General features: G+C 67.8%; 53 protein-coding genes (1 of these 53 cut by a window edge). 27 read left to right on the top strand and 26 right to left on the bottom strand.

What is annotated here, in order from left to right:
• The 8 genes from trpS to AC5RUH_RS04470 form a co-directional block, all read right to left on the bottom strand.
• Positions 1 to 737 carry the 5' portion of a tryptophan--tRNA ligase gene (gene trpS / locus AC5RUH_RS04505; RefSeq protein WP_494128012.1) on the bottom strand. The gene continues 346 nt to the left of window position 1, outside the view, so only the first 737 of its 1083 coding nucleotides appear in the window; the start codon lies at positions 735 to 737; its stop codon lies off the left edge, out of view.
• A gap of 11 nt (positions 738 to 748) precedes the next feature.
• Positions 749 to 1573 carry an exodeoxyribonuclease III gene (locus AC5RUH_RS04500; protein WP_494001872.1) on the bottom strand — a complete coding sequence of 275 codons (825 nt, stop codon included), beginning with the start codon at positions 1571 to 1573 and terminating at the stop codon, positions 749 to 751.
• Between the two features lie 83 nt (positions 1574 to 1656).
• The gene (locus AC5RUH_RS04495; RefSeq protein WP_494128011.1) at positions 1657 to 2184 is read right to left on the bottom strand and encodes a hypothetical protein; all 528 of its coding nucleotides are present in this window, start codon (positions 2182 to 2184) and stop codon (positions 1657 to 1659) included.
• A 60-nt stretch (positions 2185 to 2244) separates the two neighbouring features.
• Positions 2245 to 2604, bottom strand: coding sequence for a VOC family protein (locus AC5RUH_RS04490; RefSeq protein ID WP_494128010.1), 360 nt, complete (start codon positions 2602 to 2604; stop codon positions 2245 to 2247).
• 113 nt (positions 2605 to 2717) lie between these two features.
• Complete coding sequence (locus AC5RUH_RS04485) at positions 2718 to 3551, bottom strand: ABC transporter permease (RefSeq protein WP_494001500.1); 834 nt, start codon at positions 3549 to 3551, stop codon at positions 2718 to 2720.
• Entirely contained in the window at positions 3548 to 4681 is a 1134-nt protein-coding gene (locus AC5RUH_RS04480) for an ABC transporter permease (RefSeq protein ID WP_494128009.1), read from the bottom strand. The genes AC5RUH_RS04485 and AC5RUH_RS04480 overlap by 4 nt, the downstream gene beginning before the upstream one ends.
• Positions 4674 to 5612 carry an ABC transporter ATP-binding protein gene (locus AC5RUH_RS04475; RefSeq protein ID WP_494023851.1) on the bottom strand — a complete coding sequence of 313 codons (939 nt, stop codon included), beginning with the start codon at positions 5610 to 5612 and terminating at the stop codon, positions 4674 to 4676. Before AC5RUH_RS04475 ends, AC5RUH_RS04480 begins: the two co-directional genes overlap by 8 nt.
• Positions 5613 to 5830: 218 nt before the next feature.
• Entirely contained in the window at positions 5831 to 6754 is a 924-nt protein-coding gene (locus AC5RUH_RS04470; RefSeq protein ID WP_494128008.1) for a LysR substrate-binding domain-containing protein, read from the bottom strand.
• Positions 6755 to 6943: 189 nt separating this feature from the next.
• Here AC5RUH_RS04470 and AC5RUH_RS04465 point away from each other — a divergent pair, with 189 nt between their 5' ends.
• The 3 genes from AC5RUH_RS04465 to AC5RUH_RS04455 all read left to right on the top strand — a co-directional run bounded on the left by AC5RUH_RS04465 (position 6944) and on the right by AC5RUH_RS04455 (position 10063).
• Positions 6944 to 8134 (top strand): cytochrome P450, encoded by a 1191-nt coding sequence (locus tag AC5RUH_RS04465; protein ID WP_494128007.1) that lies wholly within the window; start codon positions 6944 to 6946, stop codon positions 8132 to 8134.
• 60 nt (positions 8135 to 8194) lie between these two features.
• Positions 8195 to 8521 (top strand): 2Fe-2S iron-sulfur cluster-binding protein, encoded by a 327-nt coding sequence (locus AC5RUH_RS04460; RefSeq protein WP_494073554.1) that lies wholly within the window; start codon positions 8195 to 8197, stop codon positions 8519 to 8521.
• A 291-nt stretch (positions 8522 to 8812) separates the two neighbouring features.
• On the top strand, positions 8813 to 10063 hold the full coding sequence (locus AC5RUH_RS04455) for an NAD(P)/FAD-dependent oxidoreductase (RefSeq protein WP_494128006.1): 1251 nt from the start codon (positions 8813 to 8815) through the stop codon (positions 10061 to 10063).
• Positions 10064 to 10220: 157 nt separating this feature from the next.
• Here the strand turns inward: AC5RUH_RS04455 and AC5RUH_RS04450 are convergent, their stop codons facing one another.
• On the bottom strand, positions 10221 to 11120 hold the full coding sequence (locus AC5RUH_RS04450) for a LysR family transcriptional regulator (protein ID WP_494128005.1): 900 nt from the start codon (positions 11118 to 11120) through the stop codon (positions 10221 to 10223).
• Positions 11121 to 11402: 282 nt separating this feature from the next.
• On the opposite strand from AC5RUH_RS04450, the gene AC5RUH_RS04445 reads away from it, so the two are divergent.
• Entirely contained in the window at positions 11403 to 12797 is a 1395-nt protein-coding gene (locus AC5RUH_RS04445; RefSeq protein ID WP_494001507.1) for an MFS transporter, read from the top strand.
• 290 nt (positions 12798 to 13087) lie between these two features.
• On the opposite strand, the gene AC5RUH_RS04440 is transcribed toward AC5RUH_RS04445, so the two are convergent.
• The 4 genes from AC5RUH_RS04440 to AC5RUH_RS04425 form a co-directional block, all read right to left on the bottom strand.
• Positions 13088 to 14065, bottom strand: a complete 978-nt coding sequence (locus tag AC5RUH_RS04440) for a putative endonuclease domain-containing protein (RefSeq protein WP_494128004.1) — start codon at positions 14063 to 14065, stop codon at positions 13088 to 13090.
• 455 nt (positions 14066 to 14520) lie between these two features.
• Complete coding sequence (locus AC5RUH_RS04435; RefSeq protein WP_494128003.1) at positions 14521 to 15420, bottom strand: bifunctional methylenetetrahydrofolate dehydrogenase/methenyltetrahydrofolate cyclohydrolase; 900 nt, start codon at positions 15418 to 15420, stop codon at positions 14521 to 14523.
• A 1-nt stretch (position 15421) separates the two neighbouring features.
• Positions 15422 to 16702 carry a serine hydroxymethyltransferase gene (gene glyA, locus AC5RUH_RS04430; RefSeq protein ID WP_494026109.1) on the bottom strand — a complete coding sequence of 427 codons (1281 nt, stop codon included), beginning with the start codon at positions 16700 to 16702 and terminating at the stop codon, positions 15422 to 15424.
• Positions 16703 to 16949: 247 nt separating this feature from the next.
• Positions 16950 to 18047 (bottom strand): S1C family serine protease, encoded by a 1098-nt coding sequence (locus tag AC5RUH_RS04425; protein ID WP_494128002.1) that lies wholly within the window; start codon positions 18045 to 18047, stop codon positions 16950 to 16952.
• Between the two features lie 329 nt (positions 18048 to 18376).
• Between AC5RUH_RS04425 and AC5RUH_RS04420 the strand changes: the two genes are divergently transcribed.
• The 4 genes from AC5RUH_RS04420 (at position 18377) to AC5RUH_RS04405 (ending at position 21686) form a co-directional block, all read left to right on the top strand.
• Positions 18377 to 19486 (top strand): FAD-dependent oxidoreductase, encoded by a 1110-nt coding sequence (locus AC5RUH_RS04420; protein WP_494128001.1) that lies wholly within the window; start codon positions 18377 to 18379, stop codon positions 19484 to 19486.
• Between the two features lie 5 nt (positions 19487 to 19491).
• Positions 19492 to 20352 (top strand): formyltetrahydrofolate deformylase, encoded by an 861-nt coding sequence (gene purU / locus AC5RUH_RS04415; RefSeq protein WP_494128000.1) that lies wholly within the window; start codon positions 19492 to 19494, stop codon positions 20350 to 20352.
• Positions 20353 to 20467: 115 nt separating this feature from the next.
• Complete coding sequence (locus AC5RUH_RS04410) at positions 20468 to 21079, top strand: class I SAM-dependent methyltransferase (protein WP_494050201.1); 612 nt, start codon at positions 20468 to 20470, stop codon at positions 21077 to 21079.
• A gap of 73 nt (positions 21080 to 21152) precedes the next feature.
• Positions 21153 to 21686, top strand: coding sequence for a gamma carbonic anhydrase family protein (locus AC5RUH_RS04405; RefSeq protein WP_494076272.1), 534 nt, complete (start codon positions 21153 to 21155; stop codon positions 21684 to 21686).
• Positions 21687 to 21701: 15 nt separating this feature from the next.
• Here AC5RUH_RS04405 and AC5RUH_RS04400 read toward each other — a convergent pair whose 3' ends face one another.
• Positions 21702 to 22427, bottom strand: a complete 726-nt coding sequence (locus tag AC5RUH_RS04400; RefSeq protein WP_494076273.1) for a hypothetical protein — start codon at positions 22425 to 22427, stop codon at positions 21702 to 21704.
• Between the two features lie 145 nt (positions 22428 to 22572).
• Here AC5RUH_RS04400 and AC5RUH_RS04395 point away from each other — a divergent pair, with 145 nt between their 5' ends.
• The 4 genes from AC5RUH_RS04395 to AC5RUH_RS04380 all read left to right on the top strand — a co-directional run bounded on the left by AC5RUH_RS04395 (position 22573) and on the right by AC5RUH_RS04380 (position 27103).
• Positions 22573 to 23793 carry an ROK family transcriptional regulator gene (locus AC5RUH_RS04395; protein WP_494127999.1) on the top strand — a complete coding sequence of 407 codons (1221 nt, stop codon included), beginning with the start codon at positions 22573 to 22575 and terminating at the stop codon, positions 23791 to 23793.
• Between the two features lie 147 nt (positions 23794 to 23940).
• Positions 23941 to 25221: an ABC transporter substrate-binding protein gene (locus AC5RUH_RS04390; protein WP_494127998.1), complete on the top strand. Its 1281-nt coding sequence runs from the start codon at positions 23941 to 23943 to the stop codon at positions 25219 to 25221.
• Between the two features lie 92 nt (positions 25222 to 25313).
• A complete protein-coding gene (locus AC5RUH_RS04385) occupies positions 25314 to 26219 on the top strand; it encodes a carbohydrate ABC transporter permease (protein WP_494014426.1) in 906 nt (301 codons plus the stop codon).
• Positions 26219 to 27103 (top strand): carbohydrate ABC transporter permease, encoded by an 885-nt coding sequence (locus AC5RUH_RS04380; protein ID WP_494014427.1) that lies wholly within the window; start codon positions 26219 to 26221, stop codon positions 27101 to 27103. The genes AC5RUH_RS04385 and AC5RUH_RS04380 overlap by 1 nt, the downstream gene beginning before the upstream one ends.
• Positions 27104 to 27175: 72 nt before the next feature.
• On the opposite strand, the gene AC5RUH_RS04375 is transcribed toward AC5RUH_RS04380, so the two are convergent.
• Positions 27176 to 27745 (bottom strand): hypothetical protein, encoded by a 570-nt coding sequence (locus tag AC5RUH_RS04375; RefSeq protein ID WP_494127997.1) that lies wholly within the window; start codon positions 27743 to 27745, stop codon positions 27176 to 27178.
• A gap of 158 nt (positions 27746 to 27903) precedes the next feature.
• On the opposite strand from AC5RUH_RS04375, the gene AC5RUH_RS04370 reads away from it, so the two are divergent.
• Positions 27904 to 28995 carry a Gfo/Idh/MocA family protein gene (locus AC5RUH_RS04370; RefSeq protein ID WP_494127996.1) on the top strand — a complete coding sequence of 364 codons (1092 nt, stop codon included), beginning with the start codon at positions 27904 to 27906 and terminating at the stop codon, positions 28993 to 28995.
• Between the two features lie 138 nt (positions 28996 to 29133).
• On the opposite strand, the gene AC5RUH_RS04365 is transcribed toward AC5RUH_RS04370, so the two are convergent.
• Both AC5RUH_RS04365 and purH read right to left on the bottom strand, forming a co-directional pair.
• Positions 29134 to 31362, bottom strand: a complete 2229-nt coding sequence (locus AC5RUH_RS04365) for an NADP-dependent isocitrate dehydrogenase (RefSeq protein WP_494127995.1) — start codon at positions 31360 to 31362, stop codon at positions 29134 to 29136.
• A 320-nt stretch (positions 31363 to 31682) separates the two neighbouring features.
• Positions 31683 to 33359 carry a bifunctional phosphoribosylaminoimidazolecarboxamide formyltransferase/IMP cyclohydrolase gene (purH, locus tag AC5RUH_RS04360; RefSeq protein ID WP_494127994.1) on the bottom strand — a complete coding sequence of 559 codons (1677 nt, stop codon included), beginning with the start codon at positions 33357 to 33359 and terminating at the stop codon, positions 31683 to 31685.
• A gap of 131 nt (positions 33360 to 33490) precedes the next feature.
• Between purH and AC5RUH_RS04355 the strand changes: the two genes are divergently transcribed.
• The 7 genes from AC5RUH_RS04355 (at position 33491) to AC5RUH_RS04325 (ending at position 39200) form a co-directional block, all read left to right on the top strand.
• A complete protein-coding gene (locus tag AC5RUH_RS04355) occupies positions 33491 to 34315 on the top strand; it encodes a hypothetical protein (RefSeq protein WP_494127993.1) in 825 nt (274 codons plus the stop codon).
• 95 nt (positions 34316 to 34410) lie between these two features.
• A complete protein-coding gene (locus AC5RUH_RS04350; RefSeq protein WP_494127992.1) occupies positions 34411 to 36057 on the top strand; it encodes an AAA family ATPase in 1647 nt (548 codons plus the stop codon).
• A gap of 29 nt (positions 36058 to 36086) precedes the next feature.
• Complete coding sequence (locus AC5RUH_RS04345) at positions 36087 to 36299, top strand: DUF2997 domain-containing protein (protein WP_494001527.1); 213 nt, start codon at positions 36087 to 36089, stop codon at positions 36297 to 36299.
• Complete coding sequence (locus tag AC5RUH_RS04340; RefSeq protein ID WP_494127991.1) at positions 36280 to 37089, top strand: 4Fe-4S single cluster domain-containing protein; 810 nt, start codon at positions 36280 to 36282, stop codon at positions 37087 to 37089. The genes AC5RUH_RS04345 and AC5RUH_RS04340 overlap by 20 nt, the downstream gene beginning before the upstream one ends.
• Positions 37086 to 37568: a hypothetical protein gene (locus AC5RUH_RS04335; protein WP_494127990.1), complete on the top strand. Its 483-nt coding sequence runs from the start codon at positions 37086 to 37088 to the stop codon at positions 37566 to 37568. Before AC5RUH_RS04340 ends, AC5RUH_RS04335 begins: the two co-directional genes overlap by 4 nt.
• Positions 37555 to 38376 carry a ComEA family DNA-binding protein gene (locus AC5RUH_RS04330; RefSeq protein ID WP_494127989.1) on the top strand — a complete coding sequence of 274 codons (822 nt, stop codon included), beginning with the start codon at positions 37555 to 37557 and terminating at the stop codon, positions 38374 to 38376. The genes AC5RUH_RS04335 and AC5RUH_RS04330 overlap by 14 nt, the downstream gene beginning before the upstream one ends.
• Entirely contained in the window at positions 38376 to 39200 is an 825-nt protein-coding gene (locus tag AC5RUH_RS04325; protein WP_494127988.1) for a ComEA family DNA-binding protein, read from the top strand. Before AC5RUH_RS04330 ends, AC5RUH_RS04325 begins: the two co-directional genes overlap by 1 nt.
• A 104-nt stretch (positions 39201 to 39304) precedes the next feature.
• Here the strand turns inward: AC5RUH_RS04325 and AC5RUH_RS04320 are convergent, their stop codons facing one another.
• On the bottom strand, positions 39305 to 39736 hold the full coding sequence (locus AC5RUH_RS04320) for a hypothetical protein (protein WP_494127987.1): 432 nt from the start codon (positions 39734 to 39736) through the stop codon (positions 39305 to 39307).
• Positions 39737 to 39879: 143 nt separating this feature from the next.
• Here AC5RUH_RS04320 and AC5RUH_RS04315 point away from each other — a divergent pair, with 143 nt between their 5' ends.
• Complete coding sequence (locus tag AC5RUH_RS04315) at positions 39880 to 41232, top strand: MFS transporter (protein WP_494127986.1); 1353 nt, start codon at positions 39880 to 39882, stop codon at positions 41230 to 41232.
• Positions 41233 to 41320: 88 nt separating this feature from the next.
• Here AC5RUH_RS04315 and AC5RUH_RS04310 read toward each other — a convergent pair whose 3' ends face one another.
• The 3 genes from AC5RUH_RS04310 to purN all read right to left on the bottom strand — a co-directional run bounded on the left by AC5RUH_RS04310 (position 41321) and on the right by purN (position 44399).
• Positions 41321 to 41914 (bottom strand): DUF6318 family protein, encoded by a 594-nt coding sequence (locus AC5RUH_RS04310; RefSeq protein WP_494127985.1) that lies wholly within the window; start codon positions 41912 to 41914, stop codon positions 41321 to 41323.
• Between the two features lie 1047 nt (positions 41915 to 42961).
• On the bottom strand, positions 42962 to 43633 hold the full coding sequence (locus tag AC5RUH_RS04305; RefSeq protein ID WP_494127984.1) for a DUF6318 family protein: 672 nt from the start codon (positions 43631 to 43633) through the stop codon (positions 42962 to 42964).
• A 208-nt stretch (positions 43634 to 43841) separates the two neighbouring features.
• Entirely contained in the window at positions 43842 to 44399 is a 558-nt protein-coding gene (gene purN / locus AC5RUH_RS04300) for a phosphoribosylglycinamide formyltransferase (RefSeq protein WP_494050183.1), read from the bottom strand.
• 41 nt (positions 44400 to 44440) lie between these two features.
• Between purN and AC5RUH_RS04295 the strand changes: the two genes are divergently transcribed.
• Positions 44441 to 44851, top strand: a complete 411-nt coding sequence (locus AC5RUH_RS04295) for a hypothetical protein (RefSeq protein WP_494001537.1) — start codon at positions 44441 to 44443, stop codon at positions 44849 to 44851.
• Between the two features lies 1 nt (position 44852).
• Here AC5RUH_RS04295 and AC5RUH_RS04290 read toward each other — a convergent pair whose 3' ends face one another.
• Positions 44853 to 46154 carry a cell division protein PerM gene (locus AC5RUH_RS04290; RefSeq protein ID WP_494127983.1) on the bottom strand — a complete coding sequence of 434 codons (1302 nt, stop codon included), beginning with the start codon at positions 46152 to 46154 and terminating at the stop codon, positions 44853 to 44855.
• Positions 46155 to 46369: 215 nt separating this feature from the next.
• Here AC5RUH_RS04290 and AC5RUH_RS04285 point away from each other — a divergent pair, with 215 nt between their 5' ends.
• Positions 46370 to 46951 (top strand): dihydrofolate reductase family protein, encoded by a 582-nt coding sequence (locus AC5RUH_RS04285; protein ID WP_494073543.1) that lies wholly within the window; start codon positions 46370 to 46372, stop codon positions 46949 to 46951.
• A gap of 354 nt (positions 46952 to 47305) precedes the next feature.
• Here the strand turns inward: AC5RUH_RS04285 and AC5RUH_RS04280 are convergent, their stop codons facing one another.
• Both AC5RUH_RS04280 and AC5RUH_RS04275 read right to left on the bottom strand, forming a co-directional pair.
• On the bottom strand, positions 47306 to 47434 hold the full coding sequence (locus AC5RUH_RS04280) for a hypothetical protein (protein WP_493978854.1): 129 nt from the start codon (positions 47432 to 47434) through the stop codon (positions 47306 to 47308).
• A 109-nt stretch (positions 47435 to 47543) separates the two neighbouring features.
• Positions 47544 to 48290, bottom strand: coding sequence for a sulfite exporter TauE/SafE family protein (locus AC5RUH_RS04275; RefSeq protein WP_494001874.1), 747 nt, complete (start codon positions 48288 to 48290; stop codon positions 47544 to 47546).
• 101 nt (positions 48291 to 48391) lie between these two features.
• On the opposite strand from AC5RUH_RS04275, the gene AC5RUH_RS04270 reads away from it, so the two are divergent.
• The 4 genes from AC5RUH_RS04270 to AC5RUH_RS04255 all read left to right on the top strand — a co-directional run bounded on the left by AC5RUH_RS04270 (position 48392) and on the right by AC5RUH_RS04255 (position 54219).
• Positions 48392 to 49561, top strand: a complete 1170-nt coding sequence (locus AC5RUH_RS04270; RefSeq protein ID WP_494101347.1) for a glycosyltransferase family 4 protein — start codon at positions 48392 to 48394, stop codon at positions 49559 to 49561.
• A 58-nt stretch (positions 49562 to 49619) separates the two neighbouring features.
• Positions 49620 to 50036: a hypothetical protein gene (locus AC5RUH_RS04265; protein WP_494014447.1), complete on the top strand. Its 417-nt coding sequence runs from the start codon at positions 49620 to 49622 to the stop codon at positions 50034 to 50036.
• Between the two features lie 181 nt (positions 50037 to 50217).
• Positions 50218 to 50646: a hypothetical protein gene (locus tag AC5RUH_RS04260; protein WP_494014448.1), complete on the top strand. Its 429-nt coding sequence runs from the start codon at positions 50218 to 50220 to the stop codon at positions 50644 to 50646.
• A 111-nt stretch (positions 50647 to 50757) separates the two neighbouring features.
• Positions 50758 to 54219, top strand: a complete 3462-nt coding sequence (locus tag AC5RUH_RS04255; protein ID WP_494127982.1) for a DEAD/DEAH box helicase — start codon at positions 50758 to 50760, stop codon at positions 54217 to 54219.
• 50 nt (positions 54220 to 54269) lie between these two features.
• Here the strand turns inward: AC5RUH_RS04255 and AC5RUH_RS04250 are convergent, their stop codons facing one another.
• Positions 54270 to 54410, bottom strand: coding sequence for a hypothetical protein (locus AC5RUH_RS04250; protein ID WP_494001544.1), 141 nt, complete (start codon positions 54408 to 54410; stop codon positions 54270 to 54272).
• Positions 54411 to 54587: 177 nt separating this feature from the next.
• Positions 54588 to 56170: ABC transporter transmembrane domain-containing protein (locus AC5RUH_RS04245; RefSeq protein ID WP_494127981.1), on the bottom strand; the 1583-nt coding region annotated here is incomplete at its 5' end.

The raw sequence follows: 56170 nt of genomic DNA, 5'->3' as shown, positions 1-56170 counted from the left end.
TTGATCTTCTTGGCGGCCTGCTTCGGGTTGTCGAGTATGTTGATCAGGCCGGCGGTCGACTCGGCCGACTTGGACATTTTCGCTGTGGGGTGCTGGAGATCGTAGATCTTCGCCCCCTCCTTGGGGATCACCGCTTCGGGCACCACGAAAGTTTCCCCGAACCGGTGGTTGAACCGCTGGGCGAGGTTCCGCGCCAGTTCCAGGTGCTGGCGCTGGTCCTCGCCGACGGGCACGCCGTAGGGGCGGTACAGCAGGATGTCCGCGGCCATCAGCACCGGGTAGGCGAACAGCCCCACGGTCGCGGCGTCGGTACCGTTCTTCTGCGTCTTGTCCTTGAACTGGGTCATCCGGGAGGCCTCGCCGAAGCCTGTCACGCAGTTCAGGACCCAGGCCAGCTCGGCGTGCTCCGGCACGTGGGACTGGACGAAGAGCGCGGTGCGGTCGACGTCGATGCCGCCGGCGATGTACTGCGCGCAGGTGACCCTGGTGCGGTGGGCGAGATCCTTCGGATCGTAGTCAACGGTGATGGCGTGCAGGTCGGGGATGAAGTAGAAGGTTTCGTACTCGTCCTGCAGCTTGACCCAATTCACGAGTGCCCCCAGGTAGTTGCCCAGGTGCAGGGAGTCGGCGGACGGCTGCATGCCGGAGAGCAGCCGCGGACGCTCGGCCTGCGGCCGGCCCGCCTGCCCGGCGGCCCGCACGGCGGTGTCTGTCGGTTCTGTGGTTCCTGTGCTCATCGGGATGCTTCCTAGAACTGGTAGTCGACGACCAGCGGTGCGTGGTCGGAGAATCGGGCGTCGTAGGTGGCGGCACGGTCGACGGCGGCGGTCGTCGCGAGATCGGCCAGCGACGGGGTGGCCACCTGGTAATCGATGCGCCAGCCGGAGTCGTTGTCGAAGGCCTGGCCGCGCCAGGACCACCAGGTGTAGGGACCGCTGACATCCCCGGCCAGCGACCGGTGCACATCGCGCCAACCGATCTCCTCGCCGAAGAAGCGGTCGAAGTAGGCCCGTTCCTCGGGCAGGAAGCCGGCACGCTTGACGTTGCCCTTCCAGTTCTTGATGTCCAGCTCGGTGTGGCCCACGTTCAGGTCGCCGACGACCAGCGCGTAGTCCCGCTCGGCCTTCAGCTGCGGCAGGCGGTGGCACATGGCGTCCAGGAAACGGTACTTGTCCACCTGCTTGGGGGTGTCCACCTCGCCGGAATGGACGTAGGCGCTCACCACCGTCAGGGTCTTTTCGCCGTCGATGCCGTCCACCGCAAAGTCGGCCTCCACCCAGCGGCCGGCGGAGAGAAAGTACTCATCGCCGATGTGGCTGCGGGTGGCAGTGGGCTCCACGCGGGAGGCAATGGCGACACCGGCGCGGCCCTTGGCCTCGGCTTCGGCATGCAGAATGTGCCAGTCGCTGCCCAGCAGCTCACGTACTACCGCGTCCGGTGCGCGCACCTCCTGCAGGCAGAGGATGTCCACGTCCCGGACGGCCAGCCAGTCGGCCATCCCGCGCTTGTAGGCGGCGCGGATGCCATTGACGTTGACGCTGGCAATCCGCAGTGTCTTGCCTGCCTGGATCAGTCCGCCGGCGGCGTCGCGGGAGGTGGTCGGTGCGGTGGAAACGGTTGCCAAAGTCACCCGACTACCTTACCCAACCCTTCAGTTCAGCCAACAACTGTGCCGCTGACCGTTCCGCCGCCGTCTTCCTTGCGGATCATGCCGCGGCCGTTGTGGGCCGTGATCTCCACCGTTTCCAGCGCCCGGTCAACCATGCCCTCGTCTTTGCCGCGGTAGTCGCGGATCACCTTGGCCTGCACCTGGATGATCTTGAAGCTGTGGTCCAGCTTTTCGTCCCGCACGGCATTCGCCCTGGAGATTTCTTCCTCGACGAGGGCGGTACCGCCGCCGGGAGCGGGGTTGACCCGCCCGGCATATTCGGCCTGCACGTTGGCCAGCTTCTCCTTCGCCTTGCGGGTGGCACCGCGGACGCTGAACACCACGAAGGCGGCCAGGGCCAGCCATGCCAGCGACACCGCGACGACGATCCAGCCGATGACGTCGTTCTCATTGGCGGCAAAGATCACCGCGACCAGGAAGACAAGCACCAGCACTGCCAGACTGATGTTGCCGGCCTTGAACGGCAGCTGGCGGGCGGTGGATGAAACGGAAGACTCGGGACCAATTGATCGCATGGGCCTATTCTCTCAAATCCGCGCGCCTGCGTGCGCCGTGTCCGCCCACGGCTCAGCGCGCTACCACTGCACCAGGCAGAACGGGTGCCCGGCCGGGTCCAGGTACACCCTGAAGGTCTCGGTGCCCGAGTCCATGCTCGTGGCTCCCAGCTGGAGTACCAGTCCTTCGGCGATGTCCAGGTCCCGGACCCTGACGTCAACATGCATCTGCTGGGGATGCTCCTGTCCCGGCCACTGGGGTGGCTCGAAATCCCGGACCTGCTGGAAGGCGATGGCCGGCCGGTCCGGGGAATCCCCGATGCTGATCCAGCCGTCGTCGTCCTGTTGGACCCGGATCATGCCCAGCAGCTCCTCGTAAAAGGTGGCCAGTACATCGCTGTCCGGACAATCGATGACCAGTGCCTGCCACGTGCCGATCATGTGCCAGCTCCTTACTTGGTTCGGGCCTTTGGACGGTGTCTCCATCATTGATGGGCAGCAAGGGTGTGGCAAGGACAAAGGCGGCAGCCCGCCCGCCGCACGTCGGTCCGCGGTCAGTTCAGGAAGAGCTTGCGCAGCCTGCCAGTGGTCAGGATCAGCCCGAGCACGATCATGACCAGGAAGTACGCCACGTGGATCCAGGTGGCGGCGGTGAAGGCGCCGACGCTGAGCTGGCGCAGCAGTTCCACGCCGTGCCAGAGCGGGAATGCCTGGATCAGCCACTGGATCGGCTCCGGGTAGACGCTGAGCGGATAGAAAGTCGCAGAGAACAGGAACATCGGGAGCATGATGAAGTTGATCCAGTCCATCTGCTGGAACGTTTTCATGTAGCTGGTGATCGCCATGCCGAAGGAAGCGAAGCCGAAGGCCACCACCACGGCTGCGGGGATCATCAACAGCGCCCAGGGCGAGGTGATCAACCCCATCGCCCCCATCACCGCGGTGAAGCCGGTGGCGTAGAGCGCTCCTCGCATCAGCGCCAGCAGGATCTCGCCGAGCGCCACGTCCAGCGGTCCCAAAGAGGTGTACAACATGCCTTCGTAGAGCTTGGCAAAGTTCAGTTTGAAGAAGACGTTCCAGGTGGAGTCGTACACCGCGCCGTTCATCGCCGAGACGGCCAGCAGCGCCGGCGCAATGTAGTTCGCATAACCGATCTCGGTTCCGCCGGGGCCGCTTATCGTGCCGATCAGCGAGCCCAGTCCGATCCCCATCGCCACCAGGTAGAGGACCGGCTCGACGAAGCCGCTAACCATGATCGCCCAGTTGGTTCCCCAGGTCGCCTTGACGCCGCGGGCGAAGACCGCCCGCACGTTGCCGGCATAGAGCGAGCCAAACGGGCGGCGCGCCGGCTCGAGCCGCGGCGGCTGCGGGAGAACGTGCTGGCTCATTTGCCCAGCCTCCTGATATAGATGCGGCGCGCGAAGACCCAGCCGGCCGCGCAGAGGACGGCAAGGTAGGCGACGTGCAGCACGGTCAGCCAGGCCGGTTCAACATAGCCGTAGCTGAGCACCCGGCCCAGCTCCGTCGAATGCCACAGCGGCGAGATCCATCCGATCCAGCGCACCACCAACGGCATGGCCTCCAGCGGAAAGAACGTGCCGGAGAAGAGGAACAGCGGCATCACGATGAACCGCTGCACCAGCGCGAACTGGCCGCGGTCTTCTTCGATGCTGGCCGAGTACGCCATCAGCGGCAGCCCGAAGGCCATTCCGCCCAGGGCCGCCGTGATGACCATCAGCCAGGCGGTGGCCTCGGTCACCGCGCCGAAGATGACCAGGCAGAGGAAATACAAGCCGGTGGTCAGCAGCAGGCGGGCCAGCACGCCCAACGAGTGCCCGTTGACCAGTTGGTGGCTCTGCAGCGGCGAGGCGTTGGGACCGTAGTAGGTCTTGCGCCATCGGAACCCCGACATCACCGAGTACGTGTTCTCTTCGCTGGCCACCATGATCGCGGCGGTCGCCAGGAGGGCAGGCGCCACGAAGACCAGATACGGCACGGACTGGCCGTTTCCGGCGTCGAGCGAGGCGTTGGTGTTGGCGTCCACCAACGTGGCGAGCCCCACGCCCATGGCAAACAGGTATACCAGCGGCGTGCCGACCGCCGTCATCAAGACGGTCCAGCCGTAGCCGCGCAACTGCCGCAGCCAATGCTCCAGGAAGTAGACGGAACCGAAGTTCCGGGCGCGCTCGGCCGACTGCAGCGGGGTCAGCGGCGAGCGCAGGCCGGTGACTGGCCGCGTCAGCGCGTCGATCTCCCGCAGTGACAGCTGCTCCGGGGCCCGCGCATCGACCGAGCCCGCGGCGGCCGCGGCGTCCGGCACGGAGGCTGCAGCGGTCGCGGTCCGCCCGGACTCTTGGGCCGTGGGCGCCGGTGATTCTTCGGCCGCGCGGACCGGAGTTTCTTGGACCGCGCGCGCCGTGGTGTCTTTGGACCCGTGCGCCGCGATTTCTTCGGCCGGGCGCGCCGTGGTCTCCATGTCCTGCCCGCCCGGCACCTGCGGGGGCTGTTGCTCAGTCAATGAGGCTCCTGCCGGTCAGCCGGAGGAAGACGTCCTCCAGGCTGGAGCGCCGGACCAGGGATGTGATCGGGCGCAGGCCGCGGTTGGACACCTGCTCGAGCGCCGCCTCGCCGTCGTCGGCATAGACCAGCACACGGTCCGGCAGCGTTTCCAGCCGCTCCCCGATGCCGGCGAGCTCCGGGGCCACGGTGGTATTCCGCTCGGAACCGAACCGAAGCTCGAGGACCTCTCGGGTGGAATGTTCGCGGATCAGGGCTGCCGGCGACCCTTCCGCCATGATCTTTCCCTTGTCCACCACGATGAGTCGGTCGCAGAGCTGCTCGGCCTCGTCCATGTAGTGCGTGGTCAGGATCAGGGTCACGCCCGCTTCCTTGAGCCGGAAGAGCCGGTCCCAGAGGATGTGGCGCGCCTGCGGATCGAGTCCGGTGGTCGGCTCGTCGAGCAGCAGAACCTTCGGATCGTTCATCAGCGAACGGGCGATGGTCAGCCGCCGTTTCATGCCGCCGGAGAGGGCATCGACCTTCGCCTTGGCCTTGTCCGTCAGCTGCGCGAACTCCAGCAGTTCGTCCGCCTTGGGCCGCAGGTAGGAGTACGGCAGCCCGAAGTAGCGGCCGTAAACGATCAGGTTGTCGCGGACCTTCAGTTCCTCGTCCAGGTTGTCCTGCTGCGGCACCACGCCCAGATGCGCCCGCACCTCCGGCCCGTGTCGGTCCGGGTCCAGGCCCATGATGCTCAGTTCGCCGGACGTCCGCTGCGACACGCCGCCGATCATCCGCATCGTCGTGGACTTGCCCGCACCGTTGGGGCCGAGCAGCCCGAACGACTCCCCCGCCGGGACTTCGAAGGAGATACCGTCGACGGCGTTGAAATTGCCGTAGGTCTTCACGACGTCCCGGGCGGAAATGACGGCCGCGGAGGTTCGCTGAGGCAACCGGTGTGAGAGAGATGTTTGAGGCACTGCTATAGCCTAGATCACACTAGCGATTGAGGAAAGCCAATCGGGATTTAGCCCCCGGCGTGTCCGATTGGCAGCGGTGCCTGACCAAGCTGAGGCGCCGCGGCCGCCCGCGGTAGCTCCCCGGCGCGGCCGCCGGTGGTTGCGCCCGGCGGCGCCGCCGGCGGTGAGGCCCCGCGGCCGGCGGGGACGACTCATCGGCCAGAGCCGCCACTCTGGCGGGGCGCATGGGCCTCGACCGCATACCTGACCACCTCCGCGGCCCGGTCGGTCAGCCTGACCCCTTCGGGCCAGACGATCTTCACGCCAACCGGGCGGACCGCCGGCTCGATTGGCAACGCGGTGAAAGTCCGGCCTTCATAGGTGGCATCGCCGGACGGCCGCTGCACCAGGACCGAGTAGCCGATACCCCGCCCGACCAGCGAGCGGGTCAGCTCGAAGTCAGTGGTGCGGTACTTGATTTTCGGCACGACGGAAGCGTCACGGAACACCGACATCGTGTGATGGCTGCTCGGCGGTGCATCGAGCAGGATCATTGGCTCCTCGGCCAGGTCGGCCAGGCTCACCGCCTCCCGGCCGGCCAGCCGGTGGTCGGCCGGCAATAGCGCGTAGGCATGCATGGCGCCCAGCTGCACCGACTCCAGTCCCGGCCGCAGGTCCATGTCGTAGACGATGGCCAGGTCCAGCTCTCCCGTGAACAGCTTGTCCTGCACGGCATCCTGGGTGCCTTCGACGAAGTCCAACTGCACCTTGGGATGCTCGGCGGCGAAACGCTCCAGCAGCCCGGGCAGAACAGTCGGCGCCAACGTCAGATAGCAGCCCACCACCAGCGGGCCGGCCAGCTCTCCCCCGCAGCTGCTGGTGCTCAGCTCCAGCTCCTCCGCCTCCCGCAGGAAGGTTGAGGCGCGGGCGTGCAGTTGCCGGCCTGCAGGTGTCAGGCTGACGCCGTGTGCCTTGCGGCGGACCGTGAGCTGCGTGCCGAAAATACGCTCCAGTTCCTTCACTGCCGCGGCCACTGCCGTCTGTGAGACATGGAGTTCGTCGGCGGCGGCGGCAATCGTGCCGGCCTCTGCCACTGCGACAAAGTACGCCAGCTGCCGCAGCGTGTACCGGACCAAAGCGCCTCCTGCGCCGCAGGGATATAACCAAAGCTTTTCGGGGGATATTTCCCCTCTTTATGCACTTTACCGGCGGATATGCCTGCTGTCACACTCGTGGGAGACACACCTCACGCCGGGTACGGTGCGAGGCCCGCCGGCAAGGATCCGGCAACCCGTTTCCGGACCAACACGACGAGGAGAGCGAGAATGACCGCCGCCACCGAAGCCCGCCCGGTTCCCAACGCGGACTGGGTCACCATCCCGGATCTCTACCGGAACCCGTATCCGATCTATCAGAAGCTGCGGGCCGAAGCGCCCGTGCACTGGGTGCCCGCCGTCAACCGGTACATGGTTACCAGCTACCAGGCCTGCCACGTGATCGAGCAGGACCAGGAGCGTTTTTCCGCCAACGAGACCAACTCGCTCATGAAGCGGGCCATGGGCCACTCGATGCTGCGCAAGGACGACCCGGAGCATGAGGTGGACCGGAAATCCTACGGGAACGTGCTGCGGCCCAAAGCCATCAAGGAGCACTGGAACGCCATCTTCCAGGCCAACAGCGACAAATACCTGGCGCAGTTGAAGGCGGCCGGCCCGGGCGCCGACTTTGTCTGGGAGTATGCCGCTCCCTACGCCGCGGAAAACCTGCGGCTGATCATGGGCTTCCATAATGCCACCCAGGAAGACATGCAACGTTGGTCGCAGACCATGATCGACGGCACCGGCAACTACGCGGACGACCCGGACGTCTGGAGCAAGTCGGAGCAGTCGTACAACGAAGTCGACGACGCGATCGATGAAATCCTGCCCTACCTGCGCAAGAATCCGGATGCCAGCCTGCTGTCCGGGCTCACCTCCATGCCGATCCCGCTCGAGGCCATCCGGGCGAACATGAAGATGACCATCGGCGGCGGCCTCAACGAACCGCGCGACGTCCTTGGCACCACCGTGTGGGCGCTGCTGGCCAACCCGGAGCAGTTGGCCCAGGTGCTCGCTGACGAATCCCTCTACGCGCGCGCCTTCGAGGAGTCCGTGCGCTGGGTCGCACCCATCGGCATGTACCCGCGGGAGGTCACGCGCGACACCGTCGTGGAAGGCATGCAACTGCCGGCCGGTGCGCGGCTGGGCATCGTTGTCGGCGCAGCCAACCGCGACCCGGCGGTGTTCGAGGACCCCGAATCCTTTAACATCAACCGGGAAAAGAAGCCGCACCTGGCATTCGGCGGCGGCAACCACTTCTGCGCAGGCGCCTGGGTGGCACGCGCTTCGGTGGCACACATTGCCATGCCGCAGGTTTTCCGCGAACTGCCGAACCTCCGCCTGGATCCGGAGAACGCCCCGGTCGACGCCGGCTGGGTCTTCCGCGGCATGACCAAATTCCCGGTGCTCTGGGGCTAAGACCGGCCCGCGCACCCTTCCGTCCACCCAAACCAGCGCCCACAGCAAGGACAATTTCCCATGGCAAAGATCAGCTTCCACCACTCTGACGGCAACGTTGACGTGCTCGACGTCGACCCCGGCACCTCCCTGATGCGCGCCGCCGTGACCAACGGCGTCGACGGCATCGTCGGCGAATGCGGCGGCCAGGCCATGTGCGCCACCTGCCACGTCTACGTCCGCCCCGAATACCTCGACGGCCTGCCCGAAATCGGCGACGACGAAGACGAAATGCTCGACTGCACCGCCGGCCCCCGCGTCGAAACCCGCAGCCGGCTCGGCTGCCAGATCACGGTCGGCGACGGCCTCGAACAGATCGAAGTCGACGTCCCCGACGACCAGATCTGAGCCGTCCGGCCAACGGCGGCCGCTGCGGCGGCCGCCGTGTTGCCCGGCGCCGCGGCCTGTGTGAGCGGCCCGCAACCAATGCTGACCGAAGCCGCCACGGCGAACCACCGCGACGGCCGGGTGCGGTCCTAGGATCAAGGCACCGCAGCTCCCCGCGACACGGCCCGCAGCCGCCTGGGTGCCAACTCACCGCCGGCGACCACTTCGACGAACTCGAAGTCGACATCCCCGACGAGCAGGGGTAACCGGGCCGTTGCGCCCGCCTGCACGTCCCGCACCGAAAGGCCCTCCATGAACAGCCCGGAAAACATCGTCATTGTTGGCAACGGCCAGGCCGGCATCCAGCTGGTGGATTCGCTGCGCAAGGAAGGCCACACCGGTCCCATCACCCTGCTCGGCGACGAGCCGCACCACCCCTACCAGCGGCCCCCGCTGTCCAAGGACTACCTCGCCGCCGGAAAGACCCCGGCCCCGCTGCCGCTGCGCCCGGAAAAATTCTTCACCACCAACGACGTCGACGCCCGCCTCGGCGTGCGCGCCACCACCATCGACCGGGCCGCCAGGACCGTCACCCTCGACGACGGCACCACCCTGTCCTACACGAAGCTGGTGCTCGCCACCGGGGCCGCCAACCGCGAACTGGCCGTCCCCGGCGCCGGCCTGGCCGGCATCCACGGCCTGCGCACCCTCACCGACGCCCAGACCCTGCACGCCCGCCTGGACACCGTGGGCTCCGTCGTCGTCATCGGCGCCGGCTTCATCGGCCTGGAGTTCGCCGCCGCCGCCCGCGCCCGCGGCCTGGGCGTCACCGTCCTCGAGTACGCCGACCGGCCCATGAGCCGGGCCCTGACCCCCACCATGAGCGCGTTCTTCGCCGACGCCCACCGGCGCCTCGGCGTAAACCTGCGCCTCGGCGAAGGCATCGCCTCCTTCGACGCCGACGAGACCGGCCACGTCGCCGCCGCCATCAGCACCACCGGCGAACGCTACCCCGCGGACCTGGTCCTGGTCGGTGTCGGCGTCATCCCGCGCACCGAACTCGCCTCGGCCGCCGGCCTTGAGGTGGACAACGGCATCACCGTCGACGCCACCCTGCGCACCTCCGACCCGGACATCTACGCCATCGGCGACTGCGCGTCCTTCCCCAACCCCCACGCCGGCGCCCGCACCCGGCTCGAATCCGTGCAGAACGCCACCGACCAGGCCCGGCACGCCGCCCGCGCCATCCTGGGCACCGGGTCTGGCGGCTACGCGGATCTGCCCTGGTTCTGGTCCAACCAGGGGCCGCTGCGCCTGCAGATCGCCGGCCTGGTCGCCCCGGGCGACGAGGTAGTTCTCCGCGGCGACCCCGCCGACGAAAAGTTCTCCGTCTTCTGCTTCCGCAACGGCGCCCTCGCCGCCGTCGAATCCGTCAACCAGCCCGCGGACCACATGGCCGCCCGCCGCCTCCTCGCCGCCGGCGCCACCCTCACCCCCGAACAGGCCGCCGACCCCGCCTTCGACCTCAAGGCACACTCAAAACTGCAGCCGGCGGCGCTCTAGCAACAGCGCCGGTGCGGCAGGCAGCGGCAGCGGCAGCGGCAGCGGCAGCGGGTCAGGTTGTGTCGGCGGGTCAAGTGGTAGGTCAGGTTGTGTCGGCGGGTCAGGTGGTGGCAGGTCAGATTGCGCGCGGCGGGTCAGGTTGCGCGCGGCGGCAGGGTCAGGTGCCTCCGCCGCTGCCCAGTGCCTGCACGGCATGGCCCAACACCGCCTCGGCCCTGGGACTGAGGACCATGGTGTCCGGCCAGATCGCACACATGGTCGTCTGCGATACGGGCGGCAATAGCGGCCGCACCGCGACCGGCCGGCCTTCGACCGTCACGGCCGGGGCGGCCGGCCGTGACATCAGCAGCGCGTACCCCAGCCCCCGCCCGACGAGTGCCTGCACCAGCACCGCCTGCGGCATGGACGTGGCGACGTACGGGCGCAGGCCGCGTTCCTCAAAGACGCGATACGTGTTCGCCGTGCTCGGACTCGACTCGTACATGATGAGGGGTTCGGCGGCGAGGTCCGCCAAATCCACCGTTGACTGCCCGGCCAAGGGATGTTCCGGCGGCAGCACCGCCTGCAACTCGGTCTGATAGATGGTGCGCTGGCTGTACCCGGCGGGGAGCTCCATGTCGTAGACCATGGCCAGGTCCAGCAGCCCGGCGTCCAGGGCGGGCAGCAGGTCGTCGTGGGAGCCGACCGTGACGTCCACGCTGATGCCCGGATACTGTTCGGGCAGGCGATCGAGCACCGAGGGCAGGACGCTGCTGGCGAAGCTCGCGAAGCACCCCAACCGCACCGGTCCCTTCAGTTCGCCGGCTGCGCCTGAGAGGTCGCTGATCAGTGCTTCCGCATCGCGCAGCAGCAGTCGGGCCCGTTGCGCGAAGAACTGGCCCGACGGCGTCAGCTGGAGGCCGCGAGCCTTTCGCCGCACGCAGAGCTGCTCACCCGCGGCCCGTTCGAGGGCCGTGATGGCCTGCGACAGCGCGGACTCCGAGATGTTCAGGCTGGCGGCAGCCGAGCTCAGTGTCGGATGGTCCGGGAGGGCAGCGAAGAGTTGAAGCTGTCGCAAAGTGAAATCGACCACAATACTTCAGTCCAATCAAAGAAGTTCGCCGCTTATCTGAAGTTTACCGAGGATTGCGAGGCGTGTCACAATGGTTGTCACGTTCAACGTTCTGCCCCGAATGGTGGCTGATCCCAACCGGCGGGCATCGCCGGGCTGCCAAGCAGACCCGGCGGCGGAACCACACGACCCGGGCCGAAAACCCCGGCCTCGTTGTTCCCGCCCGCCTAAGCTCCACCCATCTGGTCGCGCCGGCCTCCTCGGTGTGACCGACCCAAGAGGACAACTATGAGCACTACAGTTTCCGGGCAATCGTCCGCCGCCAATCAGCGTCGCGTCGCGTTTGCCACCATCATCGGCACCACCATCGAGTGGTACGACTTCTTCATCTACGCCACGGCAGCGGGCCTGGTCTTCGCGCACCTGTTCTTCGAGCCGGCCGGCGAATCCATCGGGCTGCTCCTTGCCTTCGCCTCCGTTGGCATCAGCTTCCTGTTCCGGCCGCTTGGCGCCTTCCTGGCCGGACACTACGGCGACAAGCTCGGCCGCCGCGCCATGCTGGTCATCACGCTGATGATGATGGGAGCAGCGACGACGCTGATCGGCATCCTGCCCACCTACGAGACGGCCGGAATCCTGGCCCCGGTGCTGCTGCTCTCGCTGCGCATCCTGCAGGGCATCTCCGCCGGCGGCGAATGGGGCGGAGCCGTCCTGATGGCCGTGGAGCACGCCCCGCGTGACCGCCGCGGCCGTGCAGGGTCCTTCCCCCAGTTGGGTGTTCCGCTCGGCATGCTGCTCGCTTCGGGCGTCATGACTTTGATGACCGGCGTGATCTCCCCCGGCGAGGCCTTCCTTGAGTGGGGCTGGCGCATCCCGTTCCTGCTTAGCGTCGTGTTGATCGCCATCGGCTACATGGTTCGCCGCTCGGTGGACGAGTCCCCGGTGTTCAAGGAGATTGCCGACAAGAAGCAGCAGCAGAAGGTCCCCATCGTGGAACTGTTCCGCAAGCACTGGCTGCTGGTCATCCTGGCCGCACTGATCTTCGCCGGCAACAACTCTGCCGGCTACATGGCCACCGGCGGGTTCATCCCCAGCTACGCCACCAGCGAGGCAGTGGGCATGGAGCGCACCGACGTGCTGCTGGCCATCACGTTCGCCTCGGCCATGTGGTTCATCTTCACCGCCCTGGCCGGCATCATGGCCGACAAGATCGGTCGCAAGCGCACGTACCTGATTGGTTTCGGCGCCCAGCTGCTGACGGTCTTCCCGCTGTTCTGGCTGATCGACACCGGTTCGCTGGGCATGCTGTACCTGGCGCTGGCGCTGTTCAGTTTCGGCCTGGGCTTGAGCTACGGCCCGCAGGCGGCCTGGTACAGCGAGATCTTCCCGGCCTCCGTGCGATACTCGGGTGTCTCGATCGCCTACGCACTGGGCGCGATTCTCGGCGGCGCGTTCGCCCCAACCATCGCCCAGGCACTGATCAATTCCACCGGGACCAGCAGCTCCGTCTCGGCGTACCTGTTCGGCATGACGATCATCTCCATCATCGCTGTGCTGATCCTGCGCGACCGCCCCGGCATCGATCTGTCGATCAACAACCAGGCCGAGCAGGAAGTCGGGGCCACCGTCTTCGACAAGCGCCGCGGAGTTTCCACCGACGACGCCGTCAAGGCCGGCGTCTAAGCCACCAAGGTTGTGCTGGAGTAACCCCAGCTGACTCAACACCGAGGCGGGTGTCCTGCCGGAGCTATTCCGGCCGGACGCCCGCCTCGGTTGTGTCGGTCCGGTGCGTCGACCTCTTTGGCGCCCGATGGGACGTCGCGCCTCGGTCGTGTCGGTCCGATGCGTCGAGCTCTTCGGCGCCCCGATGGGACGCCCGCCTCGGTCGTGTCCGGCCGGTCCGTCGAGCTCTTCGACGCCCCGACCGGCGTCGTCTTTTTGCACCAGAACATGCTGCGGGGCCGGCTGTGAGCTCAGGCAGCCTGCTCCGCGGACCAGCCACGCCGCTGCAGTGCCGCGGTGATTTTTCGGATCGCGCGGTCTGCGCCGTTGGCCATGTGCCGCCTGGAGATCCGGACTTCGTCCCAGTCTGCTGCCCGGGCCCGTTCGGCCCGCTCGATGTCCCGCGCGATTTGGTCGGCCTGGCCGTGGCCTTCGCCCTCGTATTCGATGGCGATCCGGTATTCAGGCAGCGACAGGTCGGGGCTGTGCAGAATAGCGCCGTCGTCGTCCCTGATCGGCTTGTTCACCTCGGGTTCCGGCAATCCCGCGCTGAGCATGGCCAGCCGAAGCCTGGTCTCGGGCGGAGAGTCCGCTCCGACCCGGGCCAACGCCAAGGCTGCACGAGCCTTGCGCAGGCCCCGCTTTCCGGGGTGGCGGTTCAGCAGGGCCTGGAGATCCTCCCGGGTGGCGAATGGAGCCACGCGCCCTTCGAAGTCCGGCCGCGGAATGCGCAGGAGGTAGTCGGCTATCACCACCAAGTCAGCCAGATCGAGGGTTTCCGCCAGGTCCAGCCATGTCCGCGTGCGCGTCGTGAGGCACAGTCCATCCACCCAAGCCACTTCATCCGGGACGAGCCGGGATCGGTGGCCCGCCACGCCGGGGCGTTGCATCCGTGCGCGGTCGCTTGGACGCGAGATGTGGACCCGCCGATCGAAGCCGGCGGCAGGTTCGGGAAAGCCCCAAAGGCGTGCCGCGGTGTCATGTGAGGCAGCGCTCGAATCGCTGATCCGCGTGAACGGGCGCACGCGGGCTGCGAGGTCGAGGCCGGCCGGCTGGAGCGTGCAGATGCCCCGGCTTATGCGGATGAGGCGTGGGTGGCGCAACTGGCTCTTGCTCAGCCCCGATTTCAGGCCGTCCTCGATCGTGAACGCGGCGGCCTGCAGGTGCGGCGGGAGCGGCCTCAGCCGTGGCAGGTGCTGTTCCGGTCCCGGTCGGTGTGCTGGACTCATCCGGACATTATCTACAGCCGGCGCCCTGGCGTGCGGAAGTTGTTCACAGGTCATCGAGTGGCGGAAAGCTGCAGCGAACGTCGGCGTGTCGCTGCAACTTTCCACCAGTCGATTGTCGCCAAAGTTGCCGCCGCCCCGGGGGCTGCCGACGATTGGCTGCCGTAACAGTTTCGGCAGCCGCTCATGATTGGTCTCCTGCTCAGTCCGGCCGCCGCTGACTGTCTATCGCGTGGGGAGGCCAAGCGCCCGGCCGGTGAGCCCAAGAGCCCGCCGCTGATTCTCCGGCCGCGCACGAGGTAACCCCCGCCCGCCGCTGACTGTCCGCCGCGCGCGAGGCCAAACCCCGGCCGCCGGCTTTACCGGACAAGGCCAGCTGTACCAAGCAGCGCGGCCGGAAACGTCAGAGGGCGGCGTCCGGGATCCGGACACCGCCCTCTTGAGGTTCAGCGCAAGGTTCAGCCGGCCTGGCGCTCGGCGGCTCCCACGACGTTGGCCAGCAGCATGGCACGCGTCATCGGGCCGACGCCGCCCGGATTGGGCGAGAGCCAGCTGGCCACGTTGCGGGCCTCGGGCTCCACGTCGCCGGTCACCCGGGCCTTGCCGTCCTCGTCCTCGACGCGGCTGACCCCAACGTCCAGCACGACGGCGCCGGGCTTGAGGTCGGATGCCTTGATCATGTGCGGCATCCCGGCAGCGGCAATCACGACGTCGGCCTCGCGCAGTTCCGCCGCCAGGTCGATCGTTCCGGTATGGGCAAGGATCACCGTCGCGTTGATCTCCTTGCGGGTCAGCAACAGGCCCAGGGGGCGCCCCACGGTGACGCCACGGCCAACGACCAGCACGCGTTTGCCGGCCAACTCGACGTCGTGGCGCAGCAGCAGCTCGACACAGCCGTGCGGGGTGCAGGGCAGCGGCGAGTCCAGCGGCTCACCCACGTTGAGCACCAGCCGGCCCAGGTTCATCGGGTGCAGGCCGTCGGCGTCCTTGGCCGGGTCGATCTTCTCCAGGATGCGGTTGGTGTCGATGTGCTTGGGCAGCGGCAGCTGCACGATGTAACCGGTGCAGGCCGGGTCGGCGTTGAGCTCATCGAGGACCGCTTCGAGTTCCTCCTGCGAAACGGAGTCGGGCAGGTCGCGCCGGATCGACTCGATGCCCACTTCGGCGCAGTCTTTGTGCTTGCCGCCGACGTACCATTTGCTGCCCGGGTCCTCACCGACGAGCACGGTCCCCAGGCCGGGCACGATGCCCCTGGCCTTGAGCGCCGATACCCGTTCCGTGAGCTCGTTCTTGATTTGCGCCGCGGTGGCCTTGCCGTCCAGCACGCGGGCCGTCGGCGGGGTCGTATAGAGGTTCATGTCACCACTCCTCGTGGCCGGGGTAGAGCGGGAAGTCGTCGGCAAGCTTCTTCACGCGGGCCCGCAAGGCGGCAGTATCGGCGCCACCCTTGAGCGCGGTGGCAATGATGTCTGCGACCTCGGTGAATTCGGCCGCCCCAAAACCGCGGGTGGCCAGCGCCGGCGTACCGATGCGCAGCCCCGAGGTAACCATCGGCGGGCGCGGATCGAACGGCACGGCGTTGCGGTTGACGGTAATGCCAGCCTCGTGCAGCAGGTCTTCGGCCTGCTTGCCGTCCAACTGGGAATTGCGCAGGTCCACCAGGACCAGGTGGACGTCGGTGCCGCCGGTCAGCACGGACACGCCGGCCTCGGCCACGTCGGCGGCGGCCAGGCGCTCGGCCAAGATCCGGGCGCCTTCGAGCACGCGTTCCTGGCGCTGCTTGAATTCCTCGCCGGCGGCAATCTTGAAGGCCACCGCCTTGGCAGCGACCACATGCATCAGCGGGCCGCCCTGCTGACCCGGGAAAACGGCCGAGTTGACCTTCTTGGCGAAGGATTCCTTGCCCAGGATCACGCCGGAGCGCGGGCCGGACAGGGTCTTGTGGACCGTGGAGGTGACGATGTCCGAGTGCGGAACCGGGTTCGGATGCAGGCCGGCGGCGACCAGCCCGGCGAAGTGTGCCATGTCGGTCCAGAGGTAGGCTCCGACCTCGTCGGCGATGGAACGGAAGGCCTCAAAGTCCAGCTGGCGGGGGTACGCGGACCAGCCGGCCACGAGCACGTTCGGACGTTCGGCCAGCGCCTGCTCGCGGACCTTATCCATGTCCACCCGGAAGGTCTTCGGGTCAACCTCGTAGGCGGCGACCTGGTAGAGCTTGCCAGAGAAGTTCAGCCTCATCCCGTGCGTGAGGTGGCCACCGTGCGCCAGGGACAGGCCCATCATCTTGTCGCCCGGCTGGATCAGGGCGGAGAGGGCGGCCGCGTTGGCCTGGGCGCCGGCGTGCGGCTGGACGTTGGCGAATTCCGCGCCGAAGAGCGACTTGGCCCGCTCGATGGCCAGGTTTTCGGCGACGTCTACGTGCTCGCAGCCACCGTAGTAGCGCCGTCCCGGGTATCCCTCGGCGTATTTGTTGGTCAGGACCGAGCCTTGGACTTCGAGCACCGAACGCGGCGCGAAGTTTTCGGAGGCGATCATTTCGAGAGTGTCGCGCTGGCGACCGAGTTCGGCGTCGATCACGGCGGCGATTTCAGGATCCACCTGGGACAGCGGCAGATCGGTCACAGAGGGCGTAGAAGTCAAGGGAGAATCTCCTGGGTGGTGGGGCTTATCTCACTGCTACAGGCCAGATTACCGGCTGCAGGCACCCGCACGCATGACGCATGACCTGCCCCGGACACACTCCGGCCCGAACGTGACCTTACGTCCCAGGCGTGCGATCCGAGGTCGGTATATGCAGGAGCGGTAACCGACGGTTTCCGGCCCTGCTGCCACTTCCTGGTGGTGTCCCACCTAACGCCAGTCGCGGCGAGCCAATCCTAGCAGCCGGTCACGGCACCGGGCGGTCCGAGAGCGCAACCTGCACGCTTCGGGTCTCGTCGTCGCGGCGCACTTCCACGCTGACCGTGTCGCCCGGGTTGTGCTGGCGGATGGCGGCCAGCAGGTCTTCGGCGCTCGCCAGCGCCTCGCCGTCCACGCTCAGCAGCACATCGCCGGCGCGGATTCCCGCCTCGTCGGCCGGGCCGCCGTCGCCTACGGACAGGGCCAAAACGCCCTCCGCCTGGGGCACGCCGAGCTGCTCGGCGATCGCCGCCGTGATGCTGGCGGGAGTCAGGCCCATGAAAGCGTGGTCGGCGGTTCCGTCTTCGAGCAGTTCCTCGGCCACTTCCCGGGCGGTGGCGGCGGGGATGGCGAACCCGAGCGACACCGCGCCCGCCTCCGGCGGGATGTAGGCCTCACTGATGCCCACCACCTGGCTCCGCGCATTGACGACGGCGCCGCCCGAGTTGCCGGGGCTGATCGGCGCGTCGGTCTGGATCAGGTCCACCAGCGCCAGGCTCGACGAGGCGGATCCCGGGATGGAACGGTGCAGGCCGGAGATAATGCCTGCCGTGGCAGTATTCTCGAAGCCCAGCGGCGAACCGATCACCACGGCAAGTTCGCCGATCGTCGGCAGCGACGTGTTGAACTCGGCGGCCGGGAGCCCGTCGCGCTCGGTCCGCACCAAGGCCAGATCGGACACCGCATCCGTCGCCAGGACCTTGCCCGCGCTGCGTTGCCCGTCGGCGAAGCCAACCTCGACGGTGGTGCTGTCGCCGACCACATGTTCATTGGTCAGGATCAGCCCGTCTTCGGAATAGACCACGCCGCTGCCCAGGCCGTTGTCGGTAAAGACCGTCACCACGGACGGCTGCACGTTCTCCACGATCTCCGGAATGCCGCCGGCAGGCTGCGCCCCCGCGGGCTGTCCTCCTGCATCACCCGGCGCCTGCGTGGTCCCGCCGGTCGCGGCCGGGTCCCCTCCGCCGGTCACGGCCGGCTCCCCGCCGGTTTCGCCGGTGCACCCGGCCAGGCCAGCCAGGAGCGCGGCGGTCAGCAGCACGCGCCCTGCATTACGGAGCGTTTTCTCCCGTTCCAAATGCGTCATGGCCCGGACCTTCCGTCGTCGCTGCTGCCACCCTAGACCCATCGTGATTGGCAGAAAACGCCTTCCGGCCATCGGATGGATCCGGACGCGATACTCTTCCCGCCGGCCCGCCACACTCTCGGGCCGGTCTGCCATGGGATCCCGGGCCACCGGCCCGCTGCGCTCTCGGGCCCGCCTGCCACGCTCCCCCGCCGCCCGCCTCAGCGTCCCGCCGGCCCGCCACGCTCCCCGCCCGCCTCAGCGTCCCGCCCGCCCGCCACGGAATACCCTGCGGGCGGCCATCGTTGCACCGGACAGATGTTGAAGTGTCAACAAATCGGAGGGGCATCGTGACGGACCAAGCAATCGGCACCGGGCAACAGCCGCTGCAGGCGGTGGTGATCGGCGCGGGCCAGGCCGGGCTGAGCGCCGCCTACCAACTGGCCCGCCGCGGCCTGGTCCCGGACCAGGACTTCGTGGTCCTCGACGCCAACGACGGCCCCGGCGGCGCCTGGCGCCACCGCTGGCCCTCGCTGACCTTCGACGCGGCGCACGGCCTGCACGACCTCCCCGGCCTGCCCCTCGGGGTTCCGGACCCGCAGGAGCCGTCCTCCGCCGTCGTGCGCCGTTATTACGGCACCTACGAGCGGCGGTTCAATCTCCCCGTGCACCGCCCCGTGCGCGTGACCTCGGTGGACGACGACGGTGCCTTCCTGCGCGTGCGCAGCGCCACCGGCGGCGAGTGGCAGGCGCGGACCGTCATCAGCGGCACCGGCACCTGGGACAAGCCGCACTGGCCGCACTACCCGGGCCGGGAGACGTTCCGCGGCCGCCAGTTGCACACCCGGAACTTCTGGTCGGCCGACGAGTTCCGCGGGCAGCGGGTGCTGGTGGTCGGCGGCGGGACGTCCGCGCTGCAGTTCCTGCTCCAACTGGACGCGGCCGGCGCGGACACGCTCTGGTCCACCCGCCGCGACCCCGACTTCACCGCGGCCCCGTTCGACATGGAATGGGGTGTCGACGTGGAACGCCGGGTCGGCGAGCGCACGCGCGCGGGCCTGCCGACCCTGAGCGTGGTTGCCGCCACGGGGCTGCCGCTGACCGAGACGTACCGGAAGGGCATCGACGACGGCGTGCTCGTCTCGCGCGGAAAGCTGGCCCGCATCACTGAGCACGGCGTCGAATTCGCCGACGGCTCGGCCGAAGACGTGGACGTCATCCTCTGGGCCACCGGATTCCGGCCGTCACTGGACCACCTGGCGCCGCTTCGGCTGCGTGAACCGGGCGGCGGGATCAGGATGGGCGACGACGGCGTCTCGGTGGTGAAGGAGCCGCGGCTGTTCTTGGTGGGATACGGCGCATCCGCGTCCACGGTCGGGGCCACCCGCGCCGGCCGGGCGGCTGCCGTGGCCGCGGGCAGGTACCTTGCCGCGGAAGCCGAAGCGCAGCCGGTAGCCTAGGATGCGTGACTGAAGCCCCCGCCGCCACCGCCTACACCCTGATCCTCTCCTGCCCGGACCGCCCCGGCATCGTGCATGCCGTCGCCGGCGCCCTGGCCGGGGCCGGCGGAAACATCACCGACTCGCAGCAGTACGGCAGCCCGCAGTCGGGCCGGTTCTTCATGCGGGTGGCTGTGGCCACGGACCTCTCCTACACAGAACTCCATGACCGGCTGCAGCCGGTCGCGCAGGAGTTCGGCATGGACTGGAAGCTGCGCCGCGACGGCGTGAAGATGCGCACGCTGGTGATGGCGTCCAAGTCGGCGCACTGCCTGAACCACCTGCTGTTCCTGCAGCGCTCGGGCACGTTGCCGATCGAGATCCCCGCCATCGTCTCCAACCATCAGGACCTGGCCGAGCTCGCCGCGTTCTACGGCATCCCCTTCCACCACATTCCCGTCACACCGGACACCAAGCCGCAGGCCGAGCAGGCCCTGCGGGACCTGGCCGAGCAACACGACGTGGAACTGGTGGTGCTGGCCCGCTACATGCAGGTGCTCAGCAACGAGCTCTGCACCGAACTGGCCGGCAAGGCCATCAACATCCACCACTCGTTCCTGCCCAGCTTCAAGGGCGCCAGGCCGTACCACCAGGCGCACGCCCGCGGCGTGAAGCTGATTGGCGCCACGGCGCACTACGTCACCGGGGACCTGGACGAGGGCCCGATCATCGACCAGGAAGTCATTCCGGTCCGCCACGCCCACACCGCCGAACAGTTCGTGGCCTTGGGCCGGGACGGCGAGGCGCGCACCCTGGCCCGCGCCGTGCAGTGGCACGCCGAACACCGCGTGCTCCTCGACGGCACCCGCACCGTCGTTTTTAACTAGTTCGACGCCGGCGTCCACGCGCCGGGCTCCTCTCGTCGGGGCCCGCTCAGTGGTCCATTTACGACGGCGGTGTCCGCCCCTGTGCCCGGCCCGGCGCAGGGCGTACTCTCATCGGATGGGCAACCATGAGCCTGAACTGAGGGCGTTCTACGACCAGCAGGCGCCCGAGCGCGACCGGCGCTGGAGGGATCCCCGCAGGGACGCAGCCCGGCAGGAATTCATTGCCTCCCTGGTCGCAGCCCGGCGGCACAGCGTGTTGGAGATCGGCTGCGGCACCGGCACGGACGGGCTCGCGTTCAAGGCGGCGGGAATCCATTACACCGGCGTGGATTTGTCCGAGCAGAACGTCCGGCTGGCCCGGACGAAGCACCTGGAGGCGGTGGTCGGCTCGGCCCGGGAGTTGCCGTTCGCGGGGGGAACGTTCTCCGCCGGTTGGACCATGAGCACGCTGTTGCACATCCCCGACCAGGACCTGCCGGATGTTCTCGCCGAAACCATGCGGGTGTTGGCCTCGGGCGCTCCGCTGGCGGTCGGGCTCTGGTCCGGCGACGACGAGGAGGGCATCGTTGCCGACGACGACTTCGAACCGCGCCGCTTCTACAGCCGCCGCAGCGACGCAACCGTCCGGCGGCTCTTCGGGGAGCACGGCCTGATCTCCGGTTTCACCACCTGGGAGCGGCCGGAGTCCGACCGGCACTATCAGTTCTTTATCCTGACCAAGCCGTAACCGGCAGGCTCCGCGGCACGGAAGGTCCGTCACGAAGCTCCTGCGGCGGGTCCGGTGTCGCTAGGCTGATGGGATGGCCCACATCATCACCATCTCCGGCATGCTGCCGGCCGTCGATCCGTCCGCCTTCGTCGCCCCCACGGCGACGCTCAGCGGCGACGTGGCGCTGGCAGCCGACTCCAGCGCCTTCTACGGCGTCAGCGTCCGCGGCGACACCGCTCCCATCCGCGTCGGCGAGCGCAGCAACCTGCAGGACAACGTGGTCCTGCACGCGGACCCCGGTTTCCCCTGCACCGTCGGCGCCGGCGTCAGCGTCGGCCACGCCGCCGTGATTCACGGCTGCACGGTCGAGGACAACTGCCTGATCGGCATGAGCGCCACGGTCATGAACGGTGCGGTGGTCGGTGAGGGTTCGCTGGTGGCAGCCGGCGCCGTCGTGCTGGAGGGCACACAGATTCCCCCGCGTTCGCTCGTCGCGGGTGTCCCGGCCAAGGTCCGCCGCGAACTCAGCGAGGACGAGTACCAGTCGGTGCTGGACAACGCCGCCCGCTACGTGGAAATCGCCGCCTTGCACCGCGACGCGATCGACGACGCCGCGGAGGCATAGCCGCCGAGAGCCCGGTCAGGCCGTGGATTGCTGCAGGTGCCTGGCCGGATCGAGGGTCTCAAAGGCGGCCGTGCCGATCATGAACGTACCGCGCTGCGGGACCCAGAAGCCGCCCAGCCTGGCCTGCTCGGGAAGCGGTCCCGGCGGCCCGAAGTCCGTTGCCCCCAGCCGTGCACTGCTGTTGTCAATGAACCACAGCCGGCGCGGGGCGGCGCGGAACCGCTGCCGGTTCGGGGCGGTCCCCGCCAGCCGCATCCGCCCCAGCCGCAGTGCCGGGCCTGACATGACGCCCATGGCGGCCAGGAAGGGGCCACTCTGCCACAGCCGGTCCGGCGTCTTGGCCGTCATTCCGGACATGAGCCGGGTGACCGGAGTGTCCGAGACGGTTGCGTCCCAAGAGAAGTCGATGTCCGGGATGGACACGGTGAAACCGCGCGGCCCGGTCCAATCAACCGCGATGGCGTGCACCGAGGTGTGCCGCAGTCCGCTGCCGAAATACCGGGGACAGGATTTTTCCGCCGGCACCGTGGTGAAGATGCTCCAGTTTTCGGCGGGGTCACGCAGCCACACGGAGGTGTAGCCGGGGCCGACCGAGGTGACAGGAAACCGCCGCAGCCCCAGCACATGGCCGGAGGAGAAGGTCAGCCCCGACACGACGTAACCGAAGAACCGTTCGTCGTCGCCGGCGGGAAGCCGTGCGTTGCGTTCCAGATCGTTGACAGTGAGCCTGAGGTCTTCCATGTCATTCGCCTCCGCGCTTTGCGGCCAGTCTACGCTCGGGAAAAGCCGGCCGGATCGGTGGCAAGGTTCGGCCGCACACGGGCCGCGCCGAGGCAGTTGCGTTAACTTCTTGACTACAAGGCGGCACTGCCGCACGCTTTTCTGTATGCGAGCCGATCACCCGTCCACCCTCGAGGCCCCGCAGCCTCCGGTGCCGCGCACACCCCAGCTCCGGCCGGGGTCCCAAAGCGCCCTGCGGCGGCGGAACAGCCAACGGGTCCTGCAGGCGCTGATGTCACGCGGCCCGCTTACCCAGGCCGAACTGTCCCGGCAAACGGGGCTGTCCACCGCCACGGTCTCCAACATCGTCAAGGCGATGGCCGACGACGGACTTGTCAGCACCGCGCCCACCACGAGTTCCGGCCGCCGCGCCCTGTCGGTCCTGCTCGACGGCCGTGGCGCGGTTGCCGTCGGAGTGGATTTCGGCCGCCGGCACGTGCACGTGGTGCTGGTCAGCCTCGACCACCAGGTGCTCGCCGAAGGCGCCGTCGAATTGCCGCTCGGCCACGGGGCCGAGCAGGGCATCGACACCGCCGCCCGGCTGGCGCAGCGGCTGTTGGATGAAAACTCCGTTTCCCCCCGGGCCGTGATCGGGGTGGGCGCAGGCATACCGGGCCCGATCGACCGGAGGACCGGCACCGTGATCCACGGTGCCATCCTGCCCGAATGGGTGGGCATCAACCTGCTGGCCCGCCTGCGGGAGAGGTTCGGCACCGACGTCTTCGTGGACAACGACGCAAATCTGGGCGCCCTCGCCCAAGTCAGCTGGGGCCCCTACCAGCACGCGCAGAACCTTGTCTTCCTGAAGATCGGATCCGGGATCGGGGCCGGCCTGGTCCTCAACGGCAAGCTCTATTACGGCCATGTCGGCGTCACGGGCGAGGTAGGCCATGCCACGGTCGCCGAACACGGCATCATCTGCCGGTGCGGCAACCGCGGGTGCCTGGAGACGGTGGCCTCCACCTCCACCATGATCGATCTGCTCAGCCGCGGCCGCGGCGAGCCCATCGGCACCGAGGACATCGTCCGGATCGCACTGGAGGGCGACCCGGCCGTCCTGCGCGTGATCGATGATGCGGGCCTGGCCGTGGGACGCGCCCTCGCCAACGTCTGCAACCTGCTCAATCCCGAGGTCATCGTGGTTGGCGGTTCTCTGACGGGCCTCGGCAGCATCCTGCTGGACCCGATACGGCGCGGGCTGCTGCGCCACGCGGTTCCGGTCGTCGGAGAATCCACGGAGTTGGCGATGTCCACCTTGGGCAGCCGCGCCGAGGCGTTGGGCGCCGCGACGCTGGTGCTTCAACAGGCCGAGCTCCTCGTCGCCTAAGCACGGACGGGACCTTCCCGGGGTCGTCTTTGCGTTCAACTCTTGACGACAAGGTGTGTGACGGAGTTAACTTCGGTACTAAGCCACACATCCGTGTGCGGGTCTTGCCGACCCCGTGGCCATGACTGCTGATTGATGGAGGCGTTTATGCGACGCAAATCTTTGCTCGCCGGCGTTGCGGCCGCGGGTTTGCTCCTGTCCGCGTGCGGCGGCGGAAGCGCGGTGGACGAAGCCAACCCTGAGGAAGCGTCGGGGTCGGTAGGAGTCTTCACCTGGTGGGCGGACGGTTCCGAGAAGGTCGGGCTGGATGCGCTGGTGGAAATCTTCACCGAACAGTATCCGGAGCTGAAGTTCGACAACCTTGCCGTCGCCGGCGGCGCGGGCAGCCAGGCGAAGAGCGTGCTGGCGGCCAACCTGAAGTCGGGCAATCCGCCGGACTCGTTCCAGGCGCATGCCGGAGCCGAGCTGCAGGACTACATCGCCGCCGACCAGCTCGAGGACCTGACCTCCTTCTACGAGGACGCGCAGCTCAACGAGGCGTTCCCCCAGGACCTGCTGGACCGGCTGACCGTCGAGGGCAAGATCTACTCCGTGCCGTCGAATATCCACCGGGCCAACGTGGTGTGGGCCAACGTGGACGTGTTGAAGGACGCCGGCCTGGATCCGAACAGCCCGCCGGCCGATCTCGACGCCTGGTTCGCGGACATGGACAAGATCAAGGAGGCGGGGAAGACCCCGCTGGCCGTGGCCGGAACCTGGACCCAGGTCCAGCTGTTCGAGAACATCCTGCTCGCCACCCTTGGCGCCGAGGGCTACAACGGGCTCTGGGACGGCACCACCGACTGGTCCGGCCCCGACGTGACCGAGGCCATCGAGAACTACAAGAAGACCCTCGACTACACCAACTCCGACCGGGACACGCTCAGCGACTGGGGTCCGGCCACCCAGCTGGTGGAGGACGGCGCCGCCGCCTACAACGTGATGGGCGACTGGGCCGAAGCCAAGTTCGCGCAGGACGGCAAGAAGCCCGGTGAGGACTACGTCTACTTCCCCACCCCGGGCACCGACGGCGTCTTCGACTTCCTGGCCGATTCGTTCACACTGCCCAAGGGTGCTCCCAACCCGGCCGGTTCCGAGGCCTGGCTGACCACCATCTCCAGCGTTGAGGGCCAGCAGGCATTCAACGCGGCGAAGGGCTCCATCCCGGCCCGCACCGACGTGCCGTCCGACGAGTTCGGCGAATACCAGCAGAGCGCCATCGAGGACTTCTCGTCCGACACCATCGTGTCCTCGCTGGCCCACGGCGCCGCCGTGCCGGTGGCCTGGCTGAACGAGCTGAGCACCGCCGTCAGCAAGTTCGGCGGCCCGCAGGACGTGGCTGCCCTGCAGGAATCCTTGGCGTCCATCGCCGAGAAGTTCGGGCAGTAAGCCAGGACGCCCCGGAAGGGCGGGCGCGGCACCACCACCGCGCCCGCCCTTCCATGTCACACCGGCGTGTACGGCGGCACTAGGAGAAGTCCATGTTCAAGAAAGTGAAGACCTGGGGACCGGGGCTGGCCCTGATCGCCCCTACCCTCATCCTGCTGGCGGTCTTCGTCTACGCGTTGATCGCGGAAAACGTCCGCATCTCGATGACCAACCAGCACACGGCCCGGCCGTCGTCGGAATTCGTCGGCCTGGAGAACTACCTCCGGCTGTTCGGGGACGCAGATTTCCAGCACGCACTGCGCAACCTGCTCCTGCTGACGGTGGTGTTCCTGGCCGGCACGCTGATCTTCGGCTTCCTCTGGGCCTGGATCCTGGAGCGGCCCGGCGCCGGCGAGGGGCTGTTCCGCTCGGTCTACCTCTTCCCGATGGCGGTGTCCTTCATCGCCTCGGGCGTGGTCTGGCGCTGGCTCCTGTCAAGCCTGCAGACCAGCGAGCCCGGCGGTGAGCGTGCCACAGGCCTGAACCGGCTGCTGGACAGCACGGGGCTCGGCTTCCTGCAGAACAGCTGGTGGTCCGATCCCAACTGGGGCATTGCCGCCATCGCCGTGCCGGCCATCTGGCAGCTCTCCGGCTACGTGATGGCCCTGTTCCTGGCCGGATTCCGCGGCATCCCGGAAGAACTGCGCGAGGCGGCGCGGATCGACGGCTGCAGCGAGTGGAAGCTCTACCGTCACGTGATCTTTCCGCAGCTGAGCCCGGTGATGCTCTCGGCTGTCATCATCATCGGCCACATGTCCTTGAAGCTGTTCGACCTGATCCGGGCGATCGTTCCCGACGCCAATACCTACGACATCCAGGTCCCGGCCACCATGATGTGGGTCAAGTACATCGGCAGCGACTACGCCGACTCGGCCGCCATCGGCACCATCATGCTGGTGCTGGTCGCGCTGGTGGTCGTCCCGTACCTCGTCTACACCTCGCGGCAGGAGAAGCGCTGATGGCCACTGCAACCGTCCCGCCGCCCGTCGAGGTTGCCCGGCCCCGGCCTGCGGCTCCCCGCACCGGCCGGCAGAGGATGAACCGGACGCTCAAGTACTCCATCCTGCTGCTGTTCGTGTTTGTGGTGCTGATTCCGGCCTACGTCCTGTTCATTACCAGTTTCAAGGGGCCGTCCGACGCCGATCCCTCCACCGCGTGGCTCTTCCCGACGACGTGGGAAACCGCGGGATGGGCCAAGGCCTGGGACACCCTGGGCCCGGCGTTGGGCCGCACCTTCGCCATGGTCATCCCCGCCTCGATCATCTCGGCCCTGCTCGGATCGATGAACGGGTTCGTGCTCTCCCGCTGGCGCTTCCCCTACGCCAACGTGGTCTTCACCCTCATCCTGTTCGGCATGTTCATCCCGTACCAGGCCGTGATGATCCCGCTGACCCAGCTGATGCAGGGTCTCGGAGTGCCCAACGGCATCCCCTCGCTGCTGGTGCTGCACATCGTTTACGGCCTGCCGATCTGCACCCTGATCTTCCGCAACTACTACGAATCCGTGCCGGCCGAGCTGATCGAAGCGGCGCGCATGGACGGAGCCGGGCTGCTGCGCACCTACGCCTCGGTGATCCTGCCGGTCTCCGCCCCGGGCTTCGTGGTGGTGCTCATCTGGCAGTTCACCTCCGCCTGGAACGACTACCTGTTCGCGGCGTTCTTCTCCTCCGGCTCCAACGGCCCGGTCACCATCGCGCTGAGCTTCCTGGCCGGCGGACAGCTGACCGACTACGCCGCGTCGATGGCCGGCGCGCTGATCGCCTCGCTGCCCACCCTGCTGGTCTACATCATCCTGGGCAAGTACTTCGTCGGCGGCCTGATGAGCGGTTCCGTCAAGGGCTGAGCGGCTCCCCCAACAACACCTGGCGCCTGCCTCCCCGGGGGAAGCAGGCGCCAGGTGTTCTTGTGATCGGGCCTAGATGTTGTGGCTGCCGCCCTCGCCGCGGCGGGTGTCGTCGGCAGCCCGGGCGCCGTCGTTGCGCGCGTCATCGACATGCCGGCCGCCGTCGTCGCCGTACCCCGCGGCCGCGTCTACACCGCGGTCGGGGTCGGCGTCGCCGCGGTGGGCGCCGCCGTCGTGCTTGCGGTCTTTCCGGGAGTCCCGGTCCTTGGTGTTGACGTCCGGGTCCAGGTCATCGGCGCGGCGCAGCTTCTCGTCGCTCTCCTGCTGGATGCCCTGGGCGTCCGCCTGCCGCTGCTCGGCAGCCTGGCGCAGGCGGTCGGCTTCAATCTTGGCACGCTCGGCTTCGACGTCCGCCCGCTGGGCCTCGGCCTGCGCCTGGGTGGCGTCCGCCTGGCGCTCCCGCGCCTCGACTGAGGACACCTGCGCTCCCTGCCGCAACTCCGCTGCCTCCCTGCGGTTCTCTTCCTGCTTCTCGAACTTCCGCTTGGTGTTCCGCTTCTGCGCAAAGAAGACAATGACTCCGATGATGATCAGGAGTACAACTATCGCGATGATGATTCCGACGATCATGCCTGTATCCATGGTGCGGGCTCCTCCTCGTTGTGGCGAAATTACTGAGCCTGCTTACTTTGTACCATCGATAGGTCCACATCGGTAGGGCAGGGACACGCGCGGCAGGACGGGACAAAGGGCAATCGGTGCCCATGGACGTCCCGGCCGCCGGCCGCCAAGATGGAGCCATGGGACAACCGCCCCGGATCGTTACCCCGCCCTGCGCCCGGCCCGGCGCCCCGGATCCGCGCGCAGCCACCGGCCGGAAACTGCGCTGGGGCGTGGTCGCCACCGGGACCATCGCCACCCGGGTTACCGAGGACATCGCCCGGCTGGAGGATGCCGTGCTGCAAGCGGTCAGTTCCCGCCACCAGGCCAACGCGGTGGCCTTCCAACGGCGTTTCGGCTTCGCCACTGCCTATTTCGACGGCGATGCCGGCAAGGGCTACGACCAGCTTTTCGCCGACCCGGACGTGGACGTGGTCTACGTGGCCACTCCGCACGGCCAGCATTTCGAGATCGCGGGACGGGCGCTGCAGGCCGGCAAGCATGTGCTGTGCGAAAAGTCCCTGACCATCAACGCCCGGGAAGCCCTGGAGCTGACGGAACTGGCGGCCGCGCGGGGACTGTTCCTGATGGAGGCGGTCTGGACGCGCTTCTTGCCGATCATCAACCGCGTCTGGGACATCCTCGCGTCCGGCGAACTCGGCGAGGTCCGCTGGCTGCAGGCCGACCTTGGATTCCCGGCGGTCTACGACCCGGCTGCCCGGTTGTGGAATCCGGCAGCAGGCGGCGGAGCGCTGCTGGATCTGGCGGTCTATCCGCTGACCTGGGCGCTGGGCACCCTGGGCTTCCCGCAGACGGTGGCCGCCTCCGGGCAGGTCAACGACGACGGCGTCGACGCCCAGAACGCCATGACGCTCAGCTACGGTTCGGGTGCCCAGGCGCAGCTGGCGTGTTCGTTGCAGGCCGCCTCGCCGCGCACGGCCACCGTCGCCTGCACTGGCGGGTGGCTCCGCAGCAACGCGCCGCTGCATAACCCCACCGAGCTGGCGGTCCAACCTCATTTGGGCCAGCCGCGGGTGGAAACCTTCCCGAGCGTCGGCCGCGGCTACGTTTTCGAGCTGCGCGAAGTCACCCGCTGCGTCCAGTCCGGCCTGCTGCAGAGCCCCACCATGCCCTGGGCGGACACCGTGGACACCATGCGGCTCTTCGACGGGGTCCGCGCCCAGCTGGGGGTTAGCTATGCCAATGACCGAGCGGTGCCGGTGACGGACTGAGCCGGAGAGCAGCGGGCCGACGCGGCGGCAGCGGACCGGCCCGGACAGCACGACGGCGGACGGCGCACCTTCCCGCGGGAGGTGCGCCGTCCGCCGTCGCAACGGGGTGGCTGCTGCCGGACGGGCGCCCGGCGCCGCCTACTTCTTGCCGGTCAGCGTGGCCACGATGCTGTTCAGCGTGGCCGACGGGCGCATGACCTCGGCGGCCTTGGCGGCGTCCGGCCGGTAGTAGCCGTCCAGGTCCACCGGGGATCCCTGCACGGCGTTGAGCTCGCCGACGATGGCCCCTTCGTTCTGGGCCAGCTCGGAGGCAACGCCGGAGAAGGCCGCAGCCAGCTCGGCGTCGGCGGTCTGGTTGGCCAGTTCCTGCGCCCAGTACAGGGCCAGGTAGAAGTGGCTGCCCCGGTTGTCCAGCTCGCCGGCCTTGCGCTTGGGCGACTTGTTTTCCAGCAGGAACGTGCCCGTGGCGGCGTCCAGCGTGTCGGCCAGGATCTGCGCGCGGGCGTTGCCCGTGGAGGTGGCCAGGTGCTCGAAGGACACGGCCAGGGCCAGGAACTCGCCGAGCGAATCCCAGCGCAGGTGGTTCTCGGCCAGCAGCTGCTGGACGTGCTTCGGAGCGGAGCCGCCGGCACCTGTCTCGAACAGGCCGCCGCCGTTGATCAGCGGGACGATCGAGAGCATCTTGGCGCTCGTGCCGAGCTCCAGGATCGGGAACAGGTCCGTCAGGTAGTCGCGCAGCACGTTGCCGGTCACCGAGATGGTGTCCTCGCCCTTGCGGAGGCGCTCCAGGGTGAAGGCGGTGGCCTTCTCCGGGGCCATGATCTCGATCTGCAGGCCGTCGGTGTCGTGGTCCTTGAGGTACTCGTTCACCTTGGCGATCAGGTTGGCGTCGTGGGCGCGGGTTTCGTCCAGCCAGAACACGGCCGGGGTCTGGCTGGCGCGGGCGCGCGTCACGGCCAGTTTCACCCAGTCGCGGATCGGCAGGTCCTTGGTCTGGCAGGCGCGCCAGATATCGTTCGGGAACACCTGGTGCTCGATGAGCACGGTGCCGGCCCCGTCGACTACCTGCACGGTGCCGGCGGTCTGGATCTCGAACGTCTTGTCGTGGCTGCCGTATTCCTCCGCCGCCTGGGCCATCAGGCCGACGTTGGGGACGGTGCCCATGGTGGTCGGATCGTAGGCACCGTTGGCGCGGCAGTCGTCGATAACCACCTGGTAGATCCCGGCGTAGGAGCTGTCCGGCAGCACTGCCAGCGTGTCGGCTTCCTGGCCGTCCGGCCCCCACATGTGGCCGGAGGTGCGGATCATGGCCGGCATCGAGGCGTCCACGATCACGTCCGAGGGAACGTGGAGGTTGGTGATGCCCTTGTCGGAGTCCACCATGGCGATGGCCGGGCCCTCGTCCAGGCCCTTGTCGATCAGTTCCTGGACGCCCTTGCGGTCCTCGGCGTCCAGCGCCGCCAGCCCGTTCAGGATGGCGGCCAAGCCGTTGTTCGGGCTCAGGCCGGCAGCGGCAAGCTTGTCGCCGTAGGCTGCGAACAGCTCGGAGAAGTAGGCCTTGACCACGTGGCCGAAGATGATTGGGTCGGAGACCTTCATCATGGTGGCCTTCAGGTGCGCCGAGAAGAGCACGCCTTCTTCCTTGGCGCGGGCCACCTGGGCGGCCAGGAATTCGTCCAGGGCGGCGGCGCGCATGACGGTGCCGTCGATGACCTCGCCGGCCAGCACCGGGAAGGCGTCCTTCAGGACCGTGACGGTACCGTCCTCGGCCACCAGCTGGATCTTGATCTTGTCGTCGGCCGGCATGACCACCGACTTCTCGTTGGAGCGGAAGTCATCGGCGCCCATGGTGGCCACGTTCGTCTTGGAGTCGGCGGTCCAGGCGCCCATGCTGTGCGGGTTCTGGCGCGCGTAGTTCTTCACCGACAGGGGCGCGCGGCGGTCCGAGTTGCCCTCGCGCAGCACCGGGTTGACCGCCGAGCCCTTGATCTTGTCATAGCGGGCGCGGATGTCCTTCTCCTCGTCGGAGGACGGATCGTCCGGGTAGTCGGGCAGCGCGTAGCCGTGGCCCTGCAGCTCCTTGATGGCAGCCTTCAGCTGCGGCACGGAGGCGCTGATGTTCGGCAGCTTGATGATGTTGGCTTCCGGCTGCTTGGCCAGTTCGCCCAGTTCGGCCAGGGCGTCGCCGATCCGCTGCTCGGGGGTGAGGTAGTCGCCGAAGACGGCGATGATACGGCCGGCGAGCGAGATGTCGCGGGTCTCCACTTCCACACCAGCCGTGGAGGCGTAGGCCTCAACGATCGGCAAGAACGAATAGGTGGCCAGCATCGGCGCTTCGTCGGTGTGGGTATAGATAATCTTGGCCATGGGTGAGGCGTCTCCCTGCAAAAGTGGGTCTCTTTGGTTACTCAACTCCTCCAATTTACCCGAGGAGGGCAGCCGGGCGCCGGTTGAAGACGCGCACACCGCAGATCGCGAGGACGACGGGAAGCCGCCGTGCCGCAGAAGCCACACGCGTCCGGACCGGTCCCGCGCCCGGCACGACGGCGGTGCACCGCCTCCCGAGGGGCGCGACGCCTGGCGGCCGGTGCCGGGCACGCCGGTTCCCTTGAACCTGCGCCCCCGGCACCCTGCCGGCAAGGATTTTCGCCCGTTGACGAGGCCCCGCTGCCCAGCGGGGGGACCGGTCAGTGGAAGAAGTGGCGTGCCCCGGTGAAGTACATGGTGATGCCGGCGGCGTTGGCCGCTGCCACCACTTCTTCGTCCCGGACCGAACCGCCGGGCTGCACTACGGCACGGATGCCGGCATCGAGGAGGATCTGCAGGCCGTCGGCGAACGGGAAGAACGCGTCCGATGCCGCCACGGCACCGCGGGCGCGCTCGGGCGCTCCGGAGCCTTGCACATTGGCCGCTCCCCCGGCAGCGTCGGCCCCGCCGTCGACCGCCACGCCGAGCGTATTGGCCCGCTCGACGGCCAGGCGGCAGGAATCCAGCCGGTTGACCTGGCCCATGCCGATGCCCACCGCGGCGCGGTTGGCCGCGACCAGGATGGCGTTGGACTTCGCGGCCCGGACAGCGCGCCACGCGAAGGCCAGATCCGCCAAGGTCGCCTCGTCGGCGGCCTCGCCGGCGGCCAGCGTCCAGTTGGCAGGGTCGTCGCCGTCGGCGTCGATCCGGTCGGAGGCCTGCAGCAGCATGCCGCCGGAGACCTGCTTGTACTCGACCGTGTCCCGGGCAAAGCCGTCCGGCAGGACCAGCAGCCGGATGTTCTTCTTCTTCGACAGGATCTCGACGGCCTCCGGCTCGAAGCTCGGGGCGACGACCACCTCGGTGAAGATGTCCTTGACGGTATTGGCCATGCCCGCGGTCACCGTTCGGTTTGCGGCGATGACGCCGCCGAATGCGGACACGGGGTCGGTCGCGTGGGCCTTCGCATGCGCATCCGCAATGGGATCGGCGGCGCCCGGGGACGCGACGGCGATGCCGCAGGGGTTGGCGTGCTTGACCACCGCGACGGCCGGCTCGGCGAAGTCGAAGGCCGCGCGCACGGCGGCGTCGGCGTCGACGTAGTTGTTGAAGCTCATCGCCTTACCGTGCAACTGTTCGGCCTGCGCGATGCCCGGCTCGGCGCCGGTCTCCGCATACAGCGCGGCGGCCTGGTGCGGGTTCTCACCGTAGCGCAGCGACTCCGAGCGCTCCAGTGCCAGGCCGGCGTACGGCGGGAACGCCGGTGCCGCCTCGACGGCCTCGGCGTCGTCGCCGAACTGCTCGGCGGTCCACTTGGCCACGGCGGTGTCATAAGCGGCGGTGTGGGCGAAGGCCAAGGACGCCAGCCGGCGGCGGGTCTTCAGGTCGAACCCGCCGGAACTCGCCGCCTCCACCACGTCCGCGTACGCGGCGGGATCCACCACGACCGCCACGGACGGATGATTCTTCGCCGCGGCCCGCACCATCGAAGGGCCGCCGATGTCGATCTGCTCCACGACCTCGTCCTGGCTGGCGCCGGACCGCACGGTCTGCACGAACGGGTAGAGGTTGACCACCACGAGGTCGAAGGGCTCGATCTCGAGGTCGGTGAGCTGCCGGACGTGGTCATCGAGGCGGCGGTCTGCCAGAATGCCGGCGTGAATGCGCGGGTGCAGCGTCTTGACCCGGCCGTCCAGGCACTCGGGGAAACCGGTGATCTCGGAAACCTCGGTGACCGGGATGCCTGCGGCGGCGATCTTCTTGGCCGTCGAACCGGTGGAAACGATGCCGACCCCGGCGCTGCGCAGCCCTTCCGCCAGCTCCTCCAGCCCGGTCTTGTCGTACACCGAGATCAACGCGCGGCGGATGGGAACACGGTCAAGCTGCTTCAGGCTCACACAAATCTCCAAGGAAGAATGGCTTCGGGGATGCTCCAAGTCTAGCGTCGGGCTTCTGCGGGGCACCGAGTGTGAAGCGGATCCGCGGTGTGGGTAACCTCATGGGGACATACAAAGGAGAACAGCACAACATGTCGGCACCGATGACTGAGGACGCGGCACTGCGGATCGGTCGTTTTTCGCTCGTGGTCTGGCTGTTGGGTCTCCTGATTCTGTGCGGTGCGCTCGGCTTCGCCGCCCCCCGCCTGCTGCCGCACCTTTTCACCGCCGCGGCCGCCTCGGGTGCCGACCCCGGTCCGGCGGCCGAACCGGCGGCAGAGAACGCCCCGGATCCCGCGCCCGGCGTCGCGGAAGCGACCGGCGCCGGGGAAGCGACCGGCACGGCGGCGGCGGCGGCCGGGGAGGGAACCGTGGCAGAAGCCGGCGGCCCCGGCAGCTATGCAGGATCCGGCAACGCGGTCCTCGGCTACCAGCGGCCGGCCGGTTACGACGGTCCGTTCGAGATCGTCATCGACAGCGGCGTGGATGCCAGCGTAGCCGTGGACGACCCGGAGAACCCCGACTGGCCGGTCCACTTCCTCTACAACTCCGGCGACCGGGACGAACCCTCGGCCGGTCTCCTGGCCACCGCGCGGGAAGAATTTTCACTGCATGTCGAGGCGGACGGCGACTGGCGCCTGGAGGTCCGCCCGGTCGCTTACGCCGTACCGGAAGACGGTAGGGTCGCCGGCTCCGGCCCTGCCCTGGTGCGCTACGAGGGCGATGAGGTACTGGCCGAATTCACCTACACCGGTGACGCCAACATCGCCGTCTACACCTGGCAGGAATCGCGTCGAAACCTGGTGGTCAACAAGATCGGCACCAGCACCACACGGTTCTCCTGGCAGCCGTACCCGGTGACGTATTTCCTGGTGGACACCAGCGAGGGCAGCTGGAGCCTGGACATCGGGCGCTGAGAACTGCGCCAAACCCGCGGCCAAAGCGCCCAGTCCCTGCAACTGTGCCTAAAGTAGAGCCAGATCCCGATTCTGTTCCTTAAGGGGAGAGACCCATGTCTTTTGCTGAAACGCTTGACCAAGCGTTTAAGGCCCGTATCCCCGTGTTGTATGTCGAAAGCCATGAAGAAGCACGGGTGCACGCCGAAGTGCTCAAGTGCGCCGCCGCGCTGCGCACCCCGCGCCCCGTCTGGACGTGGAACGCCAGCAGCGGGCTCCTCTCCCCCAGCGACGGCCAGCAGTCCAACACCACGGCCCCGGCGCGTGCCCTGGACCGGGTGCTCGGCGCACACGATCCGGGCGTCTTCATCTTCTTCGACCTGCACGCCTACTTCGGCACCGACCAGCGCCCGGCGGACCCCGAGGTGGTCCGGAAGGTCCGCGAGGTCTCTGCCGCCTTCCGGCAGGGCACCACCGGTCGGGTGCTGATCATCGTCGCCCCGGTGCTGCGCATTCCGCCCGAACTGGACAAGGCCGTCACGTTGGTCGACTTTCCGCTGCCCAGTCATGACGAAATCAAGGCCATGCTGGCGCACATGATCAGCCAGAATTCCGACGGCGGACGGATTAAGGTCAGCCTGGGTGAAGCCGACCAAGAGAACATGGTGCAGGCGGCCCTGGGCCTGACCATGGCCGAAGCCGAGAACGCCTTCGCGCGGGCGATGGTCGACGACGGCGAGCTGACCGCGCACGACGTGCACGTGGTGCTGGACGAGAAGCGCCAGACCATCCGCAAGTCCGGGCTGCTGGACTACGTGGACGTGAACATCAGCCTGGACGAGGTCGGCGGGCTGAACAACCTCAAGCGGTGGCTGGCCAAGCGAAAGGGATCCTGGCTGGATGCCGCTGCCGACTTCGGCCTGCCCGCGCCCAAGGGCGTGCTGATCACCGGCGTGCCCGGCTGCGGCAAGTCCCTGACGGCCAAGGCGATGGCGTCGGCCTGGGGGCTGCCGTTGCTGCGGATGGACATCGGCCGGGTCTTTTCCGGCCTGGTCGGCTCCAGCGAACAGAACATGCGCAACGCCATCGCCACCGCCGAAGCCATCTCGCCGGCGATCCTGTGGATCGATGAGATCGAAAAGGGTTTCACCGGCACCAGCGGCGAGGGGGATTCCGGAACCTCCGCCCGCGTGTTCGCCTCGTTCCTGACCTGGATGCAGGAAAAGCGCCATCCGGTTTTTGTGGTCGCCACCGCCAACAACATCGACCGGCTGCCCCCGGAGTTCATGCGCAAGGGCAGGTTCGACGAAATTTTCTTCGTCGATCTGCCCAGCGACGCCGAACGCCGGGTGATTTGGCAGATCCAGATGGCCGGCAAGGGCACCGCCGCCAACCAGCTGCACGCCGTCGCCAACGATCCGGCCGCCGTCGGGCTCCTCGCCGATGCCTCGGAAAACTATTCTGGTGCGGAAATCGAACAGGCGGTCGTCGCCGCGCTTTTCGATGCCTATGCCGAAGACCGCCCGGTCCGCCTGGACGACCTGCAGCGGGCCGTCGCCAACATGATTCCGTTGGCCATCACGCAGGCCGAGGAAGTGGGCGCCATCCGGCAGTGGGCTGCCTTGCGTGCCGTCGGTGCCACCGGCAGCGAGGATCTGGACGCGGACATTCGACAGCCGATCGACGCGGCGCCGCCTGCCGGTGGCCTGCCCGCCGCAGCCGCCGGGCAGCCGGTACGCGGCGGCCGCACCGTGGACTTTTAGACAACACCCGACCCCTCGGAGGAAGAGCGATGGACCAGCAACAACTGATCGTCACGGTCAGGCCCGACGGCGCGGTATCGGCCGAGACCCGCAACATCTTCGGCGCCGAGTGCCTGGACTACATCACGGTTTTGGAGGATCTGCTGGAGGCCGAGAGCGTGTCCAGCTCCTACACCGAGGACTATCACCGCACCGCCGTCACCACCAGCGACTACGTCCGCAATGAGTCCGCAGACCGATAGCCCCGGCGTGCCCGGGCAGCCGCGCGTCCCGGTCCGGAAGCTCCCCATCAACAACGGCTGCGCCCCGGCGCCGTCCGACGCCGGCGTCATCCGGCACGCGCGGTTCCTCGCCGCCACCGAGGCCGAGGGACCGGGCCGGCGGGCCGCGCTCTGGCTGCAAGGCTGCTCCATCCGGTGTCCCGGCTGCTTCAACCCCCACCTGTGGGCCGCCCACGGGGCAGAGCTCGTCCCGACCCGGCAATTCGCCGCCGATCTCGTCGACCAGGCGGTGGCGGCGGGCGCCGAAGGCCTGACCCTGCTGGGCGGCGAACCCTTTGAACAGGCGGCGGCCAGCGCCGTCGTCGCGCGCGCCTTCCAGGCCGCCGGCCTGTCCGTGATGACGTTCACCGGCTACCTGCACCGTGACCTGCGGCGCTGGGCCGCGGACCGCGAAGACATTGCCGGGCTGCTCGCTGCCACCGACCTGCTCGCGGACGGACCGTACCTGAGGGACCGGCCGGAACTGCACCGGCCCTGGATCGGTTCCACCAACCAGGGCCTGACCGCGCTGACCGGCCGCTACCGTGACCTGCTGAAGGACATTCAGGCACAGCCCGACCGGATCGAGATCCGGGTCGGGGCCGACGGCACCGTCGGCCTGAACGGCTGGGCCACCGACGACCAATTGGACGCCCTGCTGACGGATCTGGGCGCCCGGGCCGACCGCCCGGCCGCCCGCCGCAGCCCGCTCGCCCCCGCCACCATGCCCCGCCCGGTTCCGGCCGGCGCCGAACCAGGAGAAACCCCATGAGTGTTTCCGTTCTGCTGATCCCCGCGGCCATCGCCGCCGTCGCCACGGTCAATGCCGCCCTCGAGGGGAGGGCCAAGAGCCGTACCGCGGACACTGTGCCGGAGATTGCTGCCGTGCCCCAAATCCAGGTGCAAACCCGGATGCTGGACCTGAACCTGCTGCAGGCTGCCCTGGAGGATACGCAGGCGAAGGTTTCCCGTGTCACCGAGGCCTCCCTCGAGGCGGACTGGGCAGACGTGGCGGCGGTCTTCGAACGCGACGCCGACGGCATTTGGCAGGTCCACTTCAGCGGTGAAGACGTCGACCGGCGGCGCGCGGCCGAGATCGTCCAGGCGATCGACGCCGCGTACGCGCGCCAAGTCCAGCAGGCGGTGCTGCAGAAGCTGCGGGAACGCGCGCACACAGCCGGCCTGGAGCTCGCATCGGAGAGGGTCGAGGAAGACCAGAGCGTCACCATGGTCCTGAATGTCCGCCGCTGACTCTCCCGCCGCCCTCGCGGGCCGGACCGGAACACCGCCCATTCCCTGGCTCGGTGTCGCCAGCCTGTGGCTGCTGCTGCCGCTGCTCGGCCTCGGGGTCTTGGGCTGGGCCGGCTTCGTGATCATCGGCCTGCTGGCGCGCCGCGCCGCCTGGCTGTCCGCCGGCGGCCTCTACCTGGTGGCACTGCTGGTTTCGCTGTTCATGAACGAAGAGGCCGGCCCGACGGCCAGGCTCCTGCTCTGGGCTATCAGCTCACTGCATGCGCTGGGCATCAATCAGGCCTGGCTGCGCAACCGCTGGACCCAGGCGTCCCGCTCCTCCGGCAGCACGTGGAGTGCCCTCGTCCGCCGGACTCCAGCGGGCACCGGCATGGACAGCACGACGGCGATGCCCACCCCCGCGGCCATGTTCCGCCGTCGTCCCCGTTCCGCCTCGCCACTTGCAGGGACTGCTCCGGCCCCCGCGGGGGCCGCGGCCGATCTCCTCAACGACCCCGGGGTCGACGCGGCAAGCTACTACGCCGAATCCGGCAGGCCGGGAGCAGGCGCGTCTTCTGCGCTGCCGGCCGAGCCGGTGGACGTGAACTCGGCACCGGCGGCGGCCCTGCAGAAGCTGCCAGGGATCAGCAGGCACAAGGCGCGCAAGGCCGTGCGGTTGCGCCAGGAGCGTGGGCCCTTCCGCACCGTGGCGGACTTCGCCGCCGCTTTGGATGTGCGGGATCCAGAGCTCACACGGTTGAACCGGTTGGTGGTCTGCAAGCTTCCGCCGGCCAAACCGGTGCCGTTTGGAAGGTCGGTGGATTACTGATGTCTTCGGCCCAACCGAGCCTGATGTGGAATCTGCGCCAGAGCCTCTGGCTGCTTGTCCCCTTGGGAACCTTCGGGTTCCTGGGCGGAGCTGCCTTGCTGGTGGTCGGTTCGCGGGCGGGGCGGCCGCTGTGGTGGATCCTCGGTCTGGTTCACCTCACCCTCACGGCCGTGGCCATTGCCCTGGTCGACGGCACCGGCGTGCAGGAAGAAATTGCCACGTGGCTGCTCCTGGCATGCTGGCTGGCCGGCAGCAGCTTCGCCCTGGCCATCAATCCCGAATACCTGCGCTTCAAGTGGGACCGGGACCGCGGCGCGGCCCGTCCTTCCCGCACCACGGGGTCAACAACACGGGCGCGCTCCGGCAGCCAGCTGAACTCCCGCGGTCGGTCGCGCAACCGGTCCGGCTCGGGCAGCCCCAGGTCCGCGCACCGTAGCCGTGCCGGTTCCCGCAACGGCGCCCCGGCACCCGGAGCCGGCACTGGCGGGGAACCCCGGGCGGCCCGGCCGGACGCGCCAGGTTTGGCCGAACCACTTGGCCGGCACGCGGCGGCTGCCTCACGGGCGACGGCCGATGCCGCATTCAAACCGGTAGATGTTAATGCGGCCACCGCCCGCGAGCTCGAAACCCTGCCCGGCTTCTCGCGTGCGCTTGCCAAGAAGGCCGTCCAGGTCAGGGAAAAGCGCGGCGGGTTCACCTCTGAACAGGACTTCGCCGCCGCTCTGGACCTGCCCCCGCACATCTTCCAGCGGCTGCGCGGCCGCATCGCCTGCCGGCGCCTGCCGCAGGCACCGCCGTCGTTCGGACGCGTAGTGGATTACTGACGCGGTACCCGGGCAGGCCCGGGTACCGCCTGGCACGTCCGACACGGACCAAGGCGCCAGTGCTCGGGGCAACCTCCGGGACCCCGGCAGCATTTGGCGCTCCGTTAGTCAGCACTCTGCGCGCTCGGGGCCGACACCGCGGACTGCGCCGAGACCGGCGAGGGCGCGCTCTGGGCCGAGACCGGCGACGGTGCGCTCTGGGCCGAGACCGGCGAGGGCGCGCTCTGGGCCGAGACCGGGCTGGCGGGTGACTGCGCCGAGACCGGCGACGGCGCGCTCTGTACCGAGACCGGGCTGGCCGGGCTCTCGGCCGTAGCGGCGGAGGCCGCTGTCTTCACATCCTGCCGGTCCAGATTCACCGCAGCCGGGGACACGCTGCTGCTAACGACAGGGGCAACAGCCGGTGCTTCCGGCGCCTGGACGATGCCCGGGCCCAGATCCTGGCTTCCAAACCCGGAGTCCGCGACGGCGGCACCGGCACCGATTGCCATGATGCCAAGAGTTCCGGTTGCGATCCACAGAGTGCGCTTGTTCATGTTGATGCCTTTCATCCTGCGCTGAGGTGCTGATGAATCAACAATGCACGCCGACCGTGAGACGTTCAGGAGAACTTCATGAGAACGTTCTCATCTGCCGCCCGCGACTAAAGTATCCATAGCTACTCCCTGGAAGGCCACGAATGACGCAGACCGCTCACCTGCCCACCGGCGACCAAATCGTGCAGGAACTCCCCTGGCGCTGGCGGGTGCAGGGCAAGATCTTCCTGCTTGGCGGCCTCGGCTTCATGTTCGACGCGTGGGACGTCACGCTCAACGGCGTCCTGATCCCGCTGCTGTCTGACCACTGGGACCTCGTTCCGGCACAGGCCGCGTGGATCGGCACCGCGAACCTCATCGGCATGGCCCTGGGCGCCTTCATCTGGGGATCGATTGCCGACATCATCGGCCGCAAGACGGCGTTCACTGCCACGCTGCTGGTCTTCTCGCTCTTCACGGTCCTCGGAGCCTTCGCCCCGGACCTTGTTTGGTTCTGCGTTTTCCGGTTCATTGCGGGCTTCGGACTTGGCGGCTGTGTCCCCGTGGACTATGCATTGGTCGGCGAATTCACGCCGCGGCGGCTTCGCGGGCGGGTCCTCACTGCCATGGACGGATGGTGGCCTGTCGGGGCCGCGCTCTGCGGCGTCGTCTCGGCCCTCATCATGGCCACCGTGGCCGATTGGCGATTCACCATGCTGATCATGGTTTTGCCTGCGCTGCTGGTGTTCTGGGTCCGCCGGTCGGTGCCCGAATCCCCGCTCTATCTGGTCAGCCGGGGCCGCACGGCGGAGGCCGAGCAGGTCATCAACAGCATGATCGAGCGAACCGGCGCAACCGTTCGCGAATGGCGGCTGCCTGAACCGAGCGAGGCGCCGCGCCTGTCGGCCGTCAACGTCCTGGCGCAGTTCCGCGCGGTCTGGAAATTCAACTGGAAAATTACGACGGCGGCGTGGGCCTTGTTCTTCAGCATCCTGCTGGTCTACTACCTTGCCCTGACCTGGATGCCGATCATCCTCATCGACGCCGGGTTCGCCGCAGCGCGGGCCTTCCTGACCACGGCGGGCATGGCCGCCGTGGGCCTGGTGGGCGTCATCATCGCCGCCTACTTCGTCGAGAAGACCGGGCGCAAGTGGATCCTCGCCATCACCGCGCCGTTGTCCGCACTGACGCTGGTCGTCGTCGCGCTTCTGATCGATGTCCCCGCGGCGGTGGTGGCTCTGCTGCTGGCCTACGGCATGATCGTGCAGATTGCCATCCCCGTGCTGTACACCTACGTCTCCGAGCTCTATCCTACGGAGCTGCGCGGGTCGGGCTTCGGCTGGGCATCGACGTTCTCCCGCGTCGGCGCGGGCTTCGGCCCACTCATCTTCGCCTCGGTCATGTGGCCCTACCTCGGGCTGGCCTGGTCCTTCGCCATCGCCGGAGTCCTGGTGCTGCTCGCCGTGTTGTGGATGGGGCGCTTCTCCCCCGAGACCAAGGGCGCCGAACTTCTCTAGTGCAAAGCCCCCGCCCCGCCCCGCAGACGGCAGTGCGCCCTTCCGCCATCAGGCGGAAGGGCGCACGTGGCCAGGATCCGACCGGGGTTTACTCCGGGATCTCGGCGTCCGGCGTCTCTTCGACCGACACCATCGACCACGCGCCGTCGGCATAGTTGGCAGTCACCGTCAGAATGGTTCCGTCCGAATCCCATTCCTTGGTCTCGACGGTCTGGCCGTCCTTGTCCAGGGTGGTGCTGGCATCCTCCATGAACGGAACCACTGCGCTCAGGTTGCCTTCGTCGTCCTTGGCCTTATCCAACGCCACAACGTTCAGCGCCTTCGGCTGGCCGCCGGCAATCCAGCCGCCGTCCGCGTAAACAGCCTCGAGGGCGTCAGCCTCTTCCATGCAGCCTGTGCAATCCGCGGCGACTGCACGCATCAGATCTGCGTCACCGGTCTGGACCGCGTAATTCTTGGCGTCAAAGTAGTAGTACGTGAAGGAAGCCAGGCCTTCGGCCGTATCCTCGGCCATCCGGTCGTTCTTCTCCGGAGTCCGCACATTCTGCGCCGGCGCTTCGGTGGTAGCTGCTACCGGTTTGTTGCTGTCGGCCGGCTTGTCGGCACCGGCTTCGCTGCCACAGCCGACAAGTGCAATCGCCGCCACGGCCATCACGGCGCCGGACATCATCAACTTCTTCATGCTCTCCCCTGGAATAACGGTATGCGAGGGCCGACTGCCGCTCGTCTCGGTGGCGTCAGCACCGTCACATACCCTATCGGCGGGCAGACCGGAAAAGTCTGAAAAAAGTGCTTCAAGTGCTGCATATCACAGCACCGAATGGCTTCTGGCTAACAGCCCGCACCCTCGGGATTCTCAAGGCAATTATCTGCGTAGTTATTGACCACCGATCGCCAGACACTGATCGTTGCAGAAGGAGCCGTAAAGGAGCCAGTTGCGGGAATTGGGATGGCTGGACCGCCGTTCACGCTGTACGTGCCCCGGAAAGTCGTGGTCAAAGAAATCCGAAAATCGCCGGTCTCACGGTAAGTATGGCTAGTAGGCGTCTCACCGCCCCACTGCTCCTTGGGCAATGGTCCCCCCGGATTTGGAGTTGGACCAAGACGAGCGCCGTCACCATAGTCCCAGGTGAACTCAATCGGCACTGCATGTATAGCTACATCTTGCCCCAACAAGACGATGCGATGATCCTGCTCGCTCGCAGTGGCATAAACGTTAGTGTGGGCACCAACCAAGGTATGAGGACTCGGTTGGATCGTTATCCTTCCAGCGTCCACCGGGAGAGTGCGAAATTGCTCAACTATCCTGCTGGCGATTTGTTCGAGAACGTCGTCCGGATTAGAGGAATAGATGCATCCAAACTCTGGCAAGTTCGTCCATCCGAGTGAAGGAGCAGCAAGGCTCCGCCACGACCATACGACCGCCGTCCCATCTTCACCATCTTCGCAGGAGGGCACACCCGGTAAGCATCCTCTATCAATGTCATCGCCTTCATGGCAAGCCAGTTCGAACCGAAAATCCTTCGATGGTTCTCCAACTGCGGGGTAAATGCCCCACAGTTCCGTCCCGGGCAACTTTTGATAGACGCCTATGGCGATCCCTTCGTCATCGAATCTGCCGGTGCCTGGAAGATCGGAAGCCGTTACAGACGTAGCACTTAGAAGGGAAAGTAATATCGACAGCGGTCCGAGGATCCAAACGCGAAGCATCATGAGTTCAATTCCGAACTTATTCAGCTGGCTCGATAACGCCGACATCAACCACAGTCCATGCACCCTTTTCAAAGACGGCCATAAACAAATCAATCGAGCCGCTTGACGCCTGCTCATTTTCGTGGAGCTGGCCTGAAGAGTAATAAGATAAGCGATCGTAATTGACTTGCACCGGCAATTGATAGACCGCGTTCGGATCGACCGCGATTTCATCTCCGAAACCAGTCGCTTGCACTGCACCTCCAACGAGCCACCTACCATCGGCATGCCAGTCTTCGATCACTTTCATGGCTTTCTGACACCGTGAGCAATCGCTCGATGTGATACGTCGCATTTCTTCGGTATCACCCGACTCGTAGGCATAGCTCAGCAAGTCGTACCAATAGCCGGCGAACGCCTTCAGCCCTTCTTCGGTCCCCTCCGAGGCGGCTTTCGGGAGTTTTGGCACCGGCACATTTTCCGCGGGGCCTTCCTCGGTTGCAGGTTTGTAGGCCGACGCGGTTGACGGGGTTGGAACCGGCGGCGGAGTCTCACTGGCTGGAGTCGATGTATCGGTTTCCCGCGGAGCGGAGGGCTCTGCGCCGGCTGAGCCGGTGCAGCCTGAAAGGGCGAGGGCAGCCGCTGCGAGGAGCGGGGCAAGGACTCGGGCAGCGCGCGTTGCTGCTGAGAGTGGTAGCTGCTGGCTCACTCAGACCCCCGGTGCTGGTCGGCTAGACGCTAGGTGCGTGCCAGTCTAGCCAGACGCCTCAGCGGATGCGGAGGTTTTCCACAGGTTTGGTCTGCGGCACGTAGAAACGTCAGCCGTCCCTTGACAACGCTCTCCCTATCCACGTTGTTGGCAGGGAAACCGCGCCCGAGAACCCCGATGAGGCACCGACGTCGTTGTTGAGCCGAGGCTAGGCGAAGTTGGCGAGGGTTTTCACCAGAAGCTGGCGTTCCTCCACCTTGATCCGTTCGTGGAGGGATTCTTCGGTGTCGTCGTCGAGCACCGGCACCGCGGCCTGGGCGAGAATGGGTCCCGTATCGACCCCGGAATCGACCAGATGTACAGTCACGCCGGTGATCTTGACCCCGTGCGCAAGGGCATCACGCACCCCGTGGGCGCCGGGGAACGAGGGCAAGAGCGCCGGATGGGTATTGAGCAGCCGGCCCTCGAAGCGGGCGACAAATACGGCGTCAAGGATGCGCATGAACCCTGCCAGCAGGACCACGTCGGGTTGGAAGGCGGCGGTGGCTTGTTCCAACGCCCGGTTCCATTCCGGCCGGGCGGCGAAGTCCTCGGGAGCAACGGTATACGTCTCAATCCCGGCAGCGGCGGCACGTTCCAGGCCGCGGCAACCGGGCACGTCGCTGCCCACGGCAACGATCTCGGCGTTCAGGCGGCCGTCGCCGATAGCGTCGATGACGGCTTGAAGATTGGTGCCGGAGCCGGAAACGAGGACCACAATGCGCATGGAAGCAACTTTATGCGTCCCTCTCGCCTAGGCTTAAACCCATGTTGCAGAACACGCGCCCGGCGCCGACCGAGGAACAGACCAAGTCGGCGGGGCTCTTTATCCGTGTGCTGCTGCTGCTACTGGCTTCCACGTTCCTGGCGACCGCGCTCCCGCTCCCCTGGAAGGCCGTGGCTCCCGCGCTTGCCGTAGCCAGCATCGTGGTGGCCGTGATCGGACTCGTCAAAGCGGTGCGCGCCGGCCTGCCGGGCTCGCTCCGGCTTACCTATGTACTGGGTGTCGGTGCTGGCGGCTTTTTCCTGCTGACCACGCTGGCGCAGGTGCTTTTCTGGCCGCTGACGGCCGAGTTCGAGGCCTGCAACCAGATGGCCGTTACGCAGTCAGCCCGCGAAGAATGCCTGGCCGCCTATGAAGACGAGCTGCTGAACCTGAACGATCTGCTGAGGCCGTAGGTTACTTCCGGCTGCGGGACTTGGCCGGCTCGCGCTCCAGCCAAGGGGCCACCGCATAGCCCAGCATCGTGCCGACGGCGACTTCGCCCGCCACCCAGAGGGCGGTCGAGATCGGATCGGGTCCGATCTCCGTCAACCGTCCGATCCCCAGCGAACCGTTGGACAGCCACACCAACCCGGCGGTCGCGGCCCCGGCGACAGCACCGACGAACAGGCCCAGGATCACGGTGGAGCCGGGTGCGGTGAACCAGCGGGCTTGGATCTTGATGGAGAGCCACTCGTCGAAATGGTTCTCGCCCTCGCGCAGGAACCACCATCCGGCCAGCACCCCCGCAAGCACGGGCAAGGCCAGGGCCGCGAGGCCATAGGACAGCTCCCCCGTCGGCAGCGCCCCCAGCACCGGGAACGCGGGCATCGGGCCCACCGTGGTGGCCAGCGGACCGATTGAACTGCCCGAGCCGATAGCAAAGCCGGCCCCCGAGGACCATGCCAGCGTCCACACCACGAGGTTCGGGACCAGCCCAAGCTGCGCCACCGTGAGCACTGCGCCGCCGATAATGCCCGCGCCGAGCTGTTCGTAAATCTCCACGATTTCGGCCCAGTGCAGGCCGAGATCCACGGCGAGCAGCAAGGCCGAAAGTGACACCGCGGCCGTCACCGCCAGCAGCCCCGCGCGGACCGCCGCCCAAACGTAAGATCCAGCCCAGCGTGAGTGCTGGCTGGTGCGGGCGACCCAGGCTGCGGCATCCACGCCGATCAAGCGCCCCCACGATCCGGCCTCCCGGTACGCGCCGACGATCAGCCCGGCACCGGCGGGCAGCAGCGGGATGAGCGCGCCGGCCACAGTGGAAATATCCACTTCGTCGGTGCGCACCATGTAGGCGGTTGCGGCTCCCGCCGCCGCGTACGTTCCCAGCGCGCCGCCCAGCGCCTGCCACAGTTGGTCGGTGTACGAGGCCCTCGCCAGGCGCCGTCCGGCGCGCCAGGAGAGGAAGAACGGAACGAGCATGAGTCCCAGCGGCACCAGAGATAACGTGCCGCGCAGGGTTTCCGCCGAACTGGAGCCGGTCTGGATGGCCAGTTCCAGCGGGACGCCGTGGATCAGCAGCCATGCCTGGCCTCCGAGCCGCGCCAGCGAATCGAAGCTGCGGTCGTCGAAGCCGTCCGCGAACCACACACCTACCAGCGGCAGCAGCACCAGGATGGCCGAGAGCAGGGCGCACTGAAAGAACTCGAAGACACCCTGCAGCCACAGGGGCATCGGCAGTCCGGCCTGGCCTTCCGGTCGCGACGTGAGTTTCATTGCTTCTATCGTGCCAGCCCGGCTGCCCCTGTCCGTTCAGCGACTCGGTGCCGTGGCAATTGGCACACCGCGCGCTCGAGCGGACCCTGCCGACGCAGCGGGTGCCGGGCTGGGCTTTGGCAGCGGGTTCGAGTCGCTGCAGTTTCCCGCGCTTGTTGCTGGAGCACCAGCTCACGAGACGCTAGTGTGGGGCACCCCGAAGCAGAGGAGAGCCCGTGGGCAAGGTGGTCATGTACAGCTCGGTGTCGGTGGATGGCTTCGTCGCGGACGAGGATGACCAGCCCGGACCGCTGTTCGACTGGTTGTCCAACGGTGACGTCCCGTTGGACGAGAGTGGCGAGTTAAAGGTGTCGCAGACGTCCTACGACTACACCCGGCCGTACTGGGACCAGATCGGGGTGACGCTGGTCGGCCGCCACGTCTTCGACCTGACGGACGGCTGGGACGGGAAGCCTCCGAGCGGGGTCGACCACGTGGTCGTCGTGACGCACCGGCCGGAGCCCGAGGGCTGGGACCCCGAGGCGCCGTTTCACTTCGTCGACGGTGTCGAGGCAGCCATGGTCAAGGCGCAAGAGCTTGCAGGAAACCGCGTCGTCGAGGTCGCCGCCGGTGACGTCGGTGGCCAGATGCTTGCCGCGGGCCTGGTCGACGAGGTGCGCATGGACGTCGTACCCGTCGTATTCGGGTCCGGCAAGCGCTACTTCGGGTCGGTCCACGCACAGCACCTGCTGGAGGATCCCGACGTAGTGATTCAGGGCAACCGGGTGCTTCACGTGCGCTATCAAGTGCGCCGCTGATGGGCCTCAACGCCTCTGACCTCGCAGCCACGCTCCCACCGGCGCGCCGCTCTCCCCCACCGCAACTCGGAACGGCCCGCTTTGTCCGGGAAACTCATACTGCTTCGAGAGTCGGGCTCAACAATGGAATGGGCGGCCGGATGACATTGACATCAATCCGGCCGCCCCGCAGGCGGATATTTGCTCAACGAAAATTCAACGCAGGAAACCAAATTCCGCGGACTCTTTCCGTGGCTCCGCCAGTCTGCAAGAACCGTGTTTCAACGATTCTTTCGGCATCGGCATTCCGTACGCCTCTAGACCGCAGCACCGCAAGGGCTGTCGATTTGAGGGACGGTGTAGGTTACCGGTGTGTTAGCGCTTGCGCCGCTTGGGAACGGTTTCGTTCTCCAGGACCGCCTTTTCGCGCTTTTCGGCACGCTTTTCTTTGATGCTTCTGCCTTGTTTCTTGGCACTCTCGCGTGACGGCGTTTTACCTGACATTCGTGCTCCTCTTTCTCAAGCGGGATGTCTTGCTAAAGACCATACCCGCTTTGGGAAATAAAGCCAGCCCCCTATTCCTGCTCCCCGGAATACCGGAAAAGGCCCGGATTCAGGCCATCAAGTCCGCCAGCCCCTTGGCCAATGCACCCGCAGCTCCCAGAAAGGCAAGCACGACTACTGCGGTCCTGGCGTGCTCGTCCCGCAGCCGCCGTCCGAGCCGTTCGCCGGCAACGATGCCCATGATGATCGAAAGCACAATCACCGCCCACATCCACCAGTCCAACTGCGGCACGCTGCCCGGGTCCACCGCCAGCTTCGCGCCCACGGTGATGATGCACAGCTGCAGGAAGAATGGCTGCAGCGTCGCAGCGAACCGGCGCGGCGGCCAGTGGGACAGAATGGCGTACGCGCTGACGGTGGGGCCACCCACGCCGGCGAGCGCGTTGGTCAGCCCGGAGCCGAAACCCGCGAGCACCTTGGGCAGCTGCCCGGAAACGGTGACTTCGGCACGGCCCAACACCACCGCCACGGCCAGCCCCGCCATCACCACCCCGCCCACCACGGCGGAGAGCACAGCAGGCGTGACCTGCACCGCTAACCAGGAACCCAAAACCGTGCCGGCGGCGGCCGGGACGGACAACCACAGCAGCAGGTTCCAGTCAATCTCCTGCCAGACCCGGGGCACGATCAGCCCGCAGGAGACGACGGCGCAGATGTTGATCATCATGATGCCCTCGTGCGGCCCGAGCAGGATCGCCAGGATCGGCGCGACCAGCAGCGCGAACCCGATGCCCGCGATGCGCTGGGCCACCGAACCGAAGAAGATTGCGCCGGTGATCAGCGCCAGGAGTCCCATGGTCACCCGACCACCCTCCCAGAGTGGAGTTAGGCAGCCGTTCACCGACACGATCACACGTGCTTGCCTGCCGGCCGCCGGCCGCGGGCAGGCTGGGCGGTGTGAGGATAGCTATCGTTGCCGAATCGTTCCTTCCGCACATGAACGGGGTCACCCAGTCGCTGTTGCAGGTCATCGCCCACCTGCGCCGCCGCGGCGACGACGTCCTGGTGATCGCACCGGCGTCGTCCTGGCTGGAGGACACCGCCCCGGCCACGGTGGAGGGCTACCCGGTCCACCGCCTGCCGTCCATTCCGCTGCGCGGTTATCCCAACGTGCGGGTGGCGGCCGGAACCGTGGCTCGCCTCCGCCGGGTGCTGGCGGACTTCGGTCCGGACGTGGTCCACGTGGCGTCGCCCTTCATCCTGGGCTGGCGTGCGGTGCAGGCCGCAAAGCAGCTCGGCTTGCCCACGGTCTCCGTCTACCAGACCGAGGTGCCCGCCTACGCGGCCCGCTACGGCGCGCCCTGGCTGCAGGAGCTGCTGTGGCAGCGGGTGGAGAACATTCACAAGGCCTCCACCCTGACCCTGGCGCCGTCGTCGTTCGCCATGGAGCAGTTGCGCGGCCGCGGCATCCGCGTCCACCTGTGGCGCCGCGGCGTGGACACCAGCCGTTTCCATCCGGATAAGCACGACGCCGGCTGGCGGGCGTCCGTGGCGCCGCGCGGCGAACGGATCATCGGCTATGTGGGCCGCCTGGCGGCGGAAAAGCAGGTGGAGGACCTGGCCGTGCTGGCCGACCTACCCGGCACGCGGCTGGTGGTGGTCGGCTCGGGTCCGCTGAAGGAGGAGCTGCAGGAGAGGCTGCCCGGCGCCCACTTCGCCGGTTTCCAGGGCGGCGAAGACCTGGCCCGGCATGTGGCTTCCTTCGACCTCTTTGTCCACCCCGGCGAATCCGAAACGTTCTGCCAAACCATCCAGGAGGCCATGGCCAGCGGCGTGCCCGTCGTCGCTGTGGGCCGCGGCGGCCCGGTGGACCTGGTCGATCCCTCGCGGACCGGCTGGATCTACGAGCCCGGGAGGCTTGACCAACTGCGCGGGTACGTCCAGGATTTGGTGGGCGACGACACCAAGCGCCGCGCGCTGGGCAGGGCCGCCTTCGACTCGGTGCAGGGCCGCACCTGGCCGGTGCTCTGCGAGCAGCTGGTGGACTATTACCGGCTGGCCATCCGGGTCAAGCGCCGCGCCCTTAACCTCGAAGCCCGCGGCGTGCTCGGCTTTCTCACCGGGTGAAAGCTTCAGCCCGGCCCGGACCGGTGGACCCCCTCCCTGCCTCGACTAGGATGTGGCCATGCCAACAGAAACCGGTTCCGTCCCGCCCGACAGCGGCTCCTCCCTGCGACAGGAGCAGCGCGTGCCGACCGGACAGGAGCAGCGCGCTTCGGCCGGGCAGTCCGTGCCGGAGCGGCTGGCCGAGCAGTTCAAGTCCCTGGGTGTCGCCCGGACCTACGGAGAACCGCTGCAGGTGGGCGGCGACACCGTGGTGCCCGTGGCCATGGTCCAGTACGGATTCGGCGGCGGCGACTCCGGGGGAGCTGCCGGCGGAGGCGGCGGCGGGATGGCTGTTCCGCTCGGCGCCTACATCGGCAACGGCACCGGACCCGCCACGTTCCGGCCGAACACGGTTGCGTTGTTCACCGTGCTGATCCCCCTGGTCTGGATCACCGGGCGGGCCCTGGCCCGCGTGGTCCGGGCCGCCAAGAAGTAGGCAGCGCCGGCCAGGGAGAACGGCGCGGAAGCCGGTGCAGGCCGCGAGAACCGTGCCCGGCAAGCTTCCCTCCGAGAGCCCGCTCCCGCCTTGGCGGACCCTGCGTCGGGGCCCTAGCGGACACTGTAGCGGGACCGTAGGCTCGAACATGACAGCCACCTACCGGAGAAGGACAGTCCCGATGAAACTGAGCCATATTCCCCTGCGCCTTTCCACCGGCGCGTTCATCCTCAACTCCGGTCTGGGCAAGCGGAACCTGGACCGAGACAGTGCCGCGGCGATGCAGGAAATGGGCAGCCGCGCGATCCCCCAGTTAAAGGAAATGGAGCCCGAGAAGTTCGGCAAGCTGCTCGCGTACGGCGAGACCGCCCTCGGCGCGGCCCTGCTGCTGCCGTTCGTGCCCAGCCGGCTGGCCGGCCTGGGGCTGGCCGCATTCTCCGGTTCGCTGCTGGCCATGTACTTCAACACCCCCCACATGACCACCGAAGGCGGCGTCCGCCCCAGCTCCGAGGGCACCCCCGTGGCCAAGGACGTCTGGCTGCTCGGGATCGCGCTGGCGCTGATCCTGGACACCAAGGACAAGAAGCCGAAGGTCCTCACCACCCTGTAACTTCCGCGGCGCAGGACGACGGCGGAGCGTCCCCTCCGCCGTCGTCCTCGCCCGTCCACAGCGCCAGCGGCAGGTGCCGGACGCCGGTTCCAGCGTGAGATGATGGAAGCCATGGCCGCTCTCACTTTTCCGCTGGTTGACGTCAGCGAAATCATCCGGTTGGTGGGCGGCGCCGCCTTTGCGCGCGGCAAGATCTACGCCTCCGACGGCTCCGTTGCAGAGCCCGTCTGGGATCCCTCCGTCCGGCTGCTGACCGCCAAGGTCATTGGCACCGCCGCCCTGCCGTACCGCTGCCGGATCTACCTGGAAACCGGCAAGAGCGGGCAGTGGCGCCCGGCATCGTCCTCCTGCAGTTGCCCGGTGGGCGACGACTGCAAGCACGTGGCCGCGGTGCTCTTGGCCAGCAACAGCCAGCACGTCATCTCCAGCCAGGCCTTCGCGCGCGAGCCGGAACCGGCACCGGCTGGCTGGCAGGACTCGTTGGAGGGGCTGATCGGCGGAACGCCGGACCCCGCCCGGCAGGATACCGGCAAGCCGTCGAAGGCCAAGGCGAAAAGTACGTCTCCGCTCGGACTGCAGTTCGACCTCCTGGAACCCGGGCGCCGGCAGGACCGCCAGTACCGGCCCTCGGGCCTCTCCCTGCCGCAGGCCTCCGCGCCGGGCCCGAACTGGACGCGCAAGGCCGGGAACCGGCTGCGCGTCGGGGTCCGTCCGGTGCTGCAGAACGAGACCGGGCGATGGATCCGCAGCAAGCTGCGCTGGAACACCATCAGCTACAAGACCTACGGCCTGCCGCTGGACCCCGAACAGCACCGCTGGTTCAGCCAGTTCGCGCCGCTGCACCGGGCCACCGGCCTCACCTACTTCGGCGAAGACAACGACTGGCTCTTCCTCGACGAGTTCAGCAGCCCGCTCTTGTGGGAACTCTTCGCCGAGGCCAAGCGGCTGGGCATCGCCCTGATCGGCGCCAAGGCCGACACCGTCGTCGAGGTCCTGGAACAGGCCGTGATCGGTCTGGACGCCCACCGCGACGAACCGGCCGACGCTTCCGCTGACGCCGCCACCCCGGAAGCCGCGACGGAAGCCCGCGCGGCCGAAGCCGCGGCGGAAGCCCCCACCCCGGAAACAGGCGGGGAGACCGGGCCGGCGACCGGCGACCTGGTCCTCACGCCGTCGCTGCGGATTGACGGGCGCGAACTGCCCACCGAGACGGCGGGCATCGTCGGCACGCACGGCGTCTACCACTACGCCGTCGACGGACAGACCGTCATCACGCTGGCCCCGACCGGGCATCCGGTGACCGACCAGGAAGCGAACCTGCTGCTCTCCGGCACCCCCCTGAAGGTGCCGGCCGCCGACGTCGAGCAGTTCATGGAGCGCTACTACCCCGTGCTCAGCCAGCGCATCGCCGTCGTCAGCAGCGACGGTTCGGTGAGCTTCCCGGAGATCGTCCCCCCGGAGCTCGTGCTGACCGCCTCCTACCGAAAAGGCAACGTGCTGCAGCTCGGCTGGCACCTCGAGTACCGCCACGGGGACAAGCCGCTGCGCCTGCCGGTCGACGAGCAGCCCGACGGCAGCCACTACCGCGATCTGTCGGCCGAGCAGGACCTGCTGGAGGCGGCCGAGGCGGTGCCGGGCGTGGGCACGACGGCGGCGCGCACCCTCCGGGACATGGCCACCGTGGATTTCACCCGCTACGCGCTTCCGGCGCTCGAACAGCTCGACGGCGTGCGCGTGGATATTGTCGGCGACAAGCCCGACTACCAGGAACTCACCGAGGCACCCGAGCTGACCATCAGCACGGTGGAGACCGACGAGAGCGACTGGTTCGACCTGGGCGTCATGGTCCGCGTGGCCGGCCGCGCCGTCCCGTTCGGGAACATCTTCAAGGCCCTGGCCCGCGGCCAGACGCGGCTGTTGCTGGTGGACAAGTCCTACCTGTCGCTGGAGCAGCCGGTCTTCGACCGGCTCCGCCAGCTCGTGGACGAAGCCCGCCACATGCAGGACCGGGAATCGGGCGAACAGCTGCAGATCAGCCGCTACCAGGCGTCCCTCTGGGAGGACCTTGAGGAAGTCGCCACCGAAACGGTGCAGGCGCGTACCTGGCGCGAATCGGTGCAGGGGCTGCTGGAACTGGAAACAGTTGAGCAGACCCCGCTGCCGGCCGGCCTGCACGCCGACCTCCGCCCCTACCAGGCCGAAGGCTTCAACTGGCTCGCCTTCCTCTGGCGGCACCGGTTGGGCGGCGTGCTGGCGGACGACATGGGACTGGGCAAGACGCTGCAGACCCTGGCCCTGCTGCTGCATGCCAAACAGCAGGGCGACCCGGCCACTGCCCGGCCGTTCCTGGTCGTGGCACCCACCTCGGTGGTGTCCAACTGGGTCAACGAGAGCCGGCGCTTCGCCCCCGACCTCCGGGTCGAGAGCATCACCGACACCCAGGGCCGCGGCCGGCCGCTGTCCGAGATCGCGGCGGACACCGACGTCATCGTCACGTCCTACACGCTGTTCCGGCTGGATTTCGACACCTACAAGGAGATGGACTGGGCCGGGCTGATCCTGGATGAAGCCCAGTTCGTCAAGAACCGCGCCACCAAGGTCCATCAGTGCGCCCGCGATCTGCACGCGCCCTTCAAGATGGCGATCACCGGCACGCCCATGGAGAACAACCTCATGGAGCTCTGGTCCATCTTCTCCATTGTCGCGCCCGGCCTCTTCCCGTCCGCGGTCCGGTTTGTGGACCAGTACCAGCGGCCGATCGAACGCAGCCAGGACAAGGAGCTGCTGCAGAAACTGCGCCACCGGATCAAACCGCTGATGATGCGCCGCAGCAAGGAGGCCGTGGCCGACGACCTGCCCGAGAAGCAGGAGCAGATCCTGGAGGTGGAGCTGACGCCCAAGCACCGGCGGATCTACGACACGCACCTGCAGCGCGAGCGGCAGAAGGTGCTGCGGCTGGTCGAGGACATGGACAAGAACCGGTTCACGATTTTCCAGTCGCTGACCCTGTTGCGGCTCCTGAGCCTGGATCCCTCGCTGGTGGACCCGAAATACTCGTCGGTCCCCTCCAGCAAGCTGGGCGTCCTGTTCGAGCAACTCGAAGACGTCCTCGGCGAGGGGCATCGGGCGCTGATCTTCAGCCAGTTCACCAGCTACCTGAAGAAGACCGCCCAGCAGTTGGACGCGTCCGGCATCGAGTACTGCTATCTGGACGGCTCCACCCGCCGCCGCGCCGACGTCATCGACACGTTCAAGAACGGCAACGCGCCGGTGTTCCTGATCAGCCTCAAGGCCGGCGGCTTCGGCCTGAACCTCACCGAGGCCGACTACTGTTTCCTGCTGGACCCCTGGTGGAACCCGGCCACCGAGGCACAGGCAGTGGACCGCACGCACCGCATCGGCCAGACCAAGAACGTCATGGTCTACCGGATGGTGGCCCGCGGGACGATCGAAGAGAAGGTCATGGCCCTGAAGGAACGCAAGGCCAAACTGATCGCCTCGGTGCTCGAAGATGATGCGATGTTCTCCTCCAAACTCACTGCCACCGACATCCGCGGGCTGTTCGGCGAGTAGCCGGCACCGGCAGCACCTCAGTGCCTACTGCGTTTTGAGTGCCTCAGCGCCTACTGCGTCTTGATTTGCAGCAGCCGCCAGCCTTCGGGCACCTGCGCTTCGATCGCGGCCTTGGCTTCGGCATACGTGTCACCCTCGGCCGACAACTCCTTGGTTTCCACCGGCTGAATGATTCCCACAACTTTGACCACGGACTAAAGATATCCTCGCCCGCCCGTGCACCGCGGGATGCTGCTTGGTGCTTCCGCTCACGCCCTCCGGCCGGAGTGCGGCGCCAGCCGAGTACGCGCCGCCCGCTCACGCCGGCCCGGCCCTTCCCACCAAGCGCCGGGTCGCGCCGACCCGCCATGCGTTTCCTCCCCGGGCAGTCACCTGCCTCCGGCATGCCGGCGCCAGACCAGGTCCAGGCCCGCGTGGGCGCAGTCTATGTTCCAGTCCCTGTACCCCACGCCGAGCGCGTCCGGATGGTCGGAGGCGAACACCACCACCCCCGGGTAGTCCCGGATGAACTCCGCCAGCATGTCGATTCCCTGCCGGTCCAGATCGGCGTCGAGCCGGTTCAGGACCAGCAGCGGCGGATCGCCCAGCGAGGCCCTCGCCAGCATCAGCCGGGCCAGCTCGGAGGTGGTCAACGGTTCGCCGCCGCGCTTGAGCTGGGTCTCCTCGCCCCGCTCCAATTGCCTGATGCGGCCGGCGAGGCCGACGCGTTCCAGGGCCGCCGATCCGTCGTCCGGCGGGAGGTCGGGCCGGCGGTACCGCACGCTGCGGGCGATCGAGCCGCGCTCCACGTACATGCCCGCGGCGGCGTAGCCCACCAGTTTTCGGCGGGTGCGGCTGCCGCTTTCCAGCAGGTGCCGGCCGCCCACCATGGCCACCGCGTGCGGGTCGCTGCGGATCCCGACCAGTGTCTCCAGTGCCTTGGTCCCGGCCGCCGGATCGGCGGTACGGATTCGGATCCGCGCGCCAGCGCCGGCCGACAAGGGCGGCACCGGGCAGTTCCGGCAGGCGGCCAGGCCCTCCACCAGCACGGCCCCGCCGTCGCGGGAAACCGCCGGGACGGTTGCCTCCGCCGCTGCGCCGGACGCTGCCGTCCCAGTCGCGGCCCCCTCACTGGTTCCGGACCGGGCTGCCGGGCGCCGTGGTCGAGCATCCCGCGCCGCGGCGGCCACCGCGAGGGCCGGACCGAGAATGCGCCGCGCGGCCCGGAAGTTCTGCCGGTATTCCACCACCCGACCCAGGTCCGTGACGGGCGCGGAGATCATCCCCACGATGGTCAGCCCGGCGGCGATGCTGGCCGTGGGCACCGCCTGCCAGGTTCCGACCGCGGCCACGGCGGCGCCGGCGAGCGAGGCGGCTGCGGCCGCCGCCCCGCGGATGTAACCGGCGGCAGCGGCGCGGTGCACGGCCGCGTCCACCACCTTCCGCCCGGCCTTGTCGATCTGCCTGACCTCCCGGTCCTCGCCGCCGGCGGCACGGATGGTGCCGGCGGCAATCACCGTGTCGGCGAGCCGGGCGGCCAGCCGCCCCCGGTGTCGGCGCAAGGCGCCGGCGCGCCGGAACGCCGGCCGGGACAGCAACGCCAGCCCGGCGGTCAGCAGTACCAGGGGAACGACGACGGCGAACGCCAGCACCGGGGACAGGAACCACAGTGCCACCGTGGTTCCCGTGATCAGCGGGATGCCGACCGCCAGCGGCGCGATGCCCAGCGCGATCCAGTTCCGGACGCTGGAGAGGTCGTTGGTACTGCGCGCGATGGTCACCCCCGGCGACGGTCCGCGGTCGGTGGCCAGGGCGGAGGCCACCAGTCCCTTGCGGATCTCGTGGATGTAGTCCTGCCCGAGCTTTTCGGCCAGGACGCGCTCGAGGGCCCGTAGGCCGCCCAGCCCCAGCGCCGCGGCAGCCAGGCCGAGGGCGGGCGGCAGGATGCCGGCAGCATCCGGCGCGGTGCCGC

The organism is Arthrobacter sp. Y3223166, from assembly GCF_059090935.1.
Note: the sequence above shows the minus strand (reverse complement) of the source record. Positions and strands in the feature narration are given on the sequence as shown.

Bases quoted from the DNA above. Each gene is read 5' to 3' on its own strand.
- AC5RUH_RS04265 (WP_494014447.1), top strand. From the start codon at position 49,620: ATGCCAACAGAAACCGGTTCCGTCCCGCCCGACAGCGGCTCCTCCCTG.
- AC5RUH_RS04350 (WP_494127992.1), top strand. From the start codon at position 34,411: ATGTCTTTTGCTGAAACGCTTGACCAAGCGTTTAAGGCCCGTATCCCC.
- AC5RUH_RS04465 (WP_494128007.1), top strand. From the start codon at position 6,944: ATGACCGCCGCCACCGAAGCCCGCCCGGTTCCCAACGCGGACTGGGTC.
- AC5RUH_RS04490 (WP_494128010.1), bottom strand. From the start codon at position 2,604: ATGATCGGCACGTGGCAGGCACTGGTCATCGATTGTCCGGACAGCGAT.
- AC5RUH_RS04355 (WP_494127993.1), top strand. From the start codon at position 33,491: ATGTCGGCACCGATGACTGAGGACGCGGCACTGCGGATCGGTCGTTTT.
- AC5RUH_RS04380 (WP_494014427.1), top strand. From the start codon at position 26,219: ATGGCCACTGCAACCGTCCCGCCGCCCGTCGAGGTTGCCCGGCCCCGG.
- AC5RUH_RS04400 (WP_494076273.1), bottom strand. From the start codon at position 22,427: ATGGAAGACCTCAGGCTCACTGTCAACGATCTGGAACGCAACGCACGG.
- purN (WP_494050183.1), bottom strand. From the start codon at position 44,399: ATGCGCATTGTGGTCCTCGTTTCCGGCTCCGGCACCAATCTTCAAGCC.
- AC5RUH_RS04390 (WP_494127998.1), top strand. From the start codon at position 23,941: ATGCGACGCAAATCTTTGCTCGCCGGCGTTGCGGCCGCGGGTTTGCTC.
- AC5RUH_RS04365 (WP_494127995.1), bottom strand. From the start codon at position 31,362: ATGGCCAAGATTATCTATACCCACACCGACGAAGCGCCGATGCTGGCC.
- AC5RUH_RS04260 (WP_494014448.1), top strand. From the start codon at position 50,218: ATGAAACTGAGCCATATTCCCCTGCGCCTTTCCACCGGCGCGTTCATC.
- AC5RUH_RS04460 (WP_494073554.1), top strand. From the start codon at position 8,195: ATGGCAAAGATCAGCTTCCACCACTCTGACGGCAACGTTGACGTGCTC.
- AC5RUH_RS04370 (WP_494127996.1), top strand. From the start codon at position 27,904: ATGGGACAACCGCCCCGGATCGTTACCCCGCCCTGCGCCCGGCCCGGC.
- AC5RUH_RS04395 (WP_494127999.1), top strand. From the start codon at position 22,573: ATGCGAGCCGATCACCCGTCCACCCTCGAGGCCCCGCAGCCTCCGGTG.
- AC5RUH_RS04280 (WP_493978854.1), bottom strand. From the start codon at position 47,434: ATGTCAGGTAAAACGCCGTCACGCGAGAGTGCCAAGAAACAAGGCAGA.
- AC5RUH_RS04455 (WP_494128006.1), top strand. From the start codon at position 8,813: ATGAACAGCCCGGAAAACATCGTCATTGTTGGCAACGGCCAGGCCGGC.
- AC5RUH_RS04315 (WP_494127986.1), top strand. From the start codon at position 39,880: ATGACGCAGACCGCTCACCTGCCCACCGGCGACCAAATCGTGCAGGAA.
- AC5RUH_RS04410 (WP_494050201.1), top strand. From the start codon at position 20,468: ATGGGCAACCATGAGCCTGAACTGAGGGCGTTCTACGACCAGCAGGCG.
- AC5RUH_RS04290 (WP_494127983.1), bottom strand. From the start codon at position 46,154: ATGAAACTCACGTCGCGACCGGAAGGCCAGGCCGGACTGCCGATGCCC.
- AC5RUH_RS04345 (WP_494001527.1), top strand. From the start codon at position 36,087: ATGGACCAGCAACAACTGATCGTCACGGTCAGGCCCGACGGCGCGGTA.
- AC5RUH_RS04310 (WP_494127985.1), bottom strand. From the start codon at position 41,914: ATGAAGAAGTTGATGATGTCCGGCGCCGTGATGGCCGTGGCGGCGATT.
- AC5RUH_RS04495 (WP_494128011.1), bottom strand. From the start codon at position 2,184: ATGCGATCAATTGGTCCCGAGTCTTCCGTTTCATCCACCGCCCGCCAG.
- AC5RUH_RS04485 (WP_494001500.1), bottom strand. From the start codon at position 3,551: ATGAGCCAGCACGTTCTCCCGCAGCCGCCGCGGCTCGAGCCGGCGCGC.
- AC5RUH_RS04375 (WP_494127997.1), bottom strand. From the start codon at position 27,745: ATGGATACAGGCATGATCGTCGGAATCATCATCGCGATAGTTGTACTC.
- AC5RUH_RS04340 (WP_494127991.1), top strand. From the start codon at position 36,280: ATGAGTCCGCAGACCGATAGCCCCGGCGTGCCCGGGCAGCCGCGCGTC.
- AC5RUH_RS04325 (WP_494127988.1), top strand. From the start codon at position 38,376: ATGTCTTCGGCCCAACCGAGCCTGATGTGGAATCTGCGCCAGAGCCTC.
- AC5RUH_RS04385 (WP_494014426.1), top strand. From the start codon at position 25,314: ATGTTCAAGAAAGTGAAGACCTGGGGACCGGGGCTGGCCCTGATCGCC.
- AC5RUH_RS04425 (WP_494128002.1), bottom strand. From the start codon at position 18,047: ATGACGCATTTGGAACGGGAGAAAACGCTCCGTAATGCAGGGCGCGTG.
- AC5RUH_RS04275 (WP_494001874.1), bottom strand. From the start codon at position 48,290: ATGGGACTCCTGGCGCTGATCACCGGCGCAATCTTCTTCGGTTCGGTG.
- AC5RUH_RS04335 (WP_494127990.1), top strand. From the start codon at position 37,086: ATGAGTGTTTCCGTTCTGCTGATCCCCGCGGCCATCGCCGCCGTCGCC.
- AC5RUH_RS04445 (WP_494001507.1), top strand. From the start codon at position 11,403: ATGAGCACTACAGTTTCCGGGCAATCGTCCGCCGCCAATCAGCGTCGC.
- AC5RUH_RS04320 (WP_494127987.1), bottom strand. From the start codon at position 39,736: ATGAACAAGCGCACTCTGTGGATCGCAACCGGAACTCTTGGCATCATG.
- AC5RUH_RS04440 (WP_494128004.1), bottom strand. From the start codon at position 14,065: ATGAGTCCAGCACACCGACCGGGACCGGAACAGCACCTGCCACGGCTG.
- AC5RUH_RS04295 (WP_494001537.1), top strand. From the start codon at position 44,441: ATGTTGCAGAACACGCGCCCGGCGCCGACCGAGGAACAGACCAAGTCG.
- AC5RUH_RS04435 (WP_494128003.1), bottom strand. From the start codon at position 15,420: ATGAACCTCTATACGACCCCGCCGACGGCCCGCGTGCTGGACGGCAAG.
- AC5RUH_RS04330 (WP_494127989.1), top strand. From the start codon at position 37,555: ATGTCCGCCGCTGACTCTCCCGCCGCCCTCGCGGGCCGGACCGGAACA.
- AC5RUH_RS04405 (WP_494076272.1), top strand. From the start codon at position 21,153: ATGGCCCACATCATCACCATCTCCGGCATGCTGCCGGCCGTCGATCCG.
- AC5RUH_RS04255 (WP_494127982.1), top strand. From the start codon at position 50,758: ATGGCCGCTCTCACTTTTCCGCTGGTTGACGTCAGCGAAATCATCCGG.